The following is a 56,087-nucleotide window of genomic DNA, read 5'->3' on the forward strand; positions in this document are numbered from 1 at the left end:
GCCGGATTGCATCCATCTGCTCGACGATCTGCCCAAGGGCCCCTCGGGCAAGATCCAACGCATCAAACTGCCCGAGCTTTGCCCCGAACCCGTGGCCTCATAACACAGCCTTTCGGGGCGTTTCAGCCTCACGAATCATCCTAAGGATGTGCCGACTACACGATTTCTCTTAACGTTTCGTTAAAAGTGCGTTAAGAAAAACTGTGTGATTATCAAGGTTTGTGTGTGTACTCATGGTACGAGTGGCTATGGCGATCAGCCTATGCGCGGGGGTTGCGACCCCCGCGTTGTCGGGCGCCACGCCGCCGATCTCGACCGCCTGTTCGCAACGGGGCTCGACCTGATCCCCTGAACTCATCCCCATCGCAGAACGATCCCCAAACGCGCCTGCATCGAACGGCGCGCCTGCCAGCGATAGGAGAGAGGGAGAATGCCGCAGAGCGAGTGTGGTGCGGGCGGTGGGACTCGAACCCACACGGGCACAAGGCCCAACAGATTTTAAGTCTGGTATGTCTACCATTCCATCACGCCCGCACGTGGCGCGACAATACTGGGCTGGCCGGGGGTGTAAAGACCGTGCGCGGCGGCAGAGGCCGCTAGATCATCTCGGCGAGCCCGCTGTCCTTGACCGCCTGCATCGCCACATGGGTCGAGGTGTGCGACACATGCGGCAGGGTCGAGATCTGCTCGGCCAGAACCCGGCGGTAATCGCCCATATCATGGGTCCGCACCTTGAGCAGATAGTCGAAATTCGCCGCGATCATATGCGCCTCTTCGATCTCCGGCACCCGCAGCACCGCCGCGTTGAACGACGCCAGCGCCGCCTCGCGCGTATCGGTCAGCCGCACCTGCACGAAACTCACATGATCCCGGCCGAGACGGATCGGATCGACCTCGGCGCGATAGCCGGTGATCACCCGCGCCTGTTCCAACCGCCGCAGCCGCGCCTGGGTCGGCGATTTCGACAGCCCGATGCGGCTGGCGAGTTCGGTGATGCTCATCCGCCCATCCGCCGACAGGGCGCGCAGAATCGCATGGTCGAACCGGTCGAGCTCAATCTGGTCGTTTTGGCTGCTACCCATCGCGCTTTTCCGTCATTTGGCCTGCGATCCGTCAATAATCGGGAAATCTACCGCATCGCCCGGGTGTAATCTAGGTCAAATCACTTCTCTTGGGATCTCTCACATGACCACAGCCCTGGATGCCCGCGCCCGTATCGACCACGACACCTACGCCCCCGAGGCGACCACGCTCAAACGGCTCATCGCCGAGGCCGGGCTGAGCGCCGAGGACCGCGCCGCCATCGCCGCCCGCGGCGCCGATCTGGTGCGCGACATCCGCGCCCGCACCGATCCCGGCATGATGGAGGTGTTTCTCGCCGAATATGGCCTCTCGACCGACGAGGGCATCGCGCTCATGTGTCTGGCCGAGGCGCTGCTGCGGGTGCCCGATGCCGACACGATCGACGCGCTCATCGAGGACAAGATCGCGCCCTCCGACTGGGGCAGCCATATGGGCCATTCCACCTCGAGCCTGGTCAACGCCTCGACCTGGGCGCTGATGCTCACCGGGCGGGTGCTCCGCGAGGATCAAAAGCCCGGCCCCGTCGGCCATCTGCGGCAGGCGATCAAACGTCTGGGCGAGCCGGTGATCCGCACCGCCGTCGGCCGCGCCATGAAGGAAATGGGCCGCCAGTTCGTGCTGGGCGAAACCATCCGCAGTGCCATGGACCGCGCCCGCAACATGGAGAAGAAGGGCTATACCTACTCCTATGACATGCTCGGCGAGGCGGCGCGCACCGATGCCGACGCCACCCGCTATCACCTCGCCTATAGCCGCGCCATCACCGCCATCGCCGAGGCCTGCACCGACCGCGACATCCGCAAGAACCCCGGCATCTCGGTCAAGCTCTCGGCGCTGCATCCCCGCTACGAGGTGGCCCAGCGCGACGAGGTGATGGCGGTGCTCATGCCCCGCCTGCGCAGCCTCGCGCTGCTGGCCAAATCCGCCCGCATGGGGCTCAACATCGACGCCGAGGAAAGCGACCGCCTGGCGCTCTCGCTCGATGTCATCGAAACCGTGCTCTCGGAACCGGCGCTCGACGGCTGGGACGGGTTCGGCGTCGTGGTGCAGGCCTATGGCCAGCGGGCCGGTCACGTGCTCGACTACCTCTACGAGCTCTCGACCCGGCTCGACCGGCGCATCATGGTGCGGCTCGTCAAGGGCGCCTATTGGGACACCGAGATCAAGCGCGCCCAGGTCGAGGGCATCGACGGCTTCCCGGTCTACACCGCGAAACCCGCCACCGATGTGAGCTATATCGCCAATGCCCGCAAACTGCTCGGCATGACCGACCGCATCTACCCGCAATTCGCCACCCATAACGCCCATACCGTCGCCGCCATCCTCCACATGGCCGGGGACGAGCGCGAAACATTCGAGTTTCAGCGCCTGCATGGCATGGGCGAGGCGCTGCATGATCTGGTGCTGAGCAACCAGGGCACCCGCTGCCGCATCTACGCCCCCGTCGGCGCGCATCGCGACCTGCTCGCCTATCTGGTGCGCCGTCTGCTGGAAAACGGCGCCAACTCGAGCTTTGTGAACCAGATCGTCGACGAAGATGTGAGCCCCGAAGAGGTCGCCCGCGATCCCTTTGACTTGCTCGAAGAGGCGCTGAGCCATAGCCAGGCCGCGATCACCCGCGCCCCCGATCTCTTTGCGCCGGAACGGCCGAACTCCAAAGGCTTCGACCTCACCCATCAGCCGACGCTCGACCTGATCGACGCGGCCCGCGCGCCCTTTGCCCAGCACCGCTGGCAGGCCGCGCCGCTCTTGGCGGGCGACGCCGCGCCCAAGGCGCCGCGCGATCTCACCAACCCCGCCGATCCCGCCGACAGCCCCGGCTCGGTGGCCGAGGCAAGTGCTGCGGATATCGAGACCGCGCTCGCCCATGCCGCGCCCTGGGACGCCCCGGCCGAGGACCGCGCCCGCGTGCTCAACCGCGCCGCCGATCTCTATGAGGAGAATTTCGGCGAGATCTTCGCGCTGCTCGCCCGTGAGGCCGGGAAAATCCCGCTCGACACCGTGGCCGAGCTCCGCGAAGCGGTGGATTTCCTGCGCTACTACGGCGCCAACGCGCCACAGGACCCGCCCGTCGGCCTCTTCACCTGCATCAGCCCGTGGAACTTTCCGCTCGCCATCTTCACCGGTCAGATTGCCGCCGCCTTGGCCGCAGGCAATGCGGTGCTGTCGAAACCGGCGGAACAGACGCCGCTCATCGCCCATCGCGCCATCTCGCTCCTGCATGAGGCGGGCGTGCCGAAAACCGCACTGCAATTGCTGCCCGGTGCCGGCGATGTCGGCGCGGCGCTGACCTCCGATCCCCGCATTGGCGGCGTGGCCTTCACCGGCTCGACCGAAACGGCGCAGAAAATCCGCGCCACCATGGCCGAAAACCTCGCCCCCGGCGCGCCGCTCATCGCCGAAACCGGCGGGCTCAACGCGATGATCGTCGACAGCACGGCGCTGCCCGAACAGGCGGTGCAGGCCATCGTCGAAAGCGCCTTCCAATCGGCGGGTCAGCGCTGCTCGGCCCTGCGCTGCCTCTATGTGCAAGAGGACATCGCCACCCCCTTCACCGAGATGCTGATCGGCGCGATGGATGCGCTCCACATCGGCCAGCCCTGGCAGATTTCGACCGATGTCGGCCCGGTGATCGACGAAGAGGCCCGCGCCGGGATCGACGCCCATATCCAGACCGCCCGCGCCGAGGGCCGGCTGGTCTATGAGCTCAAGACCCCGAACGCGGGCACCTTCATCGCGCCCACGCTGATCAAGATCGGCGGCATTGCCGATCTCGAGCGGGAAATCTTCGGCCCGGTCCTCCACATCGCCACCTTCAAGAGCCATCAGCTCGACGAGGTGATCGGTGCGATCAACGCCACCGGCTATGGGCTGACCTTCGGCCTGATGACCCGGATCGACGACCGGGTGCAGCATGTGACCGAGGCGGTGCATGCGGGCAATATCTATGTGAACCGCAACCAGATCGGCGCCATCGTCGGAAGCCAGCCCTTCGGCGGCGAAGGTCTCTCGGGCACTGGCCCCAAGGCGGGCGGCCCGCATTACCTGACCCGCTTCACCGCGCGTCCCGCGCCCGAAGCGCCTGAGGGGCAGGGCGACTGGTCGGAGGAGATGGGTGCCAAAGATCTGGCACAGGCGCTGGCCAAGGCCCCCGCAGGCCCGGAGACCCGCGCGCTCATCCTGCCCGGACCGACCGGCGAATCGAACCGGCTGAGCGTCTTTGCCCGCGAGCCGCTCCTGTGCATGGGGCCGGGGGCCGATCTGGCCGAGGCCCAGGCCGAGGCAGTCCGCGCCCTTGGCGGTCGTGCCGTGGTGACCTCTGGCAGGCTCATGCCCGAGGCGCTCACCGCGCTTCACGGCATCTCCGGGGCGCTCTGGTGGGGCGATGCGGCGCAGGGCCGCGCCTATGCCCGCGCACTCGCCGCGCGGCCCGGCCCGATCCTGCCGCTGATCACCGGAATGCCCGACACCGGCCATGTCTGCCACGAACGCCATGTCTGCGTCGACACCACCGCCGCAGGCGGCAACGCGGCGCTGCTCGGCGGCGTCTCTTGACGCGCCCGCGGCTCGGGGACATGGTTTGCCCATGTTCCCGATCCGCGACCACAACCCCTCTGGGCGCAGGCCCTATGTCACCTGGACGCTGATTGCGGCCAATGTGCTGATCTTTCTGGCCTATTACCCGCTGGCCACCAGCGATCAGGCCTTGATGCAGATCTATGCCGAATTTGCCTTGGTGCCGGCGCTCGTCACCGAAGGCTATCACTACCACGGCTTTTTGACCTCCATGTTCATGCATGGCGGCTGGATGCACCTTCTGGGCAACATGCTCTTTTTGTGGATCTTCGGCGACAATATGGAAGACGAAATGGGCCATTTTGGCTTTGCGCTCTTCTATCTCGTCTCGGGGCTCGGCGCGGGGCTGGTGCATTACGCCTCTGGTCCCGGCTCTCTCGTGCCGACGGTGGGCGCCTCGGGGGCCATCGCCGGGGTGATGGGCGGCTACCTGCTGCTCTTCCCGCGCGCCAAGGTCGACATCCTGCTGATCCTGATCATCCTCTTCCGCATCTTCACCGTGCCCGCCTGGCTGGTGCTCGGTGCCTGGTTCGCGCTGCAGCTCTATAGCGGCCTCGGCGCCGATCCCGATATGGGCGGCGTCGCCTATTGGGCCCATGCCGGGGGCTTTGTCATCGGCGTGGCGCTGACCCTGCCGCTGTTTTTGCGGCTGGGTGGCGCGGGTTTCTGGACCCGCAACCACGGCCAGCCGCCGCATCCCGAGGCCGAATACCGCTATGACGCGACGCGCATCCCGACCGTGCGCAAAGTGACCCGCATTCCCACCGTCCGGAGGCGCAAATGAGCACCGATCTCTCTCACCCCATGACCCTGACCTGCCATTGCGGCGCGGTCGAGCTGCGCGTGCAGCTGGCCGAAGGGCTCGACACCGCGCGGCGCTGCGATTGCAGCTTCTGCCGCCGCCGGGGCACCCCCGCCGTCACCGTGCCGCTCGACGGGCTCGAGATTCTGCGCGGCGCGGACAAGCTCACGCTCTACCAATGGGGCACCAAGACGGCCCGCCATCATTTCTGCTCGGTCTGCGGCATCTACACCCATCACCGCCGCCGCTCGAACCCGAACGAATATGGTGTGAACATGGGCGCGCTCGAAGGCGTCAACCCGGCCGAGCATGAACCGATCGGCTGGCATGATGGGGTCAATCACCCCTCGGATCGGTAACTCGCCCACGAAAAAACGCACCGGCGTGATACCGATGCGTTACCGACGTTTTACCGACAGGCCGTTTCGCGCGCCTTAGGCGTTGCGAATGACCTTGGCGAATTTCTCGAAGACCTGCTCATTGGCACAGACCACATTGCCGTCTTCGATGATATTTCCTTGCGGATCAAGCGGTTGCACCATGCCACCCGCCTCGCGCAGGATGACAACCCCCGCCGCCAGATCCCAGGCGTTCAACCGCCGCTCCCAGAACCCCTCATAGCGGCCCGCCGCCACATAAGCCATATCCAGCGCCGCCGCCCCCCAGCGCCGCACACCGGCACAGACAGGCATCAGCCGCGCAAGGTCCTGCAGCGTGTGGGGCAGGTCGCTCCGGCCACCAAAAGGCACGCCCGTGGCAAAGATCGATTCGATCATTTTCGACCGCCCCGACACCCGCAAACGGCTCTCGTTCATCCAGGCGCCTTCGCCCTTTTCGGCATAGAACATCTCGTCCTTGGCGGCGTCGAAAATGACGCCCGCAACGATCTGGCCCTTATGTTCAAGGCCGATGCTCACCGCCCAATGGGGCAGGCCATGCAGGAAATTCGTGGTCCCGTCGAGCGGATCGACGATCCAGCGCCGGGTCGGGTCCGCACCGGCGATCTCGCCACCTTCCTCGGCCAGCCAGCCATAGGTCGGCCGCGCCTCGAGCAGCGCTTCCTTGAGGATCTCTTCGGCCCGCAGATCGGCCCGGCTCACGAAATCGCCCGCACCCTTCATCGAGACCTGAAGGTTCTCGACCTCGCGGAAATCCTTGACCAGCGACCGACCCGCCTTGCGGGCCGCCTTGATCATGATGTTGAGATTTGCACTGCCGATCATCACGGGCTCCTGTTTATCAAGCCGCGCGTATACGCGCCAAAGCCCGTCTTGCCAAGGCCCGATGGGGCAAAACCCGCAGCCTCAGGCCGGCGCCGCCGCCCGCCGCTGCAACCGCACCGGAATGTCCCGCCCCAGCTTGAGGAAATGCGACATATAGGGCTTGTCCGCATCATCGTCCCGGATCGCCGCATAGAGCCGCTTGGTGAGCCCCGCCTCGGTCACCCGCCGCACCACGTAATCGCTCGACCCGTGCAGCTCGCGCACCACCCAATCGGGCAGCACCGCCACCCCGCGTCCCGACGCCACCAGCATCAGGATCACCGCCGTGAGCTCGACCTGCCGCGTGGCTTTCGGTTCGACCTTGGCGGGGGTCAGCAGCTCGGTGAACACATCGAGCCGCGACCGGTCCACGGGATAGGTGATGAGCGTCTCATCGCGGAAATCCTCGGCCACCACGAAGGGCTTTTCCGCCAGCGGATGATGCCGCGACGCCAAGAACACCGGCTCGTAATCGAACAGCGGCTTGAAACTGATGCCGGGCAGGGTCTCTGGGTCGGACGAGACCACCAGATCGACCTCTTCCTTCTGCAACGCCGGCAGCGCGTCAAAGGCGAGCCCCGGCCGGATGTCCACATCGACCTCCGACCACGGCTTGCGGAACTGCTCCAGCACCGGAAAGAGCCATTCGAAACAGGCATGGCATTCAATCGCGATATGCAGCCGACCCGAACTGCCCTCCCGCAGCCCGCTGAACTCATCCTCCAGCGCCTCGATCTCCGGCAGCACCCGTTCCGCCACCCGCAACAGCCGCAGACCCGCCGCCGAGAGCTTCATCGGCTTCGACCGCCGCACGAAAAGCTCGACCCCGGCCTGATCCTCAAGCCCCTTGATCTGATGGCTGAGCGCCGATTGCGTGATGTGCAACAGGTCCGCCGCCCGGGCCAGCCCCCCGGCCTGATGGATCGCGCGGATCGTGCGGAGATGGCGAAACTCAATATGCATCTTGTGGTCGGCCTCATGTTCTTTGTGAGGAATATGAATTTGCCTAATCATGCTGCGCCTGCAACAAGAACTCAAGACCCAAGCCAGAGGATCACCCAGATGACCACGCCTGCCATCTCTTTTGAATTCTTCCCGCCCAAGACGCTCGAGGCGTCCTTCCGCCTGTGGGACACGGTGCAGACCCTGGCCCCGCTCGAGCCGCGTTTCGTTTCCGTCACCTACGGCGCGGGCGGCACCACCCGTCAGCTCACCCGCGAAGCGGTCGAAACCCTGCACAAATCCGCCGGTCTCAAGGTCGCGGCCCATCTGACCTGCGTCGATGCGAGCCGCTCTGAAACCCTCGCCATCGCCGATGATTTTGCCCGCGCCGGTGTCACCGACATCGTGGCGCTGCGGGGCGATCCGCCCAAGGGCTCCGGTGGCTTCCGCCCGCATCCCGACGGGTTCGAGGACAGCTGCGCGCTGATCTCGGCGCTGGCGGACACTGGCCGGTTCAACATCCGCGTCGGGGCCTATCCCGAACGCCACCCCGAGGCCGCCGATGACGCCGCCGATATCGACTGGCTCAAGCGCAAGATCGACGCCGGCGCGAGCGAAGCGATCACCCAGTTCTTCTTCGAGGCCGAGACCTTCCTGCGCTTCCGCGACCGCTGTGCCAAGGCCGGGATCGACGCGCCCATCGTGCCCGGCATCCTGCCGATCGAGAACTGGTCGAACACCCGCCGCTTTGCCACCGCCTGTGGCACCGGCGTGCCGCAATGGCTCGACGATGCCTTCGACAAGGCCACCCGCGACGGGCGCGAAGACCTGCTCGCCACCGCTCTGGCGACCGAGCTTTGCAGCGATCTTCTCGAGGAAGGCGTCGAAACCCTGCATTTCTACACGCTGAACCGGCCCGAACTGACCCGTGACATCTGTCACGCGCTTGGGGTGACCCCCAAGGTGAAACTGCGCGATGTGGCCTAAGTCGCGCGGTTGACAGGCCTCCGCGGCGCACCAATAACACCCTGAGCATTGGTGCGACGCGGAGCCTGTCCTTGACCCTCACATTTGCCGAAACTCTCGACGATCTGCCCGATATGGCGGATCTTTTGTCCCGTTCGGGGCTCGATTTCATGCAGGCGGTGCTGCGCGGCGAGCTGTCCGGCCCGCCCATCGGCCGCACCCTCGGCTTTCACCTGACCGAAGTCGCCGAGGGCCGCGTCGTCTTTGAGGGCAGCCCGGGGTTCAACACCACCAACCCGATGCGCGGCACCCATGGCGGCTAGTACGGCACCCTGCTGGATAGCTGCATGGCCTGCGCGGTGATGACCTGCGTGCCCCAGGGCAGTTATTACACCACGCTCGAATACAAGGTGAACATCACCCGCGCCATCCCGCTCGGCACCTCTGTCCGCGCGGTCGGCACGGTGAGCCACGCGGGCCGCTCCACCGGCGTCGCCAGCGGCGAAATCCGCGGCATCGACGACGACCGCCTCTACGCCACCGGCTCGACCACCTGCCTCATCATGCAGGCGCGTCAGGACTGACCGAGTTTGAAAAGCTGCGAGGGCAGGGGGCCTACACCACCCTCTGCGGCGTCGTCAGATGCGGGTCGTCGCGGCGCACCGAAGGGTGCAGATGCTCGGACGGGTCGGCCCCCACCACCCGCTCGCGGCGGATGAGGAAAAGCTTGCCCCAGCCCCGCCAGCGCCCCACCGACGGCGCCTCGGGATCACAGGCAAACCGCTTGTGCCACTCTCCCGGCAGCGCCAGCCCACAGGCTTCGGCCTTCTCCAGCATCCACACCAGCGGGATATTCGACAGCGGCCGCGCCTCGTGAAAACTGCCCAGATGCCCGCCCACATCGCCATGAGTGCCGCGAAACCAGACCTGCTCGACCCGGCCCTTGCCGCCCTCGGGCGAGTGCCACATCACCGGCTCGAACGCCGCCCGCGTCTCATCCAGCGCCAGCGCGTGATAGCCGTGCCGCACCACCGGCGACAGCGCATGGTTGTGAAACGCATGGCTGTCCTCCTTGAACCGCCACAGGATCGGCAGCCGCCAGCCCAGCGCCTTGACCGTGTCCCAGACGCCGATCATCTCGATCTCTACCGTCTCGTGGCAATAGGCCTCGCGAAACTCCGACATCGCGCCATTGGGGTTGATGCTGCGATAATGCCGATAGGCGAGGTTGACGTTGCGCTCTGTCGCATGTTCCGCCCGCAAGAGCCCGACCTTGTCGATCGCCCCCGCCAGCGACCGCACCGCGAACGCCCCCCGCGAATAGCCAAAGAGGAAAATCCGGTCGCCGGGCCGATAGCGGCTGGCGAGATAGCCATAGGCGCGCCGGATCTGCCGGTTGAGCCCGCCGCCGGTGATGATATCGCGGGTGCTGCGCCAATCCTGCCATTGCAGCCCGGCCTCGTAATAGATCGACAGCGACGGCCCGCCGATCTCATCCAAGAGCTTGTAGGTGAGGCCTGCATTGCTCTCGAACCCTTCGGCCAGCGTCGACATCGTGCCATCGAGAATGAGAACATGGGTCATCTGGCCCCGGTGATGCGCCTGACCGCGCCGCCGTTGCCGCAGACCCGGTATGCCCAGATCGGAAATCCATTTGATCAATCTGCGCATCGACATCGCGCGGACACCCCGTTGTTGCGTCGACCTGACAGGGACACACACTCGCACCTTACTCTTAACATAGGCGAAAAGACGGGCGGGTCAGGGCGCTATCACGGGATTTTTTAGCCCCGTGTGTCCGCGCCCCCCGCCGCCACACCCGCCGCCACCTCGGCACAATAGTCGAGAAGCCCGCGGCGAAACCCCCGCGCCGCCGGACGCAACGCCGCCAGATCGCGGCACACCAGATGATAGCTCTCGCGCCCGGCGATCGACAGCCCCGGCAGACACGCCACCAGCCCCGCGTCACGCATCGCCTGATCGCTGGCCGGCGCCCGCGCCAGCGCAATGCCCAGCCCCTCGCGCGCCAGCGCCATCGCGGTCACCGTGTCCTCGGTCTGCAGGAATCGCGCCCGCCCGGGCATGAGCCCGAGATGCTCGAAAAGCTGCAACCACCCGGCGCGATGTTCGCCGAGATTGATCAACCGATGCTGCAAGAGGTCCGCCGGCGCGGAAATCTCTTGCGCCAACCCGGCCCGCGCCACCGGATAGATCCGCTCGCCCAACAGCGCCTCACTGTCGCGGCCAAGCGTCGCCGTCTGCCCGAACACGATCTCGAGATCGGCCACCTCGCGCAGCCCGCCGCGCCACTGGCTGATCGTGGTGACGGTCACCGCCACTTCGGGATGCGCCTCGCAATAGCGCGGCAGGAACCGCGCCAGCAGACCTTGCGCGAACATCGGCTCGCATTGCACGAAAAGCTGCTGACCGGGGGCCGCGCCAAACAGCCCATGGGTGGCGCTGTCCACCGTGCTGAGCGCCTGCTGGATCGACGGCAAATAGGCCCGCCCGGCCTCGGTCAACCGCACTGCATGGGCCTGCCGCTCGAACAGCGGCCGCCGCAACCGGTCCTCCAGCGCCCGCACCTGCTGGCTCACCGCCGCCGCCGACATGTTGAGCTCCTGCGCCGCCCGGGCAAAGCTCTCGTGACGCGCGGCGGCTTCAAACACGCGCAACCAGTTGAGAGAGGGCAACTTGAGACTCATATCCCGAGGCTAAGCCCAGCTTGCCCTCAGCGTCCAGTCTTTCGCCTATCGCCGCCGCCCAAGCCCCGGCTAGGCTCGGAGCAGAACAGGCGATATCGCAGAGGGAGGAACAGGCGATGACGGCACTGGCGCTTGCGGCGGGACAGCTCGATACCGGGCTGCAGGACCGCTACTGGCAGGACGGGTTTCTGCATCCGATCACAGTGATGGACGCGGCCGAGGCCGCCGCCATCCGCTCCGAATTTGAGACGCTCGAGGCGGAGTGGCGTGCCGCCGACCTGCCGCTGCCGCTCAACAGCTACCTGCGCGTCAACGCCCATTGCGTCCTGCCACTGGCGGCGCGTCTGGCGCTCGACCCGCGCGTGCTCGACGTGGTCGAAGGCGTGCTCGGCCCCGATCTCATGGTCTGGTCGGCCGAGTTCTTCATCAAGGAGCCGCGCACCAAACATGTGGTCGGCATGCATCAGGATCTGACCTATTGGGGCATGGGCGAAACCTCGGATCAGGTCACCGCCTGGATCGCCCTCTCGCCCGCCACCTGCGCCTCGGGCTGCATGGATTTCGTGCGCGGTAGCCATAAAAACCCGATCCTGCCGCATGTCGACACCTTCTCCGAAACCAACCTCCTGTCGCGCGGTCAGGAAATCGCCGTCGAGGTGGCCGAGGGCGACAAAACCCATATCGAACTGCAGCCGGGGCAGATGTCGCTGCACCATGGGCTGACGATCCATGGCTCTGGCCCCAATGGCTCGGACGACCGGCGCATCGGCTTCGCCATCCGCTATCTCAACCCCAACGCCCGTCAAGAGGTCGCCGACCGCGACTACGCCATGATGGCCCGCGGCGCCGATCATAGCGGCAATTTCCTCCATTACATGCCGCCGCGCGCGCCCTTCCACCCGCAGGCGCTCGCCCTCTACGACACGATCCGCCGCGCCCAAGCAAAAGCGCTGGCCCAAGGCGCGTCCAAGACAGTAGGCTTATACGCGGAACAGGGAACATGACCGCGCCTGACGCGGCACAGCAAGGAGCCTCAAAGATGGACAAGGTCAGCTTCACGCAGATGAAGGACGGCACCAAGGAAGATTATGAATTCCTCACCGCCCATGAGATCGACCACACGAAACACACCGCCAAACGGCTGCTCAAGGCGCTTTCGGAACTGGATGAAAGCCTCTCGGGCTATCAGATCACCCGGCTCGGCCATTCCGTCCAATCCGCCACCCGCGCCTGGCGCGACGGGGCCGATGTCGACTGGGTCGTGGCGGCGCTCCTGCATGACATCGGCGACATCTACGCGCCCTATAACCACGATGAATACGCCGCCACCATCCTGCGCCCCTTCATCCGCGAGCAATGCGCCTGGGTGGTGCAGACCCATGGCGATTTTCAGATGCTCTACTACGGGCACCACCTCGACGGCTTCGACCAGCACAAGCGCGAACGCCATCGCGGCAACCCCTATTTCGACGACAATGCGCAATTCTGCGAGCGCTGGGATCAGGCGTCTTTCGACCCCGAGTATGACACGCTGCCGCTCGAGTTTTTCGCGCCGATGGTGGAAGAGCTCTTTGCCCGCACGCCCTATGATCCCGAGGTGATCCGCCCCGGCGCGCGTGAGCCACTGGTGGATGACGCCGTCGCCGCCCGCCGCGCCGCCTGATCCGCCACGGCTGCGCCCCGGGCCGATGTCGGATTTGGGTATTTGACACCAGAAAGACGCAAGGCCGCATCTTGGCCCTGCGCCCGGTCCTGCTAAACGAACCCTTTGATAACCGCCCCGGCCCCGCAAGGCACAGGGCGGCCTCTTCCTGGTACGGTCATCGGCTCCCCAGCCTGTACCGCCCCGTCACTTTCGCAGCTCTGGGTTAACAAGAGGTTTCGCGCCTCTTTCTGGTGACAAATACCCCTGTCCCGCCCGCGCCACAGGCGCGCGGCCTCGGGGGGCACACCCTTTTCCTTTGCGCGGCCATTCGCTAAGGGAGGGGCAAACCCCTTCCGGTACAGGACGACAGACGATGGCGATGGAAAAAACCTTTGACGCGGCCGCAGCTGAGGCACGGCTTATCGAGGCCTGGGAACAGGCCGGCGCTTTCCGGGCCGGGGCCAATGCCAAGCCCGGCCGCGACAGCTATTCCATCATGATCCCGCCGCCCAATGTCACCGGCGTGCTGCACATGGGCCATGCCTTCAATAACACGCTGCAGGATATTCTCATCCGCTGGAAGCGGATGCAGGGCTTTGACACGCTCTGGCAGCCCGGCACCGATCACGCGGGCATCGCCACCCAGATGGTCGTCGAACGCGAGCTTGCCAAAGAGGGCAAGAAGCGCACGGATTTCAGCCGTGATGAGTTCCTGTCGCGGATCTGGGCCTGGAAAGAGCAATCGGGCGGCACCATCATCAATCAGCTCAAGCGCCTCGGCGCGTCTTGCGATTTCGACCGCACTGCCTTTACCATGGCGGGCGCGGCGGGCGACACAAGCACGGGCCACGAAAACTCGCCGAATTTCCACGACGCGGTGATCAAGGTCTTTGTGGAGATGTACAACAAGGGGCTGATCTATCGCGGCAAGCGGCTGGTCAACTGGGACCCGCATTTTGAAACCGCCATTTCCGATCTCGAGGTCGAGAATGTCGAAGTGGCCGGTCACATGTGGCATTTCAAATACCCGCTCGCCGGCGGCGCCACCTATGACTATGTCGAGAAGGACGAGGACGGCAACGTCACCCTCCGCGAGACCCGCGACTATATCTCCATCGCCACGACGCGCCCCGAAACCATGCTCGGCGATGGCGCGGTGGCGGTGCACCCCTCGGACGAACGTTACGCGCCCATCGTAGGCCAACTCTGCGAAATCCCCGTCGGTCCCAAGGAACACCGCCGCCTGATCCCGATCATCACCGATGATTACCCCGATCCGAATTTCGGCTCGGGCGCGGTCAAGATCACCGGCGCCCATGATTTCAACGACTATCAGGTGGCCAAGCGCGGCGGCATCCCGATGTACCGGCTGATGGACACCCGCGGCCAGATGCGGGCCGATGGCGCCCCCTATGCCGACGAGGCCGCCAAGGCCCAGGCCCATGCCAAGGGGGCGGCCTTCACCGAGGCCGAGGCCGATGCGATCAACCTCGTCCCCGATCACCTGCGCGGTCTCGACCGGTTCGAGGCCCGCGCCAAGGTGGTCGAGGAAATCACCGCCGAAGGTCTCGCCGTGATGACGACCGAGACCCGCACCGACGAGGACGGCAACGCGCAGGAGGTGGCCGTGCCGCTGGTCGAGAACAAGCCGATCATGCAGCCCTTCGGCGACCGCTCCAAAGTGGTGATCGAGCCGATGCTCACCGACCAATGGTTCGTCGATGCCGAGAAAATCGTCGGCCCCGCCCTCGATGCGGTGCGCGATGGCACGGTGAAGATCCTGCCCGAGAGCGGCGAAAAGACCTATTACCACTGGCTCGAGAACATCGAGCCTTGGTGCATCTCGCGTCAGCTCTGGTGGGGCCATCAGATCCCGGTGTGGTTCGACGAGGAGGGCCACCAATATTGCGCCCCGACCGAGGCCGAGGCACAGGCACAGGCGGGCGAAGGCGTCACGCTCACCCGCGATCCCGACGTGCTCGACACCTGGTTCTCATCCGGTCTGTGGCCCATCGGCACGCTCGGCTGGCCCGAGGAGACCGAGGAATACAAACGCTATTTCCCGACCTCGACCCTGGTCACCGGTCAGGACATTCTCTTCTTCTGGGTCGCCCGGATGATGATGATGCAACTCGCCGTCGTCGATCAGGTGCCCTTTGACACCGTCTACCTGCACGGGCTCGTCCGCGACGCCAAGGGCAAGAAGATGTCGAAATCCACCGGCAACGTCATCGATCCGCTCGAGATCATCGACGAATACGGGGCCGACGCGCTGCGCTTTACCAATGCCGCCATGGCCTCGCTCGGCGGCGTGCTGAAACTCGATATGCAGCGCATCGCCGGCTATCGCAATTTCGGCACCAAGCTCTGGAACGCCGCCCGCTTTGCCGAGATGAACGGCGCCACCGGCAGCGATGGCCAGATCCCCACACCCGAGGCCACGGTCAACCGCTGGATCATCGGCGAAACCGCCAAGGTCCGGCAGGTGGTGGACGAGGCGCTCGAAACCTTCCGTTTCAACGACGCGGCACAGGCGCTCTATGGCTTTGTCTGGGGCAAGGTCTGCGACTGGTATGTCGAGTTCTCGAAACCGCTGCTGCTCGATGGCGATGACGCCACCAAGGCGGAAACCCAGGCGACCATGGCCTGGGTCATCGACCAATGTCTGATCCTGCTGCACCCGATCATGCCCTTCATCACCGAAGAGCTCTGGGGCACTTTGGGCCGCCGCGACACGATGCTCGCCCATGCCGATTGGCCGACATACGGGGCCGAGTTCGTCGATCCCGCCGCCGACCGCGAAATGAACTGGGTGATCTCGCTTGTCGAGGCGGTCCGCTCGGCCCGCGCCCAGATGCATGTGCCCGCCGGTGCCAAAATCCCGATGGTGGTGACCACGCTCGACGCCGCCGGTCAGACCGCCTGGGACAGCAACGAGACGATGATCAAACGCCTGACCCGGGTCGAGAGCCTCGATAAGGTTGCAAGCTTCCCCAAAGGCTCGATCACCGTCGCCGTCGAAGGCGGCAGCTTTGGCCTGCCGCTCGCCGATATCATCGACATCGACGCCGAAAAGGCCCGTCTCGAAAAGACACTGGGCAAGCTCGCCAAGGAACTCGGGGGCCTGCGCGGACGGCTCAACAACCCGAAATTCGTGGCCAGCGCCCCGGATGAGGTGGTCGAAGAGGCCCGCGACAATCTCGCCCTGCGCGAAGAGGAAGAGACCAAGCTCAAAGAAGCGCTGGCCCGGCTCTCCGAGGTCGACTGACCTTCGGGGCGACCTGCGGCGCGGCGTTCCTGGGCAGGCGGGCTGACAGGGCTGGCCTTGGGCGGCGAATGGCGGTTAACTCCGCCATAGCCGCCCGCGCCCACCGCATTCCAAGGAGCCGCCCGATGCCCGCGCCCACCAACACCTTCAAATCCGCCCTCGCCTCGGGCGATCTGCTGCTCGGCTGCTGGGCAGGGTTCGCCGATCCCTACGCCACCGAAGTGCTCGCCACCGCGGGCTATGACTGGCTGGTGATCGACGGCGAACACGCCCCCAACGACCTGCGCAGCATCTCGGCCCAGCTCGCCGTGCTGCGCGGCCAGCACAGCCACCCGGTGGTGCGCCTGCCGATGGGCGAGCCCTGGCTCATCAAACAGGTGCTCGACGCAGGCGCTCAGACCCTGCTCATCCCGATGGTCGAAAGCGCGGAGGAGGCCCGCGATCTGGTCCGCGCCATGCGCTACCCGCCCGATGGCATCCGGGGCTCTGGCGCGGCACTCGCCCGCGCCTCGCACTTCGCCGACATCCCCGATTACATCGCCACCGCCAATGATCAGATGTGCCTTCTGGTACAGGTCGAAACCCGCGCCGGCATCGACGCGCTGGACGAGATCCTCGCGGTGGACGGCGTCGATGGCGTCTTTATCGGCCCCTCGGACCTTGCCGCCGACATGGGCCATATGGGCGACGCCTCGCAAGCGGACGTGGCCGAGACCATCGAGGACGCGCTCGCCCGTATCCGCACCGCAGGCCGCGCCGCCGGCATCCTCGCCCTCGACGACGCAACCATCCGCCGCTACCGCGACTGGGGCGCAAACTTCCTCGCCGTCGGCATCGACGTGGTGATGCTGGCCCAAACGGCACGGCAGACGCTTGCCAAATGGCGCACCGATGACTGAGACATGGCTCGTGGCCGATGTGGGCGGCACCAACAGCCGCCTCGGCCTCGCCACGCATGACGGGCTCTTGGCGGGCAGCAGCGCCAGCTTTGCCAATGACGCCTACCCGGAATTCGACCGGCTCGTCGCCGAATATCTGGCCGGGCAAGGGGCCGAGATCACCGCGCTCTGCGCCGGGGTCGCAGGCCCGGTGCGCGCGGGCCGCGCCCAGCTCACCAACCGCGACTGGCAGATCGACGCGGACCGCCTGGCCCAAACCACCGGCGCCACCCGCGTCACCCTGATCAACGACCTGCAGGCCCAGGGCTACGCGCTCGACGATCTCGACGCGGCCCGGCTCACGCCAATCTGGCAGGCCACCCCGCCACCGCCCCGCGCCACCCGCATGGTGCTGGGGCTCGGCACCGGCTGCAACATCGCCGTCACCCATGATCTGGGCTCCCGCCTCTTCGTCCCCCCCGCCGAGGCCGGCCATTCCCGCCTGCCGCATCTAGAAGACCTTGCCCCCGCCATGGCCCGGCTCGAGATGGATCACCTGCCGGTCGAGGCCTTCCTCTCCGGCCCGGGCCTCTCCCGCCTCCACAAGGCGCTGCATGACCAAGACGCCAGTCCCGCAGAGATCCTCACCGGCCACAGCCCCGCCCAGCGCGACACGCGCGCCGCCGCCACCACGCTCCTCGGTCAGGTCTTGGGAAATTTCGCCACGATCCACCTGCCGATGGGCGGGATCTTCCTCATCGGCGGTCTCGCCCGCGCGCTGCTGCCGCGTCTCGACACCACCGCGCTTCGCGCCAATTTCACCCAAAAAGGCCCCTACCGCGCCATCCTCGAGGACATCCCGCTCTGGCTCATCACCGATGACGACGCCGCCCTGCGCGGCTGCGCCCGGCTCCTGCGTCAGGGCTAGCGCCTCTTTCTGGTGTCAAATACCCAAAGCCACCGCCGCGCCTCGGCGCTCAGGCCGCGACCGGCGCGCGGTCTTCGCGGATCGGCAGATGCACGATGGCGCTGAACGCGCCGATGCCGACCCCGATCCACCAGACCATCGTGTAATCGCCATAGATGTCATACATCCGCCCGCCGAGCCACACGCCCATGAAACTGCCAAGCTGGTGCGAGAAAAAGATGATCCCATAGAGCGTGCCCATATAGCGCAGCCCATAGATATGCGCGATGAGCCCGCTGGTCAGCGGCACCGTGGCCAGCCACAAGGACCCCATCGCCACCGAGAAAATCAGAACCGAAGCCGGCGTGATCGGCATCAGAATAAACGCCGCCGCCACAATCGTCCGCCCGGTATAGATCGCCGCCAGCAGGTATTTCTTCGAATAGCGCTTGCCGAGATAGCCCGCCGTCAACGTGCCCGCGATATTGGCGAGCCCAATGAGGCTCACCGCCACCGCGCCCAGCGCCGAGGTGGTGGTGATCCCCAGCCCATGCAGCACCCCACCCGGCAGGATCGGCCCGCAGAGCTCGGTCACGAAGGCCGGGAAATGCGCCGTGATGAACGCCAGTTGATAGCCGCAAGAGAAAAACCCGAGGAAAATGAGCGTATAGCTCGGATCGCGAAACGCCCGCTTGAGGATCGCCCCCATGCTCTCTTCGAGCTCGGCCCGGTTCACCGGCTCCGGCGCGCGCATCATCGGCAACACCATGAGCGTGGCGAGGATCGTCACCGCAAAGACCACGAACACCGCCTGCCAGCTCATCATCCCGAGGAGATATTCCGCCATCGGCGCGCCGAACACCTGTCCCGCCGACCCCGCCGCCGTGGCAATGGCGAGGCTCATCGACCGGTTTTCGTCGCTGCTCGCCCGGCCCACCACCGCGAGGATGACGCCAAAGCCGGTGCCCGCGATGCCAAAGCCTACGAGGATCTCATAGAGCTGATGCGCCTCCGGCGTCACCGCAAAGGACGACAGCACAAGCCCCGCCGCATAGGTGAGCGCCCCGAGGATGATCGCCTTGCGGTCGCCGATCTTCTCGGCCAGCGCGCCGAATATGGGCTGCCCGATGCCCCAGGCGAGGTTCTGAATGGCAATGGCAAGGCTGAACTCGGCGCGGAGCCAGCCGAACTCTTCCGCAATCGGGATCTGGAACACGCCGAACGACGCCCGAATGGCAAAGGACATGACGATGATCACACAGCCTGCGATCAGAACGGGGGTAAACAGCGGGGTTTTGGTCACGGGCCGGCTCCGGTAATGCCGCGCCACTCTAGGCCCGCGGCGAGGCGCGTCAATTCCGCATTTGTGATGGGTACAATCACCTCTCGTGACGGCCCCGGCTCACACCGCCGCCCGCAGCGCCGCGATGAGCCGGGTCAGATCCGCGCGTTTCGGCCCGCCCGCATGACCAAGGATCAGCGCCGCGTCGCTCGCCACCTCCGGCAGGCCGAGCGTCACCAGTTCGTCGCGCGCCAGCATCCCGGCGATGAGCACCCGATGCCCCAAAAGCACCCCCGCCCCATGCCGCGCCTCCTCTGCCGCCAGCGCATAGAGCGAATAGCGCGGCCCGGCCCCGGCCTCCGGCAGCGCCACCCCGGCGGCCTCGGCCCAGCCCGCCCAATCACCCTCCCAGCTCGCATCATGCAGCCGCGTCGCCCGCGCCAGATCCGCCGCGCCGCCGATCCCCTCGGCCAGCACAGGCGCCGCCACCGGCACAAGACTGTCACGCGCCAGAACCTCCTGCCGCGCCGCCTCCTGCGGGTCATCACTGACCGCGCCGATGAACAGGCTGAGATCAAAGAGCTCGCGGCGCAGGTTCGGCGGCGTCTCGAGCGCCGTCACCGAAAGACGCACCCCCGGCACCGCCGCCCGCAACGCCGCCATCCGTGGCAAGAGCCAGAGCTGCGCCACGCTCGGCAGCGCCGCAATGCTGATCACCGGCTCGGGCCGCAGCCCCTGCAGCTCGCGCACCGCCTCGCCCATCGCGTCAAAGGCCCGGGCAAACCGAGGCGCCAGCGCCGCCCCCTCTGGCGTGAGCCGCACGCCCTGCGCCCGCCGCTCAAAGAGCGCCACCCCGGCCCAATCCTCCAAGGCCCGGATATGCTGCGACACCGCCCCCGGCGTCACGCTGAGCTCTTCCGCCGCCAGCGCAAACCCCCCGAGCCGCGCCGCCGCTTCAAAAGCCCGCAGCGCGTTGAGAGGAGGCCCCTTGGGGCGAGGAGGCGAGACGGACATGAGTTAGGCCCAGTTTTTCTAAACTGAGAAAAAGGTAATCTGATTTGCGCCGCCACGCAAATCCGCGTTTCCTGTCGCAAACCTACAGGAGTATCCGCCATGACCCTCGCCCCCCGCAGCTGGGTGCCCGAAGCCTCTGACACCCTGGTGCAGCGCCTCGCGGCCCAGACCCAGGCCGCCAACAGCGCCGCGCTGGAAACCCGCATCACCCGGCTCGCCGAGGACAACCGCCACATCCATGAACGCGATTGTTTCAACCTCAACCCCGCGACCAATGTGATGAACCCCCGCGCCGAGGCGATGCTCGCCTCCGGCATCGGCTCGCGCCCCTCGCTCGGCTATCCCGGCGACAAATATGAGATGGGGCTCGAGGCCATCGAGGAAATCGAGGTGATCGCCGCGGCGCTCGCCGCCGAAATCTTTGACGCGCGTCACGCCGAAATCCGCGTGCCCTCCGGCGCCATCGCCAATCTCTATGCCTTCATGGCGACCTGCAAACCGGGCGACACGATCATCGCGCCCCCGGCCGGGATCGGCGGTCACGTGACCCATCACGACGCGGGCTGCGCCGGGCTCTACGGGCTGCGCGTGCTGCACGCCCCGGTCAATGCCGATGGCTATACGGTCGATCTCGACGGGCTGCGCGATCTGGCGCGGCGCGAACGGCCCCGGCTCATCACTCTGGGCGGCAGCCTCAACCTCTTTGAACATCCCGTGCGCGAGACCCGGCAGATCGCCGATGAGGTCGGCGCGGCTCTGCTCTTTGACGCCGCCCATCAATGCGGCATCATCGCCAGCGGCGCGTGGAAGAACCCGCTCAATGAGGGCGCCCATCTGATGACGATGAGCACCTATAAATCCCTCGGCGGTCCCGCCGGCGGCCTGATCGTGAGCAATGATGACGCGCTGATGCAGCGCATCGACGCCATCGCCTTTCCGGGCATGACCGCCAATTTCGACGCCGCGAAATCCGCCGCGCTGGCCGTCTCGCTGCTCGACTGGCGCGACTATGGCCGGGCCTATGGCGCCGCGATGATCGACCTCGCCGCCGCGCTCGCCCGTGCGCTCAATGCCGAGGGCCTGCCGGTCTTTGCTGCCGATCGCGGCATGACCCGCTCGCATCAATTCGCCATCGAGGCGGCGGGCTTTGGCGGCGGTCAGGCGGCGTCGAAAACGCTGCGCCGCGCGGGGTTCCTCGCCTGCGGCATCGGCCTGCCGATCGATCCGGTGCCGGGGGACATGAACGGGCTGCGCATCGGCACGCCGGAGCTGGTGCGCTGGGGCGTGACGCCTGAGGATGCGCCGATGCTCGCGGGCCATATCGCCGCCGCCCTGACCAAGGGCGACCCCGAGGCGCTCGCCGCCACGGTGGCGACGGAACGGCAGCGCTTCTCGACGCTGAAATTTATCCGCAGCTAAGCCACCGCGCGCCCGCCGCACGATCTCGGCCCCCTCGGCAGGGGGCCAAAGCCTCACCGTCGTCATACCGACGCTTTGCCGACGTGTGACCGACGTCGGATTTCAGCCCCCAGAGTCTGGGTTAACGCCGCAACGAAAAACCCCCGCACAGGACGCCTGTACGGGGGCTTTTCACATCTCGGATCGCGGATCAGATCGCCTTTTTCAGGCTCTCTTCGAGGTAAATCTCGCGCAGACGATTGGCCACCGGCCCCGGCACCCCATCGCCCAGCTGCGCGCCATCGATCTCCACCACCGGCATCACAAAGGCACTGGCCGAGGTGACAAAGGCCTCATCGGCCTCCTGCGCTTCGGCGATGGTGAAATTGCGCTCTTCCACCTCCATCTGCGCCTCCTTGGCACAGCGCAGAACCGCCGCGCGGGTGATCCCGTGCAGGATGTCATTGCTGAGCGCGCGGGTGATGATCTTGCCGTTCTTGACGATATAGGCGTTGTTCGACGTGCCCTCGGTCACATGACCATCCTCGACGAGCCAGGCATCATCCGCACCGGCCTTCTTGGCCATCATCTTGCCCATCGACGGATAGAGAAGCTGCACGGTCTTGATGTCGCGACGGCCCCAGCGGACGTCCTCTATCGAGATGATTTTCATACCTTTTTTCGCCGCCGGATTGTCGGCGAGGCCGGGCTTGTTCTGGGTGAAGAGCACCAAGGTCGGCTCGGTCGTCTCGGGGTCGGGAAAGACGAAATCGCGGTCGCCGGGCGACCCGCGGGTGATCTGCAGATAGATCAGACCGTCTTCGATCTCATTGACCCGGACCAGCTCGCGGTGGATCTCCAGCAGGTCGTCAAACGCCGCCGGTTTCTTCATGTCGAGCTCGTTGAGCGACCGCTCGAGCCGCTTGGCGTGACCTTCGAAATCAATGAGCTTGCCGCCCAGCACGCTGGTCACCTCATAGACCCCATCGGCCATCAGGAACCCACGGTCAAAGATCGACACTTTGGCTTCGGTTTCGGGCAGGTACTCGCCGTTCAGATATACGGTGCGCGTCATAGGTTTATCCCCACAGTTCCGGCGCGGGGGGATGCACCCCGGCCTCGTCAAAAATTAGCGGTGTCTTGCGGTCTTCGGCCAGAAGCAGCGGCCCGTCAAGGTCCGTGACCATAATCCCCTGCGCCACCAGCACCGCCGGCGCCATCGCCAGGCTCGATCCGACCATACAGCCGACCATGACCTTGTAACCCTCTGCCAGCGCCGCCTTTTTCAGCTCGAGCGCCTCGGTGAGCCCGCCGGTCTTGTCGAGCTTGATATTGATCACATCATATTTGCCCTTGAGCCCCGGCAGGCTCGTGCGGTCATGACAGCTCTCATCGGCACAGACCGGCACCGGCCGCTCCATGCCGCGCAGCGCCTCGTCATCCTTGGCCGGCAGCGGCTGTTCCACCAGCGCCACGCCAAGCCGCACCAGATGCGGCGCGAGATCGGCATAGACCTCCGCCGACCAGCCCTCATTGGCATCGACGATGATCGTCGACTTCGGCGCCCCGGCCCGCACGGCTTCGAGCCGGGGCATATCGTCGGGCGTGCCGAGCTTGATCTTGAGAAGCGGCCGATAGGCGTGTTTCGCCGCCTGTTCGCGCATCTTTTCCGGCGTGTCGAGCGACAGCGTATAGGCGGTGATCTCCGGCCCCGGCTGCGGCAGCCCCGCGAGCTCCCAGGCCCGCTTGCCCGCTCGTTTCGCCTCAAGATCCCAGAGCGCGCAATCCACCGCGTTGCGCGCCGCACCGGCGGGCAACAGGTCATAGAGCGCGGCACGATCCACCGTGCCGCTCAGCCCGAGGATCTCGGCCTCGACACTGTCGAGCGTCTCGTCATAGCGCGCATAGGGCACGCATTCGCCGATCCCCTCATGCGCCCCGTCGCGCACCCGCACCGTGAGGACATTCGCCTCGGTCCGCGACCCGCGCGAAATGGTAAAAACCTGGGCCAGTTTGAAATCGTCTCGGCTGACGGAAAACTCCACGGTGATATTCCTTTTTTCGGTCAATTCTCGGCCGCACCCAAGGGCGGGCCGCGTCAAGGCCGCCCCACCGGGGCGGCCTCTTTAGGCTTGGTTTACGCGTTGCGCATCAAATCACAGAGCGGCCAGCGCATCCACCAGCTTGTCCGACCCGAAACGATAGGGATCGGTGGCGGGCAGGCCCATCTCTTTTTCGACCTCGGCCAGATAGGCTTTGGCATCGGCTTCGCTCATATGCTGCGTGTTCACCGAGACGCCGACAACCTGACAGGCCGGGTTCGACACTTGCGCCAGCGGCAGCGCCGTGTCGCGCAGCTGTTGCAGGCTCGGCTGGGTGTACTCGGGCAGGCCGCGCATATGCTCGCGGGTCGGCTCGTGGCACAGGATGAGCGCATCGGGCTGACCGCCATGGATGAGTGCCAGCGTCACACCGGAATAGGAGACGTGGAACAGGCTGCCCTGACCTTCGATCAGGTCCCAGTGATCCTCGTCATTGTCCGGGGTCAGATATTCGATCGACCCGGCCATGAAATCGGCGATCACGGCGTCGAGCGGCACGCCATGGCCGGTGATCAGGATGCCGGTTTGGCCGGTGGCGCGGAACGTGGCCTTCATGCCGCGCTCTTGCATCGCCGCTTCCATCGCCATCGCGGTGTACATCTTGCCGACCGAGCAATCGGTGCCCACGGCGAGACAGCGCTTGCCGGTGCGTTTCTTGCCGTTGGCGATGGGATAGCCCACCGTCGGCACGCGCACGTCATGCAGGGTGCAGCCATGGGTCTGTGCCGCCGCCACAAGGTCGCCTTCGTCGCGCAGCAGGTTGTGCAGGCCCGACGCGATGTCATAGCCCATCTCGAGCGCCTGGATGAGAACCTCTTTCCACGCCGCCGAGATCACGCCGCCGCGGTTGGCGACGCCGATGACCAGCGTCTTGGCACCGGCTTCCTTGGCTTCGGCCAGGGTCATATCGGTGAGTTTGAGGTCGGCACCACAGCCCGGCAGACGGATCTGGCCAATGGCATGCTCGGGGCGCCAGTCACGGATGCCGATGGCCACTTTGGCGGCCAGCATGTCGGGCGCGTCGCCCAGGAAAAGAAGATACGGTGTTTCGATCATGGTACATCCCCAGTCAGAATCAAAAGTCGTGGAAGCTTCCTACATTCCGCCTGATATATCCTGTTGAAATTCAGGTATCCCACGGTATGCGTCGAATGTTCTTCGCAAAACCGTCACCTTGGCGCAATTTTGTCCCGCGATCACTCTTGTCGATTCCGCCCGGCTGCTCCCGCCTCGGATGCGGCCTCCGCCTCGGCTTCGGCAGCCACCGTCTCGGCCTGCAGAACCCCCGCCTGCCCAAGGCCCATCGCCCCGAAATGCACCACTTCGCCGGTCTCTGCCGGCGCTTCGCTGCGCACCCGGCGTGCCACCGCGATAAAGATCACCGCGAGGCTCACCACGATCACCATCCCCTGCAGCCCGCGCCCACCGCCAAAGGCGATGAGGTTCGGCCCGAGCAGCATCCCGAACACCTGTCCGAACTGCTGCAAGAACGCCATCGTGCCGCTCGCCGGGACCACTTGACCGGGGGTGAGGTGATCATTGGCATGGGCCGCGAGGATCGAATAGATCGGCAAGGTCGCCCCGCCGATGATGGCAAAGCCCCAGACCGTGCGCGCCGGGGCCGTGTCCACCGCCATCCAGACCGCCGCACAGGTGGCGACGACGCAAAGCCCGATCACCACATAGCGCCGGTCGGTATTGTCGGAAATCCAGCCAATCGGATATTGCACCAGCCCGCCCGCGATCATCGCCGCGACAAGCGCCCCCGAGGCCGCCGCCGCCGAAAACCCCTGATAGAGCGCATAGAGCGGCAGCGCGATGAACCACGACGCCACCGCCGCGCTCATCAGGATAATGCCAAGCACCGCCATCGGCGACACGGTATAGAGCCTGCGCACCGTCATCCGGTCCGGCGCGGAATAGTCCGGCGCCCGGTTGCCAGACAGAAGCAGCGGCACCACCGCCACCGACATCAGCACCGAGGTCAGCCCGAACAGCAGGTTGCCCGACGGATCGGGCACCGCCACCAGCGCCGTGCCAAGCGCCGGGCCAATGGTCTGAATGATGAAATAGACCGACAGCACCTGCGCCCTGATCCGGTTCTCCGATTTCGCGTTGAGCCAGCTTTCGGTGACCACATAAAGCCCCGGAAAGCAGATGCCCGCCATGAACCGCATCGCGCTCCAGCTATAGGGATCAAAGGTCAGGATATGCACGATCGCCGCCACCGACACCATCGAGGCCAGCGCCGAAAACACGCGGATATGCCCGACCTTCTCGATCAGAAGCGGCACGGTGATCGTCCCGATCAGCGCCCCCAGCGGATAGCAGGCCTGCATGATCGAAATGGTCAGCGACGAAAACCCAAGCTCCGCCCCCCGGATCGACAGGAGCGTCACCAAGAGCCCATTGGCCACCATCAGCCCGAGCATCCCGAGGAACAGCGCCCAATTGTCGATCAATGCACGTTTCATTCTTTACCCTTCCGTTGTCTCGGCACCGGAGCCTTGGCTTGGCCCGACCGGCCGGAACCCTCCCGGCCTCGCAGGTCGCGCGCGGGGCTGTCGCACCTGTTTGCGACATCCGCGTCGTAACCGGTCAATGCTGCGAGTGCAAAATAACCTTGCGGGTGTGCGCGCAATTTAATACCGATTGGCGGGAGAAAATTGAAATTTCCTGATCCACCGGAGGTCCGCCCATGAGTTTCCGTCTGCAACCCCCCGCCCCCGCGCGTCCCAACCGCTGTCAGCTCTTCGGCCCCGCGTCGAACAAGAAACTGTTCGAAAAAATGGCCGCGAGCGACGCCGACGTGATCAACATCGATCTCGAGGATTCCGTGGCGCCCACCGACAAGGACGCCGCCCGCGCCAACGCCATCGAGGCGATCAACGGTCTCAACTGGGGCAACAAGACGCTGAGCGTGCGGATCAACGGGCTCGACACCGGCTGGTGGTATCGTGACGTGGTCGACCTGCTGGAACAATGCGGCGACCGTCTCGATCAGATCATGATCCCCAAGGTCGGCTGCGCTGCCGACATCTATGCGGTCGACGCGCTGGTCACCTCCATCGAACGCGCCCGTGGCAAGGACAAGCGGATCTCCTTCGAAGTCATCATCGAGAGCGCCGCAGGCATCGCCCATGTCGAAGAGATCGCCGCCGCCTCGCCCCGTCTCGAAGCGATGAGCCTCGGCGCCGCTGATTTCGCCGCCTCCATGGGCATGGCCACCACCGGCATCGGCGGCACGCAGGAAAACTACTATATGATCCGCGAAGGTCAGAGCTACTGGCCCGACCCGTGGCATTGGGCCACCGCCGCCATCGTCGCCGCCTGCCGCACCCATGGCGTGCTGCCGGTGGACGGGCCGTTTGGCGATTTCTCCGATGACGAAGGCTTCCGTGCCCAGGCCCGCCGCGCCGCGACGCTGGGCATGGTCGGCAAATGGGCCATCCACCCGAAACAGATCGCGCTCGCCAACGAGGTCTTCACCCCCTCGGACGAGGCCGTGGCCGAGGCCCGCGAAATCCTCGCCGCGATGGAAGAGGCCAAGGCCAAAGGCGAAGGTGCCACCGTCTACAAGGGCCGTCTCGTCGACATCGCCTCGATCAAACAGGCCGAGGTCATCGTCAAGCAATCCGAGATGATCGCCGGCAGCTAAGCTCGCGGCCAAGCCATTGGGGACGGGCGGTTCAATCGACCACGCGCAGTGTCAGGTTGATCCGCCCGCCGCCTTGCAACAGGGTCGATGTGCCGGGCTTGATCCGGTCCACCCCATGATAGGCGAGCCGCGCCGCGCCGCCCATCACCACCACATCCCCGGACCGCAGCCAGACCGAGCGCGTCGGATCGCTCCGCTCTTGGCCGCCCATCCGAAACAGCGCCTCATCGCCGAGCGACACCGACAGCACCGGCCAGCTGAAATCCGCCTCGTCGCGATCCTGATGCAGCCCCATCCGCGCCTTGTCGGTGTAATGGTTGATGAGACAGCAATCGGGCAGCCGGGTGTCACTCACCAGATCGCGCCAGATGGAGAGCACGCTGTCGGGGATCGCGGGCCAGGGGCTGCCCGACGGGTGCGCCTCGATATAGCGATAGCCGCGCCGGTCGGTGAACCAGCCATAGCGCCCCGCCGAGGTCATCCTGACCGACATCGGCTTGCCGAACCGGGTGACCGGCGCAAAGAGCGGCGCTTGCGCCACCACCTCGCGCAGATCATCGCGCAGCGCCTCCTGCGCCGCCCGGTCGAGATAGCCGGTGTAGAAGGCAAATCCGCCGTGGCGCGTGGTCGGGGCAGGGGAGGCCATCACCTTGTCCTTGGGATTGGAGAGCTTAGAATTCCACGCCCTGCTGCGCCTTGACCCCATCGCGGAACGGATGCTTGATCAGCGTCATCTCGGTCACCAGATCCGCCGCCTCGATAAGCTCGGGCTTGGCATTGCGGCCAGTGAGACAGACATGGGTCATCGCCGGTTTCTGGCTCAGCAGGAAATCGACCACCTCGTCAATATCGAGGTAATCATAGCGCAGCGCGATGTTGATCTCGTCCAGCAGGACGAACTGGATCTCCGGGTCGAGGATCTGTTCCTTGGCAATCTCCCAGCCCCGCTGCGCGGCGGCAATATCGCGCTCGCGGTCCTGCGTTTCCCAGGTGAACCCCTCGCCCGAGACGAAAAACCGGCACTCATCCGCGAATCTCTCGCGCAGAAACGCCCGTTCCCCGACGTCGCGCCCGCCCTTGATGAACTGCACCACCGCGCAGGGCATGCCATGGGCGATACAGCGCATGATCATGCCAAAGCCGGACGAGGATTTGCCCTTGCCCGGCCCGGTATGCACCATGATGAGACCCTTCTCTTCGGTCTTGGTCGCCATCATCTTGTCGCGCGCGGCCTTGATCTTGCGCATTTTCTCGGTGTGGCGGGCATTGGCCTCGTCGGTCATGACATCTCTCCGGGTTGCGGCGTTTGGACAGGCTTTGCATCACCGGCGGGCGGCGTCAATGCGATGCCGTCTTGACCCGTGGCACAGGCGCAAAATCTCGCAAATTAAAGACAGAGGGGGCATCAGCCCTGTTGCAGCGCACAAATCCCCTCCCTATATACGCCGAGACGCGTGAGCCACGCGAGACGGGGCCATGCCGAAAGATCGGTGCCCGGATGCCATAACGGGTCCAGGCCTCGAACAATCGCCTTGAAGAAAGAAGGGATCGAAAACATGTCGAAAGTGATCGGGATTGACCTCGGTACAACCAATTCCTGCGTTGCCATCATGGACGGCAGCCAGGCGCGCGTGATCGAGAACTCGGAAGGTGCCCGCACCACGCCGTCGATCGTCGCATTTACAGATAGCGAGCGGCTCGTTGGTCAACCGGCCAAACGCCAGGCTGTCACCAACCCGGAAAACACCGTCTTTGGCGTCAAACGTCTGATCGGCCGCCGTGCCGACGACGCGGATCTGGCCAAGGACAAGAAGAACATGCCGTTCAACGTCATCGACGGCGGCAACGGCGACGCCTGGGTCGAGGCCCGCGGTGAGAAATACTCGCCGAGCCAGATCAGTGCGTTCATCCTGGGCAAGATGAAAGAGACAGCCGAAAGCTATCTCGGCGAGGAAGTGACCCAAGCGGTCATTACCGTTCCCGCCTATTTCAACGACGCCCAGCGTCAGGCCACCAAAGACGCCGGCAAGATCGCCGGTCTCGAAGTGCTGCGCATCATCAACGAGCCGACCGCGGCCGCGCTGGCCTATGGTCTCGACAAGGACGAAACCCACACGATCGCGGTCTATGACCTCGGCGGCGGGACCTTCGACGTGACCATTCTCGAGATCGACGAAGGCCTCTTCGAAGTCAAATCCACCAATGGCGACACGTTCCTTGGCGGTGAAGACTTTGACATGCGCATCGTCAACTACCTCGCCGACGAGTTCAAAAAAGAGCACGGCGTCGACCTGACCAAAGACAAGATGGCCCTGCAGCGTCTCAAGGAAGCGGCAGAAAAGGCCAAGATCGAGCTCTCGAGCTCGAGCCAGACCGAAATCAACCAGCCCTTCATCTCGATGGGGTCGGACGGTCAGCCGCTGCACATGGTCATGAAACTGACCCGTGCCAAGCTCGAAAGCCTCGTGGGCGACCTGATCAAAGCCTCGCTCAAGCCCTGCCAGGCCGCGCTCAAGGATGCCGGTCTCTCGGCCAGCGACATTGACGAGGTCGTGCTCGTCGGTGGTCAGACCCGGATGCCCAAGGTCATCGAGGAAGTCACCAAATTCTTCGGCAAAGAGCCCCACAAGGGCGTCAACCCCGACGAAGTGGTGGCCATGGGCGCCGCCATCCAGGCCGGTGTTCTGCAAGGCGACGTCAAGGATGTTGTGCTGCTCGACGTGACCCCGCTGTCGCTCGGCATCGAAACGCTGGGCGGTGTCTTCACCCGTCTGATCGACCGCAACACCACGATCCCCACCAACAAGAGCCAGATCTTCTCCACCGCCGAGGACAACCAATCGGCCGTGACGATCCGGGTCTTCCAGGGCGAACGTGAAATGGCGGCCGACAACAAGATGCTCGGTCAGTTCAACCTCGAGGACATCCCGCCCGCACCGCGCGGCATGCCGCAGATCGAGGTGACCTTCGACATCGACGCCAACGGCATCGTCTCGGTTCAGGCCAAGGACAAAGGCACTGGCAAAGAGCACAAGATCACGATCCAGGCCTCCGGCGGTCTCTCCGACGAAGACATCGAAAAGATGGTCAAGGACGCCGAGGACAATGCCGAGGCCGACAAGGCCCGTCGCGAACTGGTCGAGGCCCGCAACCAGGCCGAAAGCCTCATCAACTCGACCGAGAAATCGGTGGAAGAGCATGGCGACAAGGTCGACCCGACCACCGTCGAGGCGATCGAACTGGCCATCGCGGCCCTGCGCGACGATCTCGACAAGGACGACGCTGCCGCCGACAAGATCAAGAGCGGCATCCAGAACGTCACCGAAGCGGCCATGAAACTTGGCGAAGCCATCTACAAGGCAAGCCAGGAAGAGGCCGGTTCGGAACCCTCCGCCGCCGATGAAGCCGGCGCCGGTGGCGATGACGACATCGTGGATGCCGATTTCGAAGATCTCGGCGAAGACAAGCGCTCCTGAGGCGTGACGATGAGAACTGTCGCGGGGCCGGTCGTGCTGATCGGCCCCCGTCCGTTCCCAAGAAAGGAATGCGCGCATGGCCAAACGTGATTATTACGAGGTATTGGGCGTAGCTCGCGGGGCCTCCGCGGACGAGATCAAGAAAGCCTACCGTCGCAAGGCGAAAGAGCTGCATCCCGACCGCAACAAGGACAATCCCGAGGCGGAAACCCAATTCAAGGAAGCCGGCGAAGCCTATGACGTCCTGAAGGACGCCGACAAAAAGGCCGCCTATGACCGCTTCGGTCATGCCGCCTTCGAAGGTGGCATGGGCGGCGGCCCGCGCCCCGGTGGCGGCGGCCATGGTCAGGGCGATTTCGCCAGCGCCTTCTCCGATGTGTTCGACGACCTCTTTGGCGATTTCATGGGCGGGCGCGGCGCGCCGGGCGGCGGGCGGCAACGGGCCTCGCGCGGCTCGGACCTGCGCTATAATCTGCGGGTCACGCTCGAAGAGGCCTTCTCGGGCCTGCAAAAGAACATCACCGTGCCGACCTCGGTGCAATGCGGCTCCTGCAACGGCTCCGGTGCCGAAGGCGGCGGCGAGCCGACCACATGCCCGACCTGTTCCGGCATGGGCAAGGTCCGAGCGCAACAGGGCTTCTTCACCGTCGAACGCACCTGTCCGACCTGCTCGGGCATGGGCCAGACGATCAAGAACCCCTGCAAGAACTGCGGCGGCGCAGGCCGGGTCGAAAAGGACCGCGCGCTCAATGTGAACATCCCCGCCGGTGTCGAAACCGGCACCCGCATTCGCCTCTCGGGCGAGGGCGAGGCGGGGCTGCGCGGCGGCCCCTCGGGCGATCTCTACATCTTCATCGAGGTCTCCAAGCACAAGCTGTTCGAACGCGACGACATGCATCTCTTCTGTCATGTGCCGGTCTCGATGTCGGTGGCGGCGCTCGGCGGCGACATCGAAGTGCCGACCATCGACGGCGGCCGCTCGCGGGTGAAAATCCCGGCAGGGAGCCAATCCGGTCGCCAGATGCGCCTGCGCGGCAAAGGCATGCCAGCGCTGCGCAGCAACACCCGCGGCGACATGTTCATCGAACTGGCGGTCGAAACCCCGGTCAACCTGACCGCCCGGCAAAAGGAACTGCTCAAGGAGTTCGACAGCCTCTCCGAGGACAACAACCCCGAAAGCAAGAGCTTCTTTTCCTCGGTGAAAACCTTCTGGGACAGCATGAAGAGCTGACCCCGCCCAAGGCGCCCCTCCGGGGGCGCTTTTTTTTGTCGGGCCACAGGCGCTCTTTTTGCGCCACCCGCGCAAAAGGGCCGTGGACCGGCTCGCGCTTAACCGATATTCCAATGCAACAGATTGGGGTGAGTGTCTGCCACAACGCGCGGGCACTCTTTCTTATCGACCCTTTGGTCGATAAGGTCTTTTAACAATATCACGAGCCAAATCGTGGGGCGAGGGAACGGGACATGGCGCATATTATTGTCGTCGGGAACGAAAAGGGCGGGGCAGGCAAATCGACAGTGTCGATGCATGTCGCCACCGCCTTGGCACGGATGGGCCATAAGGTAAGCGCGCTGGATCTCGATCTGCGCCAGAAAACCTTTGGCCGCTACGCCGCCAACCGCGCGGGCTTTCTCGCCAGCGCCGAAAAATCCCTGCCCTCCGCCTCCTATCACGAGCTTCCCGAGGTCGATCAGGCGAGCCTTCAGCCCGGCGAAAACGTCTATGACCGCCGCCTCTCCGAAGCGGTGGCCGATCTCGAACCCGACAGCGATTTCATCGTCATCGACTGCCCCGGCTCACACACCCGGCTGAGCCAGGTCGCCCATAGCCTCGCCGACACGCTGATCACGCCGCTGAACGACAGTTTCGTCGATTTCGACCTGCTCGCCCATGTCGATGCCGAGGCCGACAAAATCGTCGGCCCCTCGGTCTATTCCGAAATGGTCTGGAACGCCCGCCAGCTCCGCGCGCAGGCCGGGCTCAAGCCGATCGACTGGATCGTGCTGCGCAACCGGATGGGCGCCCAGCAGATGGTCAACAAGGAAAAGATGGGCCGCGCCCTCGACGCGCTCGCCAAGCGCATCGGCTTTCGCGTCGCGCCGGGCTTCCACGAACGGGTGATCTTCCGCGAGCTGTTCCCGCGCGGCCTCACCCTCCTTGATCTCAAGGACATCGGGGTGAAACAGCTCAACATCTCCAACGTCGCCGCCCGTCAGGAATTGCGCGACCTGATCAAATCGCTGAACCTGCCCGGCGTCGAGGTGAATTTCTAATCTTCGAAGGCTCTGCTTAGGCCCCGATCTCCGGGGGCATCGCCCTGCCGCGCCGCCGCGACAGGGCGACCATATTCGACACCACCAGCGCCCCGATCACCACCGCCCCGCCAACAATGGCCCAGCGGCCCGGATCTTCGCCCACCACCGCCCAGACCAAGAGCGGCGCCAGCACGCTTTCCAACAGGATCAGCAAAGCCACCTCCGCCGAGGTGATATAGCGCGGCCCCAGCGTCAGCAGACAGGTGGCAATCGCGATAAACGCCCCATGGCCGAGGAAGAGCAGCCATTGCCCCTCCAGCGCCGGCCACGGGTCTACCACCAGCAACAGCGCCAGCGCCGCCCCGATATAGCAGATCGGCACCGCCGGGATCATCGACACATGGCGCAGCTGCCGCACCGCCGTCAGCGCCCCGGAATAGGCCAGCGCCACATAGAGCGCCCAGAGATCGCCCTTCCACGACGCAATCTCATTCTCGGCCGAGCCATAGGCGATGATCCCGAGCCCCGCGATCACCACGATCATCGTGTAAACCATCCGGCTGCTGATCCGCTCGCCGAGAAACACCCGCCCGAAAATGGCCGAGAAAATCGGCATCGAGGCAAAGATAAAGACGACATTGGCCACGCTGGTCTGCGTCACGGCGAGAACGAACCCCGGCGCGGTCGACCCCATCAACAGCATATAGATGAGCCCCGGCCGCCCGGTGCTGAGCGACGCCCGCACCGCCCCCGCGCCCTGAAAAGCCAGCACGCCCAAGAGCACGATCACCCCGGCCCCCAGCCCCCGCCAAAAGGCCACGACCATGGGATCGGCCTCGATCAGCCGGACAAAGAGCGAATCCGGCACCACGAACAAGACCCCCAGCGTGGTCAGCAGCAATCCTTTGGCATGATCATTCATGTCCAAGTCGTCGCCAAAACGATGCGCTTTGTAAAGCCTGCTATCCCGCCGCCTGCCACTCTCGGATCGCCTCCACCGGCGACAAGAGCATGATCACGTTGAGCGCCAGACCATCGCGGATGATCCACATGGTCAGCAGCTCAAACCCGATCACCACCGCCAGGCTCGCCCAGACCGGCAACCGCCGCGCGAGCCAGAACCCCACGAACATCGCCACGATATCCGACGCCGAATTGAGCACGCTATCACCATAGTAATCGAGCGATATGGTCGCCTCGCGATAGCGTTCGATCACCGCGTTGGTGTTCTCGGAAATCTCCCAGGCGCATTCCACCAGCGTCGCAATCACCAGCCGCCAGCCGAGCGGCACCCGCCGCGCCACAAGCCAGAGCGCCGCGTAGAAAATGAACCCGTGCAACAGATGGCTCGGGCTGTACCAGTCAAAGACCTGCTGCGATCCCTCGCTCGTCCCCCCCGTGCCCCAAAGATCGACCCAGCCGCAGTCACACCACGGCGCGCGCCCCATCAAGAGCAATATGACAAGCGTCCCAAGCGTGAGGGCCGCGGTGATCCAATAGGGCAAAGATACAGACCGTAACATGCCCGCAGTTAACCGAAAGCCTGCGCCGGGGTCCATCCGGTTCGGACCGGACCCCGCGCCTGGGTGGCTTATTTGCCATCCACCTCTGGTGTGGCCTTCGGACCGCCCTCAAGATCGGTGATCAGCGCCTTCATCTCGGCGATCTCCTTGCGCTGCGCCTTGATGATGTCCTCGGCCAGGCTCTTCACCCGCGGATCGCTGAGATTGGCGCGCTCGCTGGTCAGGATGGCAATCGAATGGTGCGGGATCATCGCCCGCATCCACGATTTGTCCTCCACCGTCGCCTGACTGCGCAAGAGCGTCAGCCCCACGGCAAAGACCACCACGCTGCCGGCAACGATCACCATATTGAGCGTCTTGTTGTCATACATCGACAGCATGAACCCCAGCATGATCACCGCCATCACCGCCCCCATATAGAGCGCCATATAGAGCCGGGTTTCGCTGAAAAACACGTGATCGAGCGCATAGCTGTTAAGATACATCAGCCCATACATCACCACCGTCGAGGTGACGATCATGGCAAGAAAACGGGTATAGCTCATCGCGGATCTCCTCTTGTTGTCTTGCCCTCCCAACAAGTTTCCAGCGCGGGAGGGTTCCCAAAAAATCGGCACCAATCCGCCCAAATCCACGCAAAAATGCCGCCGCACCCTCTGGCGCGGCGGCACAAAACCCCGTGGGGCAAAACTCACATCATTCGAAATCGAGACGCTCGACGACCTTCTCGGCATAGGCCGCAACCATCGCCTGATAGAAATCTTCCTGCGACGGCGGGATCAGATACCAGCCCTCGGGCAGTTCCATGCCCTCACCGGTCTTCGCCACAACGGTCAGCGGGAAGGATTGTAGCACTTCCGGGTCTGCCTTGCCTTCCGTGGTATTGCCCGAGTCGAGCCCCGAATGCACCGCGATGATGCCTTCGAGATGGTTGAACTCGCCGCTGTCGGGCAGCACCGTGTCGCCATCAATGGCCACTTTGGTAAGCTGCACCTCAAGGCGCGGCGCGGTGGCGTCATCAAAGTTGAGCTTGTCGGCAATCGCCTTGCCCAGATCATCGTCCAGCGTCGGCCAGAAATCGAGAGCATTGCTGTTCTCATAGGCGCTGAGATCGGCCTCGACCTCGACGGCCGAAACGGTGGGTATATCCGCCATCGCGGCAAAGCCGGCGAATGACATCGACAGGGCGAGTGCAGTGGTCTGCATGAATTTCATAACGTAGGTCCTTTCCTCAAAGTTGACCTTGGCGCGGCTCTGCGCCGTCCATGCTGCTGCAACGTGTGATGCTGAACTTGGTTCCCTCGCCCCGCCCGCGCTCAGCCATAGGCCCCCGCCGAATAGGTGAGCTCATAGCTGTGCGAATAGAGCTCAAAGACGATGCCAAACGGGTCTTCGACATAGACCATGCGATAGGGTTTCTCGCCGGGGAAATATTCGCGCACGGGCATCCGCTGCTTGCCCCCCGCCGCCACGATCCGCGCCAAGAGCCCCTCGAGATCGGGGTCCTGGATGGCAAAGTGAAACAGCCCCACCCGTTTGTGGGCGAGATTGTCCTCGGGCGTATAAGCCTCTGGAAACTCGAACAATTCAAACCCGATCCGATCCGCCGTGGCGAGATGGGCGATGCGGAACTTGCCCCAGCCGGGGCCAAAGACGTCATTGCACATCACCCCGATATCGCTGTCATCCTCGGCAATCTCGGTGGGCTCCATGATCACATAGAACCCCATCACATCGCGGTAAAAGGCCACCGCCCGGTCGAGATCGGGCACGGACAAACCGATATGGGAAAAACTTCTCGGGCTGGTCTGGGGGGATTGGGATGTGTCGGTCATAACGCTCTCCTATGGGCTGCTTGCCCCCGATATGCGCCCGCCCTGTCATTTCGTCTAATTATCATTTAGACTGGAAATGATAACAAAACGGATTGGCACATGATCAACGCGCTCTGGCTCAACAGTTTCGTCACCCTCTGCGAGACCGGTCATTTCACCCGCGCCGCCGCCCGGCTCAACATGACCCAGCCGGGGCTGAGCCAGCATATCCAGAAACTCGAGGCCCAGCTCGGCAAACCGCTCCTCTCCCGCGACGGCAAGAGCTTTATCCCGACCCCGGCGGGCGAGGCGCTGCTCGCCCTTGGCCGCCGCCGCCGCGCCGAGGAACAGGCACTCCTCCAGAGCCTCGAGGCCGACGATCCCGGTGCAGGCCCCCTGCGCATCGCCTGTTCCGGCTCTCTGGCGCTCTTGCTCTACCCGCGTCTCGTGGCGCTCATGCAGGCCGCGCCGCGCCTCACCCTCCATCTCGAGGCGGCACCCCAGCCGCGCATTCTCGACGGGCTGGTGGCGGGCGATTTCGATCTCGGCATCACCGAGGCCGCGCCCGATCACCCCCGGCTCACCGGCACGGAATGCGGCGAGGATGCGCTCTGCCTGCTCCTGCCCAAGGATCACGCGACGCCGCGCCGCTTTGCCGATCTCGCGAGGCTCGGCTTTGTCTCGCACCCCGACGGCCCGGCCTATGCCGACGCGCTCTTGGGCCGCAACTTCCCCGAGGAGTATCCCGGCGCGGACCGCCTCCGCCGCGCCTGTTCGATCAACCAGATCGGTCAGATCCCTCTCGCCGTGGCCGAGGGCCTCGGCTACACGATCCTGCCCCGCAGCGGGCTCGCGGGCTTTGCTGGCCGCGACCGGCTGCACCTCGCGGACCTGCCAAAACCGCACCGGCACGCGCTTTGGCTGCTCCACCGCAAACACCGCGTCCTGCCCGCCCGCGCCACCCGCGTGGCACGGCTCATCACCGAAACGCTGCAGAGCTGAGCGCCGCTAGACCACCAGAACCGGCGCGCCAAACCGCGCCTCATCCGGCACAATGCCGAGCCCCGGACCGGCGGGCAGGGCGATATGCCCCCCGACGATCTCGATCCCTGCCGCGTCATCATAATGCCCGTCGATATAAGGCGCGGCGATCCACACCCCTTCGAGAAGGCTAGGCTCGACCGTCGCCCCCAGATGGGTGCAGGCCGCCGCCAGAATATCACCGCCCCAGGCATCGTCACAGCTATGCGGCAGGCGCCGCGCCGCACAGATGTCGCGCGCGGTGGCCATCCGCTGCAACCCGCCAAGCCGGGTGAGCTTGAACCCGAATCCATCGACCATCCCGGTCCCCGCCGCGCCGATCACCGTGCTCACATCAAAAGAGGTCTCATCCATATAGAGCGGATGCCGCAGCATCCCCCGCAGCGCCCGCATCTCATCATTGCTGGCGCAGGGCTGTTCCATCACCAGCGGAATATCGGCACAGGCCTGGCTGACCCCGATGGCATCCCGCGTGGTCCAGCCGCGATTGGCATCAATCGCCAGCCGCATGCCGCTGCCCTTGATCGCCTCCCAGACCTTGCGAATGGAAGCCACATCGACCTCTGGCGCACGCCCCCCCACCTTGAGCTGCACCCTTGGATAGCCCTCGGCACGTCTCTCCGCCGCGATCCGCCCGGCCTCTTCCGGCGTCTCGATCCCGATCGCGTAATAGGACGGCACAAGCTCGGTCACCGCCCCGCCGAGCAGCTCCGCCACCCGCAGCCCGAGCGATTTGCCCAGCGCGTCATAGACGGCCATATCCACCGCCGCCTTGGCATAGCCATGCCCCAAGAGCGCGCCATCCATCGCCCGATGCGCGGCCAGCGGCAGAACCTCTGTCCCGATCAAGGCCTGCGCCATCGCCCCAAGCGCCGCCCGCGCCCCCTCGGCATGGGCCTCGGCATAATTGGGCCCGAGCGGGCAGGTCTCGCCCCAGCCGACGATGCCGGTGTCTGTCACCAGCTTGACCAGCGTCGTGTCGAGCGCGCTGATCTCGCCATAGGACATGGTATAGGGGCCGTCTTTGACCGGCAGGTCATGTTGAAAGAGGGAAAGCTCGGCGATCTTCATGCGCATGTCCTTGGCAGGTCTCACCCCCAATTTGACCAGAACGCCCCCCGTCTCTCGCCCGTTTGCGACAGGTCTGCCCTTGGGCCTCTGAGGGCCAAAACCCGCACCGTCGCTTTGCCGCCGCGATACCGACGTGTTACCGACATTGCGTTTCGCCCCCATCCGGGGCTAGACCAAACGCGACATGGGAAAAGGGATGACCCGCATGCTGATCTTTGCAGGGCTTGGAAATCCGGGCGCGAAATACGCCGGCAACCGCCATAACATCGGCTTCATGGCCCTCGACCGCATTGCCGAGGATCACGGCTTCGGCCCGTGGAAATCCCGCTTTCAGGGTCAGGCGAGCGAGGGCCGTCTCGGCTCGGAAAAGCTGCTCCTGCTCAAGCCCGAAACCTTCATGAACCTCTCCGGTCAGTCGGTCGGCGAAGCCATGCGCTTCTACAAGCTCACCCCGGCGGATGTCATTGTTTTCCATGATGAATTGGACCTCGCCCCCGGCAAGATCCGGGTCAAGCAGGGCGGCGGCCACGCCGGTCACAACGGGCTGCGCTCGATCCATCAGCACATCGGCCCCGACTATGCCCGCGTCCGTCTCGGCATCGGCCATCCGGGCCGCAAGGAGCTTGTCGCGCAATATGTGCTGCATGATTTCGCCCGCGCCGACCAGGACTGGCTCGACGATCTGATGCGCGGCATCTCCGACGGGGCTAAGTCACTGGCCGCAGGCGATAATTCCAAGTTTCTCAACGCCGTCGCCCTGCGCGTGGCGCCCCCCCGCTCGTCGAAATCCACCCCCAAACCACCCCCCGGCACCCCGACGCCTCAGGCCGAGGAATCCCCCGCCGAAGACAGCCGCACCCCGATGCAAAAACTCATGGACAAGTTCCGCTAAGCCTTGCGGCAGCGCCGCCATCGCCTAGACTGCCCCAAGGAGGCGCGCGCCATGATCGAGAAAGACCCACCCGTCAACGTACTCGGGTCCCCCCTGACCGCCTGTTCCACGGGCGATCCCGTCACCGGCTTTTTCCGCGACGGCCATTGCAACACCTGCACCCAGGATCAGGGCAGCCACACGGTCTGCGCCCTGATGACGGCCGAGTTTCTGGCCTATTCCAAATATGTCGGCAATGACCTGAGCACGCCGCGCCCGGAATACGGTTTCGCCGGTCTCAAACCGGGCGATCAATGGTGCCTCTGCGCTGCCCGCTTCCTGCAGGCCCATGACGAAGGCTGCGCCCCGCAGGTCCGTCTTTCGGCCACCCATGCGCGCGCACTCGACATCGTGCCGCTGCATGTTTTGAAAGAACATTCAGATACTTAAGACCCGCCAAACAGCCCGGTCAGCGCCCGTTTCACCAGCCCCGTCACCGATGGCCGCTTGAGCCGTGTGAAGGGCAGGGGGCGGCACACTTCCATCGCCGCCACGCCCACGCGCGCCGTCAGCGCCCCGTTCACCACGCCCTCGCCAAACCGCCGCGAGAGCTTGGACAACACGCCGCCGCCCGCCACCGAACTGATGAGATCATCGCCAATCGCCACCGCCCCGGTGGCCACCAGATGGGTCATCACCGCCCGGGTCAGACGCCAACTGCCGAGCGTCCCGGCCCGCCCGCCATAGACCTCGGCAATCCGCCGGATCATCCGGATATTGGCGGTGAGCGCCGCCACCACATCGGCCAGCGCCAGCGGCACAATCGCCGTCACCGTCGCCACCTGCCGCGCCGCCGCCTCGATCTCGGCCCGCGCCGCCGCATCAAGCGGCGCCATGAGCTCGGCCTCGGCCAGCCCGAGCAAATCCGCCGCATCGAACTGATCGCCCTGCCGCTCGCTGAGCCGCGCCCGAGACCAGCGCAGATCCTCCCGCGCCGCATAGAGCGTATCGAGCCGCGCCACCACCTGCCGCGCCGCGCCAAGGTCCTGATCGACCAGCGCCGTCTCGGCCATATGGTGCAACCGGTCCATCCGCCGGAGCCGCGCAAACCCCGCCAGCTCGCGCAGCGCAATCGCCAGCAAAACAACGAGAAACGCCAGCAATAGCGCCGTGACCGCCATCCCCAAAAGCGGCATCCGATCGAGCAGCGAGGTGACGAAATCCCACGCCGCCACCGACAGGATCACCCCCAGCAACGTGCCCAAAAGCCCCCAGAACCAGCGGCCAAGCCGCGACGGCTTGCGTGCGGCCAGGGTCGCCACGGTCTGCATCGCCCGCCCCTCGGGCAGCGGCGCCTCGGGGTCGGGCACGGCGGGGGCCTCATCGGGGCGCGCCCCCGGTCCCGCCTCATCGCCCAGCTCAAAGAGGATCGGGCCTTTGCGGGGCTTGCCCTCCGGTGTCGGTCTCTCACTCACAGTCGATCCCCCAGCAGGAATTGCGCCGCCCGGTCGAGCCGGATATGCGGCGGCCCTTCACCGGGCTTGAGATGCAGCGGCGCCGGCGCGAATTTCATGATCTCGTAATCGGCATCGAGCCAATGCTCGGCCCCCGATTGCGCCGCGCTCAACAGGCGCTGCGGGCTCTCGGGCAGCTCTCCGGGGTAAAACGCCGCCTGCTTGCCGGTGCCAAGCAGCGTCCCACGCACACAATCGAGCGTCTCACCGCCATGCTCGCGGCGTTCCTCCACCGTGGCGCGCAATGCGGCAATCGCCATCCCGGCGGTCTCGACCCCGGCGAAATCCGCCCGCGACCGCGCCTTGCGGGTCAGCTCTTCGATGATCGCGGTGAGCCGCCCGTGCTGGCTGTGATGCAGATGGTCCGCCTTGGTGGCGGCAAAGAGGATTTTCTCGACCCGCCGCCCCATCAGGAGCCGCGACAAAAAGGAATTCGCCCCGGGCCGAAACGCCTGCAGCACCTCGGTCATCGTGGTCTGAAGATCGGCCATCGCACGCGGCCCGGCATGGATCGCCTCGAGCGCATCGACCAGCACGATTTGCCGGTCGATCCGCGAAAAATGATCCCGGAAAAACGGCGTGACGATGCCGCGCTTATAGGCGAGGTAGCGCCGCTCCATCTCGCGCCAGAGGCCGCGCCGCGCGGGCCGCTCTTCGGGCGGCAGCGGCGCAAAGGTGAGCGCGGGCGACCCGGCCATGTCACCGGGCAGCAAGAACCGCCCCGGGCTGAGCCCCGACAGGCCAAGCGCGCGCCCCGCATGCAGCGTCTCGGTATAGCTTTCGGCCAGCGCCTTGATCTGCGGCTCGTCCCAGGACGCATTGGCCTCCGCCGCGCGGGCCTGGGCCAGGTATCCCGCCCCATCCTCGCGCGTGGCAAGCGCCGACAGCACGCTCTCGGACCATTCGCCATAGCTCTTGTCGAGCAGCGCCAGATCAAGCAGCCATTCGCCGGGATAATCCACGATGTCGAGATGCACGGTGCGCGGCCCGGTCAGCCCCGCCAAGAGACCCGAAGGCCGCACCCGCAGCGACAGCCGCAGCTCGGAGATCGCTCGCGTGCCGCTCGGCCAAGTCGGCTCTGGCCCGGTGAGCGCGGCAAGATGGCTCTCATAATCAAAGCGCGGCACGGTGTCGTCGGGCTGTGGCTGCAGGAAGGCCGCCGAAATCCGCCCCTCCGAGGCCGCCAACAGCCCCGGCATCCGCCCCCGGTCAAGAAGATTGGCCACCAGCGAGGTGATGAACACGGTCTTGCCCGCCCGGCTGAGCCCGGTGACGCCGAGCCGGATCACCGGCTCGAAAAACGTCTCGGACAGCGTGTCGCCGACATTCTCGACCCCGCGCGTCACTGTGTCTGCCAGCGTGGATATGACCAAACCGCCTGCCCCTTTGTGCATGTTCTGCGGGGTGTACCCCCCTGTCCCGTCAAGATAGTGCGCCCGCCCCCGCTGATCTAGGGGGTGGATCGGGGGCAATTCCCCCGTGAAACGCTTGGCGCACCGGCAAAATTGGGCTAAGCGCCGCCCATGCCCAGATATGCGTTGAAAGTTGAATATCACGGCGCGCCCTTTGCCGGTTGGCAGCGCCAGAAGGATCAGCCCTCGGTTCAGGGGGCGATCGAGGCCGCGCTGTCGGCGCTCGAACCGGGCGCGCATACCATTGCCGCCGCCGGACGCACCGACGCGGGCGTCCATGCGCTCGGTCAGGTCGCCCATTGCGATCTGCGCCGTGACTGGGACCCGTTCCGCCTCTCCGAGGCGCTGAACTACCATCTCAAGCCCGCGCCGGTGGCGATCACCGCCTGTGCGCCGGTGGCCGAGGATTGGCACGCGCGCTTCTCGGCGCTGGAGCGGCGCTACCTGTTTCGGCTGCTGACACGTCGCGCCCCGGCGACCCATGACGCGGGTCTCGTGTGGCAAATTCCGCACCGACTGGATACCGACGCAATGCAGACGGCCTGCCGACATCTCGTTGGGCGGCATGATTTCACCACCTTCCGCTCGTCGATCTGTCAGGCGGCAAGCCCGGTCAAGACGCTGGACGAGCTGACAATCACCGAGCATGAGGGCGTATCTGGCTGGGAAGTAAGGTTTTTTCTCCGCGCCCGCTCCTTCCTGCACAATCAGGTGCGCAGCTTTGTCGGGACGCTCGAACGCGTCGGCGCCGGCCGCTGGTCACCCGACGACGTCAAAGCCGCCCTCGACGCCCGCAACCGCGCCGCCTGCGGCCCCGTCTCGCCCCCCCACGGGCTCTATCTGGCGGGGGTGGAATACCCCGAAGATCCCTTCGCGGATCAAGACTAACCCCTTGAAATGAAAGGGGGCCGTTGAACCGGCCCCTCAGTCACACCTGCCATGGAACTTGGCGGGTTATCTCCAGCTGCTCTACTCGCTTGCCTGCAGTGTCGCCGGAAGGATCAGCCGCTGCCCGACATGTAACCTGTCGGGGGCCGCGAGCCTTTCCTTATTGGCGTGGAAAATGTCGTGCTGGGCCTCGGTGACGCCATAGAACCGATATGCAATCGATGCCAATGTGTCGCCCGCGGCCACGATGTAAGTGTCCTGTCCGAACTCGTTGATCCCGGCCTCGACCCAAAGCGTTTCAAACTCGCCGCTCTGTGCCGGATCCCGCGCGCCCCGCTGGGACGCCTCTCTAATCAACTGATCTATATATATTTCTTTCCGATCACGGGCGGCGGTCTTGGCCGCGTCCAGCGCAGCGTAGCCGGTGCCGTATTCCGTATTCTCGCGCCGGGTCTCGGCCGAGAAATGATCGAGTAGCCCAAACCCCACCGCATCCGGATCGACCGCCGATTGATCGAGCACCGGGGCCTCGGCCCGGGTTCGGGCCGGGCGCGCTGCAAACTCATCCGTGGTCAGTCGTGTGACCGAAATGGCCGAGTCAAGCTGTTCGGGTTGCCGTGGATCGGGCGTCTGGGGGCGCATAAAAACAAGGAGAAGACCAGCCGAAAGCCCAAGCGCAAGAAGCACGGGGCGCTTCACGTCCAGGCCTCCGGCAGGGCGGACGCACGGGAAAATCGCACCGCCCGCCAGCTGCTGCCAGCGGCGAGGAGTGGGCTTTGCCTGTGTCGAGATGAGACCCTGGTCACGGCCCCGATGTCCCCCAATGTCCTTGTGCCACGACCCAAATCTGCGGGAGGCACTGTGACTGCTGAACAACATATAGGCGAATCACCGCGAATCGGTCAATAGAAACCGATTCGCGCGTTTCGGATTAAGCGTTCTCGCGCAGGACGTGCCCCGCGAGATAGAGCGAGCCGCAAATGAGGATGCGCGCCTCGGGTGCCTTGTCCGCAATCTGCGCCAACGCGTCCTGCACCGATGCCGCCACCGTCGCGCCAAGCGCCACCGATTGCGCCGCCACTGCCGTGGCCTCAGCCGAGAGCGTGTTGGCCTCGCCGGGGATGGACACGGCATAGAGATGCTCGGACACCTGCCCCAGAGGGCGCAGATAACCGGTCACATCCTTGGTGTTGAGCATCCCGCAAATGAGATAGGTGGGCCGCTCCGGCAGCCGCGACAGGTGCCGCCCGAGCGCCTCGCCCGCCGCCGCATTATGCCCACCGTCGAGCCAGAGCTCGGCCTCGGGCACCAAAGCGGGCAGGGGGCCTTCGCTCAGCCGCTGCATCCGCGCGGGCCATTGCGCCTGGCTGACCGCCGCCTCCTGTGCCGCAGCATCGAAGCCAAGATGGCGCAGCGCCGCCAGCGCCGCCCCGGCATTGTCGAGCTGATGCGCGCCCGGAAGGTTCGGAAGCGGCAGATCGGCCAGCCCGTTATCATCTTGGAACACAAGGCGCTCGCGCTCTTCGCTCACATGCCAGTGCTGGCCTTGGGCAAGCAGCGGCGCGCCGTTGCGGGCGGCCACCTGTTCGATCACGGCCAGCGCTTCTTCGGGCTGCGGCCCGACGACACAGGGCACGCCCCGCTTGATGATCCCGGCCTTTTCCCCGGCGATCTTGGCCAGAGTATTGCCGAGAAACTGCTCATGGTCGATCGACACCGGGGTGATCACGGTCAGGGCAGGCTTGGCGATCACATTGGTCGCGTCGAGCCGCCCGCCAAGCCCCACCTCGAGCAGGGTGAAATCCGCCGGGGTCCGTGCCATGGCGAGGATCGCGGCGCAGGTTGTGATCTCGAAATAGGTGATGCTCTCACCACCATTGGCGGCATAGCATTCATCGAGCACTGCGGTCAGATCCGCCTCGGAAATGAGGTGTCCCGCGAGCCGGATACGTTCGTGAAACCGCGCCAGATGCGGCGAGGTATAGGCATGAACACGCTTGCCCGCCGCCTCGAGCCCGGCCCGGATCATCGCCTGGGTCGAGCCCTTGCCATTGGTGCCGGCGATATGGATCACCGGCGGCAGATCGTCCTGCGGATTGCCCAGCGCCTCAAGAAGCCGCCAGACACGGTCGAGCGTCAGATCGATGATCTTGGGGTGCAGGGACATCATCCGTTCGAGGATGACATCGGATGTGGCCGCGCTCATTTCTTCTTGGGCTCGGCGGGCTTGGCCGCCTCTTCCTTGGCGGGTTTGTCCTTGGCCGTGGTGGGCTTGGCAGCCGCCTCGTCCGGGGAGGGCGCGGGCAGATCCCCCGCCACCGCAGGCGGTTGGCCAAGCAGCATCCGGGTGATGGTGATCAGCTCGTCGCGCAGCTCGGTGCGCGGTGTCACCCGGTCAAGCATGCCGTGATCGAGCAGATATTCGGCCCGCTGGAAGCCTTCGGGCAGCTCTTCGCGGATCGTCTGTGCAATCACACGCGGCCCGGCAAAGCAGATGAGCGCATTAGGCTCGGCAATCTGCACATCGCCCAGCATCGCATAAGAGGCGGTGACCCCACCGGTCGTCGGATGGGTCAGAACGACGATATAGGGCAGGCCCGCCTCTTTGAGCATCTGAACCGCGACCGTGGTGCGCGGCATCTGCATCAGGCTCAGGATGCCCTCTTGCATGCGCGCGCCACCGGCTGCGGAAAACAGGATAAGCGGGCGTTTGAGTTTCACCGCTTCTTGGGCGGCGGCAATGATCGCATTGCCCACATACATGCCCATCGACCCAGCCATGAAGGTAAAATCCTGGGCTGCGGCAACAATCGGGGTGCGCCCGATTTCACCCGCCGCCACGAGAATCGCTTCTTTCTCGCCAGTGGATTTCTGCGCCGCTTTCATCCGGTCGGGATAGCGTTTCTGGTCGCGGAACTGCAGCGGGTCGACCGTCGGGCTCGGCACGGCGATCTCGGCAAAGACGCCACCGTCGAACAGACCCTCAAAGCGCTCGCGCGGGGTGATGTTCATATGGTGGCCGCAGCTCGTGCAAACCTGAAGATTGTCCTTCAGTTCACGGTGGAACAGCATGGTCCCGCAGCTGTCGCATTTGGACCAGAGGTTCTCCGGCATCTCACGGCGCGAGAAAATCGAATTGATGCGCGGCCGCACATAGTTCGTGATCCAGTTCATGAAAGCTCGGTCCCTGACGTTTTCATTGCCCCGCACATAAGACCCGTGGAGGCGAATTGCAATTCTTGCTGTGACGTAGCGTTCATCTGCGCAAAGCCAGCCGCGCAACCAGCCACAAACAGAATGTAATGAGGATTTCTTGCGGAACCCAGTCCCAGATGAGTGTTGGATCGTCCAGAGGCCGCGCCACGACAAAGAGCGCCGCCCCATCGAGATAGTCAGCCTGCGAGACGATGCCGATGGCATAGAGATTGTTGATCAGATGCATGGCGATGGCCGGGCCCAATGTCCCGGCCCGCGCGGTCAGATCCGCCGCGGCCAACCCGAAAAGCGCCGACCATGCGGTGATCAGCCAGGCGTTCGGCCCCATGAGGTCCGGTTGATGGTGGAGAAAACCGAAACAGATCGAGGGCAGGATCAGCCAGACCACCGCAGGCGCCCCGCGGGCCGCAAGTTGGCTCTGGAAATAGCCCCGAAACACAAGCTCTTCTGCGGAGACCTGCACAAAAAGCCCGATCAAGAGCGGCGTGAGCAGCACAAGCCAGCTGCCGAGGGGGATGTTGGGCTGAAGGGGATAGTCCGGGTCACTCGGCACAAGGGACACGAGGGCAAAGAGCAGGGCAGAGTAGAAAAAGACCCGCCCGCCCTGCCGCAGCGCGACCGGCAGCGAACCGATCAGACCCAACAGGCTGCTGCGCCGGTGAAACAGCCAAAGCACGGCCATCAGCGCGAAGATATAGCCCAGAAAGGTGAACAGAAGCAGGATCAGCGTCAAAGGCGACCGGCCCTCGGCGAGCTCGTTCACGCCGCGTGGCAACAGCCCCAACCGCGAGAGCCCATCGGCCATTCCCACCGCAAGCGAGGTGTTGAGGACAAGGCCGAGCACAACAAAGACCAACAGGCCGATACAGAACCGCGCCCACCCTCCCGACGCGCGCGCGGGATGAAGCAGGCGATCATACGCAACATATTTCATGACCATGACAGTACGACCGTCGCCCCAAGGCCGCAATCTCTGAAAGCCATGCGCGAAACGCTGATTTGACTTTGATCTCCGCCGCATCCCCGGCTATTGCTGCGCCCAAGCGGTCCCGTAGCTCAACTGGATAGAGCAGCTGACTTCTAATCAGCAGGTTGAGGGTTCGAGTCCTTCCGGGATCGCCAAGCAAACCACTCAGAGGCAATGCGCGGGAACTGCAATGTCCTGCAATTTGTCGCCAGCCCCTATGTCAGGGCTCGCCAATGAAATACTGGCTCTCTGACGCGATAAAGCAGGTTTCGCGTGTCAGGCGGGGAAAGCCCTTGCCCGGAGATTTGAGGTGCTGGGGCGTGATCCCCTCTGCGCAGGGCGGGATCTGAGCGGGGCGGTAGCCCAGATCGGCCATACACTGGTTCTTGGCGGCTCGTCGCAGGCCCGCATTCGCATCGTAGGAATAGGTGTTGCCGCCATAGATCACGGGCGGGGTGATGCTGCATCGCGTTTGCCCGCCGACCTGACGGCAATAGCTGCGTCCAGGGACGGCATAGGTCGGGGTGGTGCGGATCTGGGTGTTTTGCGGCACCCGTTGCGTGGCCTCGATCGTGCAGTTGAGATCGTCGCGCTTGATCGTCTCAGGCGTCGCACCCGCCTTGTAGGCCGCAAAGCCAAGCGGCTTGCCGGCCTGATAGAGCTGACCGGGGCTTTGATCAACGGTACAGCCAATGAGCGTCAGCACCGCGCCGCAACACCAAGCTATCGCCTTGAGCCGCATCTCCACCACTCCTCACCAAGGGACCGTTCACAGCATAGGGAATTAGAGAGCGATCACCGACTGATTACAAGGGCGTGCGGATATCAAGGGTGAAACCGGCCAGAGATTGCCCCGGCGCGGGGATCGTGCCAGACAGGCGCAGGACCCTGCCTCAGATATGCCCAAGAGATCACCGCCATGACACGTGACACAGCCACACTCACCCCGCCTGCCGAACCGCTCACCGGGGCGGTGACTTTGCCGGGGTCGAAGTCAGTTACCAACCGGGCGCTTCTGGTGGCGGCGCTGGCGCAGGGCACGAGCACGCTCACCGGGCTTTTGCGCAGCGACGACACGCGCCACATGATGACCGCGCTGCGGCAAATGGGGGTGGAGATCGAGGAGCTGAGCGAAACCTCGTTGCGGATCACCGGGCAGGGCGGTTTGCGCCAGCCCGACGCGCCGCTCTTCCTCGGAAATGCGGGCACGGCGGTGCGGTTTCTCACCGCGGCGGTGGCGCTTGTCGACGGGCCGGTGACGATCACCGGCGACGAACATATGCAGAATCGCCCGATTGCGCCCCTGATCGACACGCTGGTGAGCCTCGGGGTGGCGGCCAAGGCACCCACCGGCTGCCCCCCGGTCGAGATCATGGGCACGGGCGCGTTTCGCACCGGCGATGTCACGGTCAGCGGCGCGCTGTCGAGCCAATATATCTCGGCCATCATGATCCTTGCGGCCATGGCCAAGGACGAGACCCGCATTCATATCGAGGGCGGCAAGATCGGCGCTGTGGGCTATTTGCAAATCACCGCCGCCGTGATGCGCGCCTTTGGCGCCGAGGTGAGCTTTCCGGCCGAGAACCGGATTGTCATCCAGCCGGGCGGCTATCGCGCGGCCGATTACGCTATTGAGCCGGACGCCAGCGCGGCGACCTATCTTTGGGCGGCTGAGGTGCTGACCGGGGGCGAGATCGACACCGGGGCCGAGCCCGCGTCGATGAACCAGCCAGATGCAGCGGCCCACGCCCTGATCGCGGCCTTTCCCGATATGCCGGCTGAGATAGAGGGGTCCCAAATGCAGGACGCGATCCCGACACTGGCGGTTCTGGCCGCGTTCAACACGCGCCCGGTGCGGTTCACCGGGATTGCCAATCTGCGCGTGAAGGAATGCGACCGGGTCGAGGCGCTGCGCGATGGGCTAACCCGCATTCGCGCCGATTTGGCGACGGTAGAGGGGGACGATCTGATCGTTCATGCCGACCCCGCCCTTTCGGGGCAGACGCAGCCCGCGCGGATCGACAGCTATGCAGACCACCGCATTGCCATGTGCTTTGCCCTGGCCGGGCTGCGCATCCATGGCATTACCATCGAAGACCCGGATTGCGTGTCCAAGACCTTTCCGAACTATTGGGCGGTGCTGGAAAGCCTCGGGGTCGAGATCGCCTTTACCTGACGCGCGCCGTCACGGACGGCGCAGCGTATCGCCATAGCTGATCGTCGGTTCCAGAACGATGCGCTCGGGCTCGGTCCGGTCCGGGTTTTCGACGCGCCGCGCGATGATCTCGGCGGCCTTGATGCCGATTTCTTTGCGGCAGGCGTCCATGGTCGCCAATTCACGCGGAAGCCCCTTGAGCAGGCTCACCCCGTTGAACCCGGCAAGCCCCATCCGCCCCGGAATGTCGACGCCCTGCTCGAGCAGGTAGAGAAGCCCGCCCGCGCCGATCAGATCGTTGGAATAATAGAGGAAGTCCAGTTCCGGCTCGCGTGCGAGCATGGCCTGGGTCATCTCGCGCCCCTTGGCGAGGGCGGAGCCGCCGGAATAAAATTCGCGATCCATGATCTCGACGCCTTTCTTGGCGAGCGCCTCGGTAAAGCCCTCGAACCGCTTTCTGGCCCGATGGTCGCGCGGCATCTTGGTGCCGAGAAAGCCGATATTCTGATAGCCGCCCTTGAGGATCGCCTCGGCCATCTTCTGCCCGGCGCGGCGATGCGAAATGCCCACCACCGAATCCACCGGCGTGCCATCCACATCCATGATCTCGACCACCGGGATGCCCGATGCCTTGAGCATGGCCTGCGAGGCCTCGGAATGTTCGAGCCCGGCGATGATCACGCCCGACGGCCGCCAGGAGAGCATCTCGTAGAGAACCTTTTCCTCTTTTTCGCGGCTGTAATCCGTCAGTCCGACGACGGGCTGCAAAGGCGTGTCGTCGAGCGCCTGGCTGATCCCGGTCATCACCTCGGGAAAGACCATGTTCGACATCGACGGGATGATCACCGCGACAAGATTGACCCGCTGGCTGGCCAGTGCGCCGGCAATCTTGTTGGGCACATAGCCAAGCTCCTTGGCCTTCTCCAGCACCCGTTCGCGGGTGGCGGCAGAGACGTCGCCGCGATTGCGCAGCACCCGGCTTACCGTCATCTCGGAGACGCCAGAGGCCTCGGATACATCGCGCAGGGTAAGCGGGCGGTTGTCTGATCGGGCCAAGGCAGTCACCTTTCTGGAAATGCTTGGAAAATGTTATCGCGAACGGTGGCTGTGGATCAAGCGTCACAGAGAGCCGCGATAGTGGTCAATCGCCCGGTGACATTCTCGCCACGCCCGGCTATGGATCGGGACAACGGCCCCGTGGCTCAACTGGATAGAGCAGCCCCCTCCTAAGGGGCAGGTTGCAGGTTCGAATCCTGCCGGGGTCACCATATTCACCCAATTTCACCCAATGCCGATCCTCGCCGCACAGTCTTGGCGCAATCCTTGATCGAGTGCCCCGGCCCAAACGCAAACGCGGCGCCCGAGGGGCGCCGCGTTCTCACTGTCCCAATGAGGGAAGCGCGGGTGGGGCTTATTCTTCGCCGCCTTCTGCCGCGTCTTCAGCCACTTCGGTGGCTTCTGTGCTTTCTTCTGCATCATCCTCTTCGTCTTCCTGCGATTTCAGGCTCGACGGAGCCGAAACGTTGCAGATCACGAAGTCACGTTCGATGGTCGGCTTGGCGCCTTTCGGCAGGTCGATCATCGAGATGGTGATGGTGTCGCCGATGTTCTCGATCTTGGTCAGGTCGACTTCGATCGCGTCGGGGATGTCGCCGGCGGTCACGATAAGTTCGATCTCGTTCCGCACCGTGGTCAGCACACCGCCTTTTTTGATCGCGGGGCACTCTTCTTCGTTGGTGAAGTCCAGCGGAATGAAGAGGTTGATCTTGGTGGTGCGGCGCAGGCGCATCAGGTCGAGGTGCGTCGGCAGGTCTTTGACCACGTCGCGCTGCACGTCGCGGCAGATCACGCGGACGTCTTCTTGGCCTTCAACCTTGAGGTTGAACAGGGTCGACTTGAAGCGACCGGCCTTGAGGCGCTTGAACAGCTCGTTGAACGGGATGTTGATCGGCAGGGGTTCTGCGTCGCCACCGAAAACGATACCCGGAACCATGCCTTCGCGGCGTGCTGCACGAGCGGCGCCCTTGCCCGTCCCCGTGCGTTCCTGGGCGTGAAGATCAGGAATTGATCCAGCCATGTGTATTCTCCATCTACATAGGGCGGGACTCCTCCAAGGCTGTAGTCCCGCGTGAAGCCGTGCCGATAGTCCAATTTACCCCTTTTGAAAAGGGATATTCCGCCTTGCGGGGGCAAATTGATCTGCGATCATCGCGCTTGAGCCGGAATGAGGCGTCGACACGAGCGGTGCGGCGTGCGGCAAGGCCGGGGCGAGGGGAGATGATTCGGATGTTTGATGTGGCGCTCTTGGGGGTAAAGGGCGGGCCTGCGATTGCGCCCGGCTCGAACATGCCGGCCTCGAACCTGTTGCGGATTGGCGAGCGGGTGATACTGGTCGATGCGGGGCTCGGGGTGACGCGCGGCCTCTGCGATCAGGGCGTTCATCCGCGCGAAGTCGATACGATTCTCATCACCCATCTGCACAGCGACCATTACCTCGAACTGGGGCCGTTTCTGCACACGGCTTGGGTTGGCGGGCTGACCCGGCCGGTGCGAGTGATCGGGCCACGGGGCCTTGGGGCCTATTGGAAGGGGTTCCTCACCTCCATGAGCTTTGACATCGATCTGCGGATCGAAGACGAGGGGCGCTGTGATCTCGCGGGTTTGGCGCAGATCGAAGAGATGTCGGAAGGCAGGCTATTTGACGATGGCGGGCTGTGCATCGACGCGCTGCGCAATCATCACCCTCCGATTATTGAGAGCTATGCCTTGCGGTTCGAAGCGATGGGCAAGCGCGCGGTGCTCTCGGGTGACACGGCCTCTTTTGAGCCGCTGATCGCCTTCGCGCAAGGGGCTGATCTGCTGGTGCATGAGGCATTGCTCGAGGCGGGGGTTGATGCGCTCTGCGCCGGGCTGAACCTGACCGATGGGCGGCTCAAACGGCATTTGATGCAAAGCCATACCACCGCGCAGGAGGCCGGACGCATTGCCAGCCTCGCCGGGGTTGATCATCTGGCGTTGACCCATTTCGTGCCGGGAGCCGACCCGTCCCTGACCCCCGCCCTCTGGGAGGCGGCCGTGCGCGAAACCTGGCAGGGACGGCTTAGCCTGGGGCGGGACGGGATGCGGATCGCGGTCTGAACTTGGTCTCGGGTCAGAGCCACTTGTCCGAGAAATCGCGCGGGATCATCAGGATGTCGCGATCCACGGTCTTGATGTCCCGGTGACCGCAAAAGGCCATCGACACATCGAGCTCTTTGTGGATGACCTCAAGCGCGCGGGTCACACCCGCCTCGCCCATCGCGCCCAGCCCATAGACAAAGGCCCGCCCGATATAGGTGCCCTTGGCCCCCATGGCGACGGCCTTGAGCACGTCCTGACCCGAGCGGATGCCGCTGTCGAGATGAACCTCGATCCGGTCGCCCACCGCATCCATGATCCGGGGCAGGGCGCGAATGGCGCTCAGCGCGCCGTCAAGTTGCCGCCCACCATGGTTCGAGACGATGATCGCATCGGCACCCACGTTCAGCGCCTCGAGCGCGTCGCGCTCGTCGATGATCCCCTTGATGATCAGCGGCCCGTCCCACATCTTGCGGAAGGTGCGAATGCGGTCCCAATCAAGCGAAACGTCAAAGGCCTCGGCGGTCCAGGAACTCAGCGACGAGGGATCGGTGACCCCCTTGGCATGGCCCACGATATTGCCGAAAAAGCGCCGCTTGGTGCCGAGCATCCCGAGCCCCCAATGCACCTTGGTCATCATGTTGGCGACAGTCTTGGGCGTGAGCTTCGGCGGCGCGGAGAGGCCGTTCTTGATGTCCTTGTGGCGTTGCCCCAGCACCTGCAGATCGACGGTGATCATCGCGGCCGAACATTGCGCGGCCTTGGCCCGGTCGAACAGACGCTGCATGAAATCGTCGTCCTTGAGCGTGTAGACCTGAAACCAGAATGACTTCTCCGTATGTTCCGCCACATCCTCGATCGAACAGATCGACATTGTCGAGAGGGTGAAGGGCACACCGAAAGCCTCCGCCGCGCGGGCGGCCTTGATCTCGCCATCGGCGCATTGCATGCCTGTGACCCCCACCGGCGCCAGCGCCACCGGCATAGAGACGTCCTGTCCGATCATCTGGGTCCGGGTCGTGCGGTTGCCCATGTCGACCGCGATCCGCTGCCGCAGCAGAAGCTCAGAGAAATCGGTTGTGTTGGCGCGAAAGGTCTGCTCCGTCCAGCTGCCGCTTTCGGCGTAATCATAAAACATCTTGGGCACGCGCCGGCGATAGATGCGTTTGAGATCGTCAATATTGGTGATCACCGGCATGGTCGGACCCTTCTGGCAAAATCTGGTTAGGTTTTGTTACCGGTTGGGGGCGGGGCGGTCAAACTCAGAAGACGATATTGAGCATGACCATCGACACGACGAGGAACAGCAGCGTCATGATCCCGCCCGAGCGGATGAAGTCGGTGACCTTATAGCCTGCAGGCCCCATGATCAGCGCGTTCACCTGATGGGTCGGGATGATAAAGCTGTTCGATGTCGATATCGCCACGGTGAGCGCAAAGACCGCCGGGTTGGCGCCCGAAGCCACGGCAATCGACACCGCAAGCGGCACCAGCAGAACCGTCGCGCCGACATTCGACATAACCAGTGAAAATGCGGTGGCAAGGATGGCCACGCCCAATTGCAGCGACCAGATGGGCCAGCCGTCGAGCGCCACGAGAATCTGCTGGGCGATCCATTCGGCGGTGCCGGTGTTCTGCACCGCCTGACCCAACGGGATCAAGCTCGCCAAGAGGAAAACCGTGTTCCAACCCACCGCACGATAGGCCTCGTCGATGGACAGGACACGGCTCAGGATCATACCCACCGCGCCGGTGAGCAGGCAGAGCGACAGGCGCACATCGGTGAACAGGATCATCGCCAGCGAAATCAGGAAGAAGGTCAGCGCCCAGCCGACCTTGTGCGGGCGCAGTTCATCTTGGGGGAAATCGGCGGTGACCACGACGAAATCGCGATCCCGTTTGAGCCGCATCAGATTGTCCCAGCGGGTGTGCGCCACGAGCATGTCGCCCGCCTGAAACGGCACGAGCCCGATGGCCGTCGGTTTGTGGTCGCCATATTCCACATGGCTGAGCGTATCTTCGCCGCGGTGGATCCCGAGCAGCGACAGCCCATAGGTCTTGCGCAGCAGGAGGTCTCGAGGGGATTTGCCGATGAGCTTACTATCAGGCGGGATCACCAGCTCGGCGATGCCGGCATTGGTGGGCGCAAACTCCTCTGCAAAGACATCCAATTCGGGCCGGATGGTTAATCCGTAACGTATGGCGAAATCGCGGACCACGGTTTCCTTGCCGATGATGGCGAGACGGCAGGGGGCGGCAATTTCGGCGGTAAGGATCTGCACCATCGAAACCTTGCCGCGATAGAATGTTGAGATGATGTAGAGATTGTTCCTGAGGTTTATATCCGCCAGGATCTCTCCCACCAGGGGGCTGAATTCGGGAACATCGACCTCGAACACCTGCGCCCTGAGCCCATAGACCCGTTCCAGATAATCCGACGTGCCATGCCCGGCCCCGGCGTCCGGTTTCGCACCCGAGCCGGGCAGGACGTAGCGACCGAGAAAGAAGAAATAGGCAATGCCGGTCAGGATCAGCGCCGCGCCGATCGGGGTGACCGAAAAGAGGCCGAAAGGCGCCATCTGCTGATCCGCAGGCAGGCCCTTGTTGGCGGTGTCGATCAGATCGTTGAGCAGGATGAGCGGCGACGAGCCAACCATCGTCATCGTGCCGCCGAGGATCGCGCAAAAGCCCATCGGCATCAAAAGACGCGACAGCGGGATGCCTGTGCGCGCCGAAATACGGCTGACCACCGGCAGGAAAAGCGCCGCCGCGCCTACGTTTTGCAGGAAGGAGGAGATAAAGCCCACCGTGCCCGACACGATGGGCATGACCCGGGTCTCGGAATTGCCGCCGCGCTTGAGGATCTGCGCCGCGACCTTGTTCATGATGCCGGTCTTGTCGAGCCCGGCCCCCACGATCATCACCGCGATGATCGAAATCACCGCGTTTGAGGCAAACCCGTCAAAGAGCCGGTTCACATCGGCCAGATTGCCGAGACCGGGCACGTAACTCAGGATGCCGATGATAACGAGAACAAGGATCGCCGCGAGATCGACGCGAATGATTTCCGTCACGAAGAGAAACACCGTGAACGCAAGCGCCGCCATGACGACGCCCATCTCGAGAGTGAACACAACCGGGTCCATACACACCTCCCACTTTACCTCTCCAGTCTGCGGGCAAAAGCGGCAGCGGTCAAATTTTTCGCAAGTGGGGGCGGCGCTTGGCGGACTGCTCGATTCCTTGAATAGCACTCGATTTCCAAAAATTGACGAGAG

Annotated in this window: 51 protein-coding genes, 3 tRNA genes and 1 pseudogene (1 of these 55 cut by a window edge); 24 read left to right on the plus strand and 31 right to left on the minus strand. The window is 64.6% G+C overall.

The window, feature by feature from the left end; genetic code table 11:
• Positions 1-103, plus strand: partial view of a class I adenylate-forming enzyme family protein gene (locus tag ISM_RS08285; protein WP_009813686.1) — the 3' end only. Its footprint begins 1,409 nt before the window's first position; the window shows 103 of its 1,512 coding nt (coding positions 1,410-1,512); its start codon lies beyond the left edge, outside the window; its stop codon occupies positions 101-103.
• A gap of 344 nt (positions 104-447) precedes the next feature.
• Here ISM_RS08285 and ISM_RS08290 read toward each other — a convergent pair.
• Both ISM_RS08290 and ISM_RS08295 read right to left on the minus strand, forming a co-directional pair.
• A tRNA-Leu gene (locus tag ISM_RS08290) sits at positions 448-534 on the minus strand.
• Between the two features lie 62 nt (positions 535-596).
• Positions 597-1,082 carry an Lrp/AsnC family transcriptional regulator gene (locus tag ISM_RS08295; RefSeq protein ID WP_009813687.1) on the minus strand — a complete coding sequence of 162 codons (486 nt, stop codon included), beginning with the start codon at positions 1,080-1,082 and terminating at the stop codon, positions 597-599.
• Positions 1,083-1,185: 103 nt separating this feature from the next.
• On the opposite strand from ISM_RS08295, the gene putA reads away from it, so the two are divergent.
• The 3 genes from putA to ISM_RS08310 are packed head-to-tail and all read left to right on the plus strand — an operon-like array spanning position 1,186 to position 5,820.
• The gene (gene putA, locus ISM_RS08300; RefSeq protein WP_009813688.1) at positions 1,186-4,638 is read left to right on the plus strand and encodes a bifunctional proline dehydrogenase/L-glutamate gamma-semialdehyde dehydrogenase PutA; all 3,453 of its coding nucleotides are present in this window, start codon (positions 1,186-1,188) and stop codon (positions 4,636-4,638) included.
• Positions 4,639-4,669: 31 nt separating this feature from the next.
• On the plus strand, positions 4,670-5,443 hold the full coding sequence (locus tag ISM_RS08305) for a rhomboid family intramembrane serine protease (RefSeq protein ID WP_009813689.1): 774 nt from the start codon (positions 4,670-4,672) through the stop codon (positions 5,441-5,443).
• Positions 5,440-5,820 (plus strand): GFA family protein, encoded by a 381-nt coding sequence (locus ISM_RS08310; protein WP_009813690.1) that lies wholly within the window; start codon positions 5,440-5,442, stop codon positions 5,818-5,820. Before ISM_RS08305 ends, ISM_RS08310 begins: the two co-directional genes overlap by 4 nt.
• A 75-nt stretch (positions 5,821-5,895) precedes the next feature.
• Here the strand turns inward: ISM_RS08310 and ISM_RS08315 are convergent, their stop codons facing one another.
• Together ISM_RS08315 and ISM_RS08320 are read right to left on the minus strand one after the other, a co-directional pair.
• Positions 5,896-6,684 carry an inositol monophosphatase family protein gene (locus ISM_RS08315; RefSeq protein WP_009813691.1) on the minus strand — a complete coding sequence of 263 codons (789 nt, stop codon included), beginning with the start codon at positions 6,682-6,684 and terminating at the stop codon, positions 5,896-5,898.
• Positions 6,685-6,765: 81 nt separating this feature from the next.
• Entirely contained in the window at positions 6,766-7,686 is a 921-nt protein-coding gene (locus ISM_RS08320) for a LysR family transcriptional regulator (protein WP_009813692.1), read from the minus strand.
• A 99-nt stretch (positions 7,687-7,785) separates the two neighbouring features.
• On the opposite strand from ISM_RS08320, the gene metF reads away from it, so the two are divergent.
• Positions 7,786-8,652 (plus strand): methylenetetrahydrofolate reductase [NAD(P)H], encoded by an 867-nt coding sequence (metF, locus tag ISM_RS08325; RefSeq protein WP_009813693.1) that lies wholly within the window; start codon positions 7,786-7,788, stop codon positions 8,650-8,652.
• A gap of 113 nt (positions 8,653-8,765) precedes the next feature.
• Positions 8,766-9,215, plus strand: a pseudogene (locus ISM_RS08330) (PaaI family thioesterase).
• Between the two features lie 31 nt (positions 9,216-9,246).
• On the opposite strand, the gene ISM_RS08335 reads toward ISM_RS08330, so the two are convergent.
• Together ISM_RS08335 and ISM_RS08340 are read right to left on the minus strand one after the other, a co-directional pair.
• On the minus strand, positions 9,247-10,308 hold the full coding sequence (locus tag ISM_RS08335) for a DUF2235 domain-containing protein (protein ID WP_009813696.1): 1,062 nt from the start codon (positions 10,306-10,308) through the stop codon (positions 9,247-9,249).
• Between the two features lie 107 nt (positions 10,309-10,415).
• Positions 10,416-11,336 (minus strand): LysR substrate-binding domain-containing protein, encoded by a 921-nt coding sequence (locus ISM_RS08340; protein ID WP_009813697.1) that lies wholly within the window; start codon positions 11,334-11,336, stop codon positions 10,416-10,418.
• A 116-nt stretch (positions 11,337-11,452) separates the two neighbouring features.
• On the opposite strand from ISM_RS08340, the gene ISM_RS08345 reads away from it, so the two are divergent.
• The 5 genes from ISM_RS08345 to ISM_RS08365 all read left to right on the plus strand — a co-directional run bounded on the left by ISM_RS08345 (position 11,453) and on the right by ISM_RS08365 (position 18,055).
• The gene (locus ISM_RS08345; RefSeq protein WP_009813698.1) at positions 11,453-12,340 is read left to right on the plus strand and encodes a phytanoyl-CoA dioxygenase family protein; all 888 of its coding nucleotides are present in this window, start codon (positions 11,453-11,455) and stop codon (positions 12,338-12,340) included.
• A gap of 35 nt (positions 12,341-12,375) precedes the next feature.
• The gene (locus ISM_RS08350; protein ID WP_009813699.1) at positions 12,376-12,999 is read left to right on the plus strand and encodes an HD domain-containing protein; all 624 of its coding nucleotides are present in this window, start codon (positions 12,376-12,378) and stop codon (positions 12,997-12,999) included.
• A 355-nt stretch (positions 13,000-13,354) separates the two neighbouring features.
• Complete coding sequence (locus ISM_RS08355; RefSeq protein ID WP_009813700.1) at positions 13,355-16,249, plus strand: valine--tRNA ligase; 2,895 nt, start codon at positions 13,355-13,357, stop codon at positions 16,247-16,249.
• Between the two features lie 125 nt (positions 16,250-16,374).
• Positions 16,375-17,148, plus strand: coding sequence for an aldolase/citrate lyase family protein (locus tag ISM_RS08360; RefSeq protein ID WP_009813701.1), 774 nt, complete (start codon positions 16,375-16,377; stop codon positions 17,146-17,148).
• On the plus strand, positions 17,141-18,055 hold the full coding sequence (locus tag ISM_RS08365; RefSeq protein ID WP_009813702.1) for a glucokinase: 915 nt from the start codon (positions 17,141-17,143) through the stop codon (positions 18,053-18,055). Before ISM_RS08360 ends, ISM_RS08365 begins: the two co-directional genes overlap by 8 nt.
• A gap of 49 nt (positions 18,056-18,104) precedes the next feature.
• On the opposite strand, the gene ISM_RS08370 is transcribed toward ISM_RS08365, so the two are convergent.
• Positions 18,105-19,280 carry an MFS transporter gene (locus tag ISM_RS08370; RefSeq protein ID WP_050754177.1) on the minus strand — a complete coding sequence of 392 codons (1,176 nt, stop codon included), beginning with the start codon at positions 19,278-19,280 and terminating at the stop codon, positions 18,105-18,107.
• A 156-nt stretch (positions 19,281-19,436) separates the two neighbouring features.
• Entirely contained in the window at positions 19,437-20,330 is an 894-nt protein-coding gene (locus ISM_RS08375; protein WP_009813704.1) for a LysR family transcriptional regulator, read from the minus strand.
• A gap of 99 nt (positions 20,331-20,429) precedes the next feature.
• Between ISM_RS08375 and ISM_RS08380 the strand changes: the two genes are divergently transcribed.
• Positions 20,430-21,749: a serine hydroxymethyltransferase gene (locus ISM_RS08380; protein ID WP_009813705.1), complete on the plus strand. Its 1,320-nt coding sequence runs from the start codon at positions 20,430-20,432 to the stop codon at positions 21,747-21,749.
• 190 nt (positions 21,750-21,939) lie between these two features.
• Here ISM_RS08380 and ISM_RS08385 read toward each other — a convergent pair whose 3' ends face one another.
• The 4 genes from ISM_RS08385 to ISM_RS08400 form a co-directional block, all read right to left on the minus strand.
• Positions 21,940-22,803 carry a D-amino-acid transaminase gene (locus tag ISM_RS08385; RefSeq protein ID WP_009813706.1) on the minus strand — a complete coding sequence of 288 codons (864 nt, stop codon included), beginning with the start codon at positions 22,801-22,803 and terminating at the stop codon, positions 21,940-21,942.
• Positions 22,804-22,807: 4 nt separating this feature from the next.
• Positions 22,808-23,773 carry an N-acetyl-D-Glu racemase DgcA gene (dgcA, locus tag ISM_RS08390; RefSeq protein WP_040617967.1) on the minus strand — a complete coding sequence of 322 codons (966 nt, stop codon included), beginning with the start codon at positions 23,771-23,773 and terminating at the stop codon, positions 22,808-22,810.
• A gap of 111 nt (positions 23,774-23,884) precedes the next feature.
• Positions 23,885-24,886, minus strand: a complete 1,002-nt coding sequence (gene dgcN, locus ISM_RS08395; protein ID WP_009813708.1) for an N-acetyltransferase DgcN — start codon at positions 24,884-24,886, stop codon at positions 23,885-23,887.
• A gap of 140 nt (positions 24,887-25,026) precedes the next feature.
• Positions 25,027-26,304 (minus strand): MFS transporter, encoded by a 1,278-nt coding sequence (locus ISM_RS08400; RefSeq protein ID WP_009813709.1) that lies wholly within the window; start codon positions 26,302-26,304, stop codon positions 25,027-25,029.
• Between the two features lie 224 nt (positions 26,305-26,528).
• Here ISM_RS08400 and ISM_RS08405 point away from each other — a divergent pair, with 224 nt between their 5' ends.
• Positions 26,529-27,488: an L-malyl-CoA/beta-methylmalyl-CoA lyase gene (locus ISM_RS08405; protein ID WP_009813710.1), complete on the plus strand. Its 960-nt coding sequence runs from the start codon at positions 26,529-26,531 to the stop codon at positions 27,486-27,488.
• Between the two features lie 31 nt (positions 27,489-27,519).
• On the opposite strand, the gene ISM_RS08410 is transcribed toward ISM_RS08405, so the two are convergent.
• Positions 27,520-28,134: an alpha-ketoglutarate-dependent dioxygenase AlkB family protein gene (locus ISM_RS08410; protein WP_009813711.1), complete on the minus strand. Its 615-nt coding sequence runs from the start codon at positions 28,132-28,134 to the stop codon at positions 27,520-27,522.
• A 25-nt stretch (positions 28,135-28,159) separates the two neighbouring features.
• A complete protein-coding gene (cobO, locus tag ISM_RS08415) occupies positions 28,160-28,771 on the minus strand; it encodes a cob(I)yrinic acid a,c-diamide adenosyltransferase (protein ID WP_009813712.1) in 612 nt (203 codons plus the stop codon).
• Between the two features lie 273 nt (positions 28,772-29,044).
• Here cobO and dnaK point away from each other — a divergent pair, with 273 nt between their 5' ends.
• The 3 genes from dnaK to ISM_RS08430 all read left to right on the plus strand — a co-directional run bounded on the left by dnaK (position 29,045) and on the right by ISM_RS08430 (position 33,238).
• On the plus strand, positions 29,045-30,964 hold the full coding sequence (gene dnaK / locus ISM_RS08420; RefSeq protein ID WP_040618400.1) for a molecular chaperone DnaK: 1,920 nt from the start codon (positions 29,045-29,047) through the stop codon (positions 30,962-30,964).
• Between the two features lie 76 nt (positions 30,965-31,040).
• Complete coding sequence (gene dnaJ, locus ISM_RS08425; protein ID WP_009813715.1) at positions 31,041-32,195, plus strand: molecular chaperone DnaJ; 1,155 nt, start codon at positions 31,041-31,043, stop codon at positions 32,193-32,195.
• Positions 32,196-32,428: 233 nt separating this feature from the next.
• Positions 32,429-33,238: a division plane positioning ATPase MipZ gene (locus ISM_RS08430; protein ID WP_009813716.1), complete on the plus strand. Its 810-nt coding sequence runs from the start codon at positions 32,429-32,431 to the stop codon at positions 33,236-33,238.
• Between the two features lie 16 nt (positions 33,239-33,254).
• Here the strand turns inward: ISM_RS08430 and ISM_RS08435 are convergent, their stop codons facing one another.
• From ISM_RS08435 to ISM_RS08455, 5 genes are all read right to left on the minus strand, one after another.
• Positions 33,255-34,142 carry a DMT family transporter gene (locus ISM_RS08435; protein ID WP_009813717.1) on the minus strand — a complete coding sequence of 296 codons (888 nt, stop codon included), beginning with the start codon at positions 34,140-34,142 and terminating at the stop codon, positions 33,255-33,257.
• 40 nt (positions 34,143-34,182) lie between these two features.
• Positions 34,183-34,743 carry a DUF2585 family protein gene (locus ISM_RS08440; protein ID WP_040617968.1) on the minus strand — a complete coding sequence of 187 codons (561 nt, stop codon included), beginning with the start codon at positions 34,741-34,743 and terminating at the stop codon, positions 34,183-34,185.
• 68 nt (positions 34,744-34,811) lie between these two features.
• Positions 34,812-35,288 (minus strand): DUF305 domain-containing protein, encoded by a 477-nt coding sequence (locus tag ISM_RS08445; RefSeq protein WP_009813719.1) that lies wholly within the window; start codon positions 35,286-35,288, stop codon positions 34,812-34,814.
• A gap of 151 nt (positions 35,289-35,439) precedes the next feature.
• The gene (locus tag ISM_RS08450) at positions 35,440-35,958 is read right to left on the minus strand and encodes a hypothetical protein (protein ID WP_009813720.1); all 519 of its coding nucleotides are present in this window, start codon (positions 35,956-35,958) and stop codon (positions 35,440-35,442) included.
• A 101-nt stretch (positions 35,959-36,059) separates the two neighbouring features.
• Positions 36,060-36,578 (minus strand): lactoylglutathione lyase family protein, encoded by a 519-nt coding sequence (locus tag ISM_RS08455; protein ID WP_040617969.1) that lies wholly within the window; start codon positions 36,576-36,578, stop codon positions 36,060-36,062.
• Between the two features lie 99 nt (positions 36,579-36,677).
• Here ISM_RS08455 and ISM_RS08460 point away from each other — a divergent pair, with 99 nt between their 5' ends.
• The gene (locus ISM_RS08460; protein WP_009813722.1) at positions 36,678-37,559 is read left to right on the plus strand and encodes a LysR family transcriptional regulator; all 882 of its coding nucleotides are present in this window, start codon (positions 36,678-36,680) and stop codon (positions 37,557-37,559) included.
• 6 nt (positions 37,560-37,565) lie between these two features.
• Here ISM_RS08460 and ISM_RS08465 read toward each other — a convergent pair whose 3' ends face one another.
• Positions 37,566-38,669 (minus strand): mandelate racemase/muconate lactonizing enzyme family protein, encoded by a 1,104-nt coding sequence (locus ISM_RS08465; protein ID WP_040618401.1) that lies wholly within the window; start codon positions 38,667-38,669, stop codon positions 37,566-37,568.
• Positions 38,670-38,874: 205 nt separating this feature from the next.
• Between ISM_RS08465 and pth the strand changes: the two genes are divergently transcribed.
• Positions 38,875-39,561 (plus strand): aminoacyl-tRNA hydrolase, encoded by a 687-nt coding sequence (gene pth / locus ISM_RS08470; RefSeq protein ID WP_040618402.1) that lies wholly within the window; start codon positions 38,875-38,877, stop codon positions 39,559-39,561.
• Positions 39,562-39,612: 51 nt separating this feature from the next.
• Entirely contained in the window at positions 39,613-39,990 is a 378-nt protein-coding gene (locus ISM_RS08475) for a DUF2237 family protein (protein ID WP_009813725.1), read from the plus strand.
• On the opposite strand, the gene ISM_RS08480 is transcribed toward ISM_RS08475, so the two are convergent.
• Together ISM_RS08480 and ISM_RS08485 are read right to left on the minus strand one after the other, a co-directional pair.
• On the minus strand, positions 39,987-41,015 hold the full coding sequence (locus ISM_RS08480) for a YcjF family protein (RefSeq protein ID WP_009813726.1): 1,029 nt from the start codon (positions 41,013-41,015) through the stop codon (positions 39,987-39,989). The two genes, ISM_RS08475 and ISM_RS08480, sit on opposite strands and share 4 nt — an antisense overlap.
• The gene (locus ISM_RS08485; RefSeq protein ID WP_040618403.1) at positions 41,012-42,427 is read right to left on the minus strand and encodes a YcjX family GTP-binding protein; all 1,416 of its coding nucleotides are present in this window, start codon (positions 42,425-42,427) and stop codon (positions 41,012-41,014) included. The genes ISM_RS08480 and ISM_RS08485 overlap by 4 nt, the downstream gene beginning before the upstream one ends.
• Positions 42,428-42,577: 150 nt before the next feature.
• Here ISM_RS08485 and truA point away from each other — a divergent pair, with 150 nt between their 5' ends.
• Positions 42,578-43,354, plus strand: coding sequence for a tRNA pseudouridine(38-40) synthase TruA (gene truA / locus ISM_RS08490; protein ID WP_009813728.1), 777 nt, complete (start codon positions 42,578-42,580; stop codon positions 43,352-43,354).
• Between the two features lie 81 nt (positions 43,355-43,435).
• Here the strand turns inward: truA and ISM_RS08495 are convergent, their stop codons facing one another.
• From ISM_RS08495 to ISM_RS08510, 4 genes are all read right to left on the minus strand, one after another.
• The gene (locus ISM_RS08495) at positions 43,436-43,996 is read right to left on the minus strand and encodes a LysM peptidoglycan-binding domain-containing protein (RefSeq protein ID WP_217622869.1); all 561 of its coding nucleotides are present in this window, start codon (positions 43,994-43,996) and stop codon (positions 43,436-43,438) included.
• A gap of 289 nt (positions 43,997-44,285) precedes the next feature.
• A complete protein-coding gene (locus tag ISM_RS08500; protein ID WP_009813730.1) occupies positions 44,286-45,560 on the minus strand; it encodes a bifunctional folylpolyglutamate synthase/dihydrofolate synthase in 1,275 nt (424 codons plus the stop codon).
• Positions 45,557-46,528 (minus strand): acetyl-CoA carboxylase, carboxyltransferase subunit beta, encoded by a 972-nt coding sequence (gene accD / locus ISM_RS08505; RefSeq protein ID WP_009813731.1) that lies wholly within the window; start codon positions 46,526-46,528, stop codon positions 45,557-45,559. Before accD ends, ISM_RS08500 begins: the two co-directional genes overlap by 4 nt.
• Positions 46,529-46,610: 82 nt before the next feature.
• Entirely contained in the window at positions 46,611-47,504 is an 894-nt protein-coding gene (locus ISM_RS08510; protein WP_198011657.1) for a CPBP family intramembrane glutamic endopeptidase, read from the minus strand.
• Positions 47,505-47,615: 111 nt separating this feature from the next.
• Here ISM_RS08510 and ISM_RS08515 point away from each other — a divergent pair.
• Positions 47,616-47,692: transfer RNA gene (locus ISM_RS08515), tRNA-Arg, on the plus strand.
• Positions 47,693-47,757: 65 nt separating this feature from the next.
• Here the strand turns inward: ISM_RS08515 and ISM_RS08520 are convergent.
• The gene (locus tag ISM_RS08520) at positions 47,758-48,279 is read right to left on the minus strand and encodes a hypothetical protein (protein WP_009813733.1); all 522 of its coding nucleotides are present in this window, start codon (positions 48,277-48,279) and stop codon (positions 47,758-47,760) included.
• A 177-nt stretch (positions 48,280-48,456) separates the two neighbouring features.
• Here ISM_RS08520 and aroA point away from each other — a divergent pair, with 177 nt between their 5' ends.
• Positions 48,457-49,713, plus strand: coding sequence for a 3-phosphoshikimate 1-carboxyvinyltransferase (gene aroA / locus ISM_RS08525; protein WP_040617970.1), 1,257 nt, complete (start codon positions 48,457-48,459; stop codon positions 49,711-49,713).
• Positions 49,714-49,722: 9 nt separating this feature from the next.
• On the opposite strand, the gene ISM_RS08530 is transcribed toward aroA, so the two are convergent.
• On the minus strand, positions 49,723-50,748 hold the full coding sequence (locus ISM_RS08530) for a LacI family DNA-binding transcriptional regulator (protein WP_009813735.1): 1,026 nt from the start codon (positions 50,746-50,748) through the stop codon (positions 49,723-49,725).
• Positions 50,749-50,883: 135 nt separating this feature from the next.
• Between ISM_RS08530 and ISM_RS08535 the strand changes: the two genes are divergently transcribed.
• Positions 50,884-50,960: transfer RNA gene (locus ISM_RS08535), tRNA-Arg, on the plus strand.
• A 143-nt stretch (positions 50,961-51,103) separates the two neighbouring features.
• Here ISM_RS08535 and ISM_RS08540 read toward each other — a convergent pair.
• A complete protein-coding gene (locus ISM_RS08540; RefSeq protein WP_040617971.1) occupies positions 51,104-51,769 on the minus strand; it encodes a 50S ribosomal protein L25/general stress protein Ctc in 666 nt (221 codons plus the stop codon).
• A gap of 200 nt (positions 51,770-51,969) precedes the next feature.
• On the opposite strand from ISM_RS08540, the gene ISM_RS08545 reads away from it, so the two are divergent.
• The gene (locus tag ISM_RS08545; protein WP_254655671.1) at positions 51,970-52,830 is read left to right on the plus strand and encodes an MBL fold metallo-hydrolase; all 861 of its coding nucleotides are present in this window, start codon (positions 51,970-51,972) and stop codon (positions 52,828-52,830) included.
• Between the two features lie 13 nt (positions 52,831-52,843).
• On the opposite strand, the gene ISM_RS08550 is transcribed toward ISM_RS08545, so the two are convergent.
• Positions 52,844-54,007, minus strand: a complete 1,164-nt coding sequence (locus tag ISM_RS08550) for an alpha-hydroxy acid oxidase (protein WP_009813738.1) — start codon at positions 54,005-54,007, stop codon at positions 52,844-52,846.
• Positions 54,008-54,071: 64 nt separating this feature from the next.
• Positions 54,072-55,955, minus strand: coding sequence for an SLC13 family permease (locus tag ISM_RS08555; protein WP_009813739.1), 1,884 nt, complete (start codon positions 55,953-55,955; stop codon positions 54,072-54,074).
• Positions 55,956-56,087: the final 132 nt, after the last annotated feature.

It is taken from the genome of Roseovarius nubinhibens ISM (assembly GCF_000152625.1).
GTDB classification, from domain to species: Bacteria; Pseudomonadota; Alphaproteobacteria; order Rhodobacterales; family Rhodobacteraceae; genus Roseovarius; species Roseovarius nubinhibens.

Bases quoted from the DNA above. Each gene is read 5' to 3' on its own strand.
- ISM_RS08405 (WP_009813710.1), top strand. From the start codon at position 26,529: ATGAGTTTCCGTCTGCAACCCCCCGCCCCCGCGCGTCCCAACCGCTGT.
- metF (WP_009813693.1), top strand. From the start codon at position 7,786: ATGACCACGCCTGCCATCTCTTTTGAATTCTTCCCGCCCAAGACGCTC.
- ISM_RS08520 (WP_009813733.1), bottom strand. From the start codon at position 48,279: ATGCGGCTCAAGGCGATAGCTTGGTGTTGCGGCGCGGTGCTGACGCTC.
- ISM_RS08450 (WP_009813720.1), bottom strand. From the start codon at position 35,958: ATGAAATTCATGCAGACCACTGCACTCGCCCTGTCGATGTCATTCGCC.
- dnaJ (WP_009813715.1), top strand. From the start codon at position 31,041: ATGGCCAAACGTGATTATTACGAGGTATTGGGCGTAGCTCGCGGGGCC.
- ISM_RS08335 (WP_009813696.1), bottom strand. From the start codon at position 10,308: ATGTCGATGCGCAGATTGATCAAATGGATTTCCGATCTGGGCATACCG.
- ISM_RS08455 (WP_040617969.1), bottom strand. From the start codon at position 36,578: ATGACCGACACATCCCAATCCCCCCAGACCAGCCCGAGAAGTTTTTCC.
- ISM_RS08475 (WP_009813725.1), top strand. From the start codon at position 39,613: ATGATCGAGAAAGACCCACCCGTCAACGTACTCGGGTCCCCCCTGACC.
- ISM_RS08410 (WP_009813711.1), bottom strand. From the start codon at position 28,134: ATGGCCTCCCCTGCCCCGACCACGCGCCACGGCGGATTTGCCTTCTAC.
- ISM_RS08550 (WP_009813738.1), bottom strand. From the start codon at position 54,007: ATGCCGGTGATCACCAATATTGACGATCTCAAACGCATCTATCGCCGG.
- cobO (WP_009813712.1), bottom strand. From the start codon at position 28,771: ATGACCGACGAGGCCAATGCCCGCCACACCGAGAAAATGCGCAAGATC.
- ISM_RS08310 (WP_009813690.1), top strand. From the start codon at position 5,440: ATGAGCACCGATCTCTCTCACCCCATGACCCTGACCTGCCATTGCGGC.
- pth (WP_040618402.1), top strand. From the start codon at position 38,875: ATGCTGATCTTTGCAGGGCTTGGAAATCCGGGCGCGAAATACGCCGGC.
- truA (WP_009813728.1), top strand. From the start codon at position 42,578: ATGCCCAGATATGCGTTGAAAGTTGAATATCACGGCGCGCCCTTTGCC.
- ISM_RS08435 (WP_009813717.1), bottom strand. From the start codon at position 34,142: ATGAATGATCATGCCAAAGGATTGCTGCTGACCACGCTGGGGGTCTTG.
- ISM_RS08360 (WP_009813701.1), top strand. From the start codon at position 16,375: ATGCCCGCGCCCACCAACACCTTCAAATCCGCCCTCGCCTCGGGCGAT.
- ISM_RS08545 (WP_254655671.1), top strand. From the start codon at position 51,970: ATGATTCGGATGTTTGATGTGGCGCTCTTGGGGGTAAAGGGCGGGCCT.
- ISM_RS08465 (WP_040618401.1), bottom strand. From the start codon at position 38,669: ATGAAGATCGCCGAGCTTTCCCTCTTTCAACATGACCTGCCGGTCAAA.
- putA (WP_009813688.1), top strand. From the start codon at position 1,186: ATGACCACAGCCCTGGATGCCCGCGCCCGTATCGACCACGACACCTAC.
- ISM_RS08295 (WP_009813687.1), bottom strand. From the start codon at position 1,082: ATGGGTAGCAGCCAAAACGACCAGATTGAGCTCGACCGGTTCGACCAT.
- ISM_RS08510 (WP_198011657.1), bottom strand. From the start codon at position 47,504: ATGAAATATGTTGCGTATGATCGCCTGCTTCATCCCGCGCGCGCGTCG.
- ISM_RS08440 (WP_040617968.1), bottom strand. From the start codon at position 34,743: ATGTTACGGTCTGTATCTTTGCCCTATTGGATCACCGCGGCCCTCACG.
- ISM_RS08500 (WP_009813730.1), bottom strand. From the start codon at position 45,560: ATGAGCGCGGCCACATCCGATGTCATCCTCGAACGGATGATGTCCCTG.
- dgcN (WP_009813708.1), bottom strand. From the start codon at position 24,886: ATGATCGAAACACCGTATCTTCTTTTCCTGGGCGACGCGCCCGACATG.
- ISM_RS08555 (WP_009813739.1), bottom strand. From the start codon at position 55,955: ATGGACCCGGTTGTGTTCACTCTCGAGATGGGCGTCGTCATGGCGGCG.
- ISM_RS08495 (WP_217622869.1), bottom strand. From the start codon at position 43,996: ATGCGCCCCCAGACGCCCGATCCACGGCAACCCGAACAGCTTGACTCG.
- ISM_RS08430 (WP_009813716.1), top strand. From the start codon at position 32,429: ATGGCGCATATTATTGTCGTCGGGAACGAAAAGGGCGGGGCAGGCAAA.
- ISM_RS08320 (WP_009813692.1), bottom strand. From the start codon at position 7,686: ATGCATATTGAGTTTCGCCATCTCCGCACGATCCGCGCGATCCATCAG.
- accD (WP_009813731.1), bottom strand. From the start codon at position 46,528: ATGAACTGGATCACGAACTATGTGCGGCCGCGCATCAATTCGATTTTC.
- ISM_RS08380 (WP_009813705.1), top strand. From the start codon at position 20,430: ATGACCCTCGCCCCCCGCAGCTGGGTGCCCGAAGCCTCTGACACCCTG.
- ISM_RS08365 (WP_009813702.1), top strand. From the start codon at position 17,141: ATGACTGAGACATGGCTCGTGGCCGATGTGGGCGGCACCAACAGCCGC.
- ISM_RS08540 (WP_040617971.1), bottom strand. From the start codon at position 51,769: ATGGCTGGATCAATTCCTGATCTTCACGCCCAGGAACGCACGGGGACG.
- ISM_RS08400 (WP_009813709.1), bottom strand. From the start codon at position 26,304: ATGAAACGTGCATTGATCGACAATTGGGCGCTGTTCCTCGGGATGCTC.
- ISM_RS08305 (WP_009813689.1), top strand. From the start codon at position 4,670: ATGTTCCCGATCCGCGACCACAACCCCTCTGGGCGCAGGCCCTATGTC.
- ISM_RS08350 (WP_009813699.1), top strand. From the start codon at position 12,376: ATGGACAAGGTCAGCTTCACGCAGATGAAGGACGGCACCAAGGAAGAT.
- ISM_RS08355 (WP_009813700.1), top strand. From the start codon at position 13,355: ATGGCGATGGAAAAAACCTTTGACGCGGCCGCAGCTGAGGCACGGCTT.
- ISM_RS08340 (WP_009813697.1), bottom strand. From the start codon at position 11,336: ATGAGTCTCAAGTTGCCCTCTCTCAACTGGTTGCGCGTGTTTGAAGCC.
- ISM_RS08460 (WP_009813722.1), top strand. From the start codon at position 36,678: ATGATCAACGCGCTCTGGCTCAACAGTTTCGTCACCCTCTGCGAGACC.
- ISM_RS08385 (WP_009813706.1), bottom strand. From the start codon at position 22,803: ATGACGCGCACCGTATATCTGAACGGCGAGTACCTGCCCGAAACCGAA.
- ISM_RS08375 (WP_009813704.1), bottom strand. From the start codon at position 20,330: ATGTCCGTCTCGCCTCCTCGCCCCAAGGGGCCTCCTCTCAACGCGCTG.
- ISM_RS08370 (WP_050754177.1), bottom strand. From the start codon at position 19,280: ATGTCCTTTGCCATTCGGGCGTCGTTCGGCGTGTTCCAGATCCCGATT.
- aroA (WP_040617970.1), top strand. From the start codon at position 48,457: ATGACACGTGACACAGCCACACTCACCCCGCCTGCCGAACCGCTCACC.
- ISM_RS08315 (WP_009813691.1), bottom strand. From the start codon at position 6,684: ATGATCGGCAGTGCAAATCTCAACATCATGATCAAGGCGGCCCGCAAG.
- ISM_RS08445 (WP_009813719.1), bottom strand. From the start codon at position 35,288: ATGAGCTATACCCGTTTTCTTGCCATGATCGTCACCTCGACGGTGGTG.
- ISM_RS08345 (WP_009813698.1), top strand. From the start codon at position 11,453: ATGACGGCACTGGCGCTTGCGGCGGGACAGCTCGATACCGGGCTGCAG.
- dnaK (WP_040618400.1), top strand. From the start codon at position 29,045: ATGTCGAAAGTGATCGGGATTGACCTCGGTACAACCAATTCCTGCGTT.